Source organism: Calidithermus timidus DSM 17022 (assembly GCF_000373205.1).
Taxonomy (GTDB): domain Bacteria; phylum Deinococcota; class Deinococci; order Deinococcales; family Thermaceae; genus Calidithermus; species Calidithermus timidus.
In genome coordinates, this window is record NZ_KB890697.1 from 1 (window position 1) to 54443 (window position 54443).

The 54443-nt window shown below is 65.0% G+C and carries 60 protein-coding genes, 2 tRNA genes, 3 pseudogenes and 1 riboswitch (1 of these 66 running past the window's edge); of the genes and pseudogenes, 24 read left to right on the top strand and 41 right to left on the bottom strand.

Annotated features, from left to right (window positions below):
- Nucleotides 1-229, bottom strand: a 229-nt coding sequence (locus B047_RS18210; protein ID WP_040779647.1) for a hypothetical protein, incomplete at its 3' end; no start/stop codon positions are given.
- Nucleotides 230-467: 238 nt separating this feature from the next.
- Here B047_RS18210 and B047_RS0109055 point away from each other — a divergent pair.
- Nucleotides 468-758: a hypothetical protein gene (locus tag B047_RS0109055; protein WP_018466641.1), complete on the top strand. Its 291-nt coding sequence runs from the start codon at nucleotides 468-470 to the stop codon at nucleotides 756-758.
- Nucleotides 758-1216, top strand: coding sequence for a hypothetical protein (locus B047_RS0109060; protein ID WP_018466642.1), 459 nt, complete (start codon nucleotides 758-760; stop codon nucleotides 1214-1216). The genes B047_RS0109055 and B047_RS0109060 overlap by 1 nt, the downstream gene beginning before the upstream one ends.
- Nucleotides 1217-1326: 110 nt before the next feature.
- Here B047_RS0109060 and B047_RS0109065 read toward each other — a convergent pair whose 3' ends face one another.
- From B047_RS0109065 to B047_RS16600, 10 genes and pseudogenes are all read right to left on the bottom strand, one after another.
- The gene (locus tag B047_RS0109065; protein WP_018466643.1) at nucleotides 1327-1629 is read right to left on the bottom strand and encodes a hypothetical protein; all 303 of its coding nucleotides are present in this window, start codon (nucleotides 1627-1629) and stop codon (nucleotides 1327-1329) included.
- 746 nt (nucleotides 1630-2375) lie between these two features.
- Entirely contained in the window at nucleotides 2376-3059 is a 684-nt protein-coding gene (locus B047_RS0109070) for a hypothetical protein (protein ID WP_018466644.1), read from the bottom strand.
- Between the two features lie 9 nt (nucleotides 3060-3068).
- Nucleotides 3069-3602, bottom strand: a complete 534-nt coding sequence (locus tag B047_RS18215) for a hypothetical protein (protein WP_211209145.1) — start codon at nucleotides 3600-3602, stop codon at nucleotides 3069-3071.
- Between the two features lie 16 nt (nucleotides 3603-3618).
- Nucleotides 3619-6222 (bottom strand): S8/S53 family peptidase, encoded by a 2604-nt coding sequence (locus B047_RS0109080; RefSeq protein WP_018466646.1) that lies wholly within the window; start codon nucleotides 6220-6222, stop codon nucleotides 3619-3621.
- Between the two features lie 15 nt (nucleotides 6223-6237).
- Nucleotides 6238-6414 carry a hypothetical protein gene (locus B047_RS18150; RefSeq protein ID WP_018466647.1) on the bottom strand — a complete coding sequence of 59 codons (177 nt, stop codon included), beginning with the start codon at nucleotides 6412-6414 and terminating at the stop codon, nucleotides 6238-6240.
- Between the two features lie 138 nt (nucleotides 6415-6552).
- A complete protein-coding gene (locus B047_RS16585) occupies nucleotides 6553-6897 on the bottom strand; it encodes a DUF5615 family PIN-like protein (protein WP_052606090.1) in 345 nt (114 codons plus the stop codon).
- Entirely contained in the window at nucleotides 6876-10403 is a 3528-nt protein-coding gene (locus tag B047_RS0109095; protein ID WP_018466649.1) for an ATP-binding protein, read from the bottom strand. Before B047_RS0109095 ends, B047_RS16585 begins: the two co-directional genes overlap by 22 nt.
- A 159-nt stretch (nucleotides 10404-10562) precedes the next feature.
- A complete protein-coding gene (gene ruvX / locus B047_RS18410) occupies nucleotides 10563-10961 on the bottom strand; it encodes a Holliday junction resolvase RuvX (RefSeq protein WP_052606092.1) in 399 nt (132 codons plus the stop codon).
- Between the two features lie 207 nt (nucleotides 10962-11168).
- Nucleotides 11169-11555, bottom strand: a complete 387-nt coding sequence (locus B047_RS17610) for a DHHA1 domain-containing protein (protein ID WP_084784977.1) — start codon at nucleotides 11553-11555, stop codon at nucleotides 11169-11171.
- A gap of 15 nt (nucleotides 11556-11570) precedes the next feature.
- A pseudogene (locus B047_RS16600) lies at nucleotides 11571-12055 on the bottom strand (transposase); the annotation flags it as partial.
- A gap of 480 nt (nucleotides 12056-12535) precedes the next feature.
- Here B047_RS16600 and B047_RS0109120 point away from each other — a divergent pair.
- From B047_RS0109120 to B047_RS0109160, 10 genes and pseudogenes are all read left to right on the top strand, one after another.
- Nucleotides 12536-13669, top strand: a complete 1134-nt coding sequence (locus tag B047_RS0109120) for an ROK family transcriptional regulator (protein WP_018466652.1) — start codon at nucleotides 12536-12538, stop codon at nucleotides 13667-13669.
- A gap of 36 nt (nucleotides 13670-13705) precedes the next feature.
- Nucleotides 13706-14941: an ABC transporter substrate-binding protein gene (locus tag B047_RS0109125; protein WP_018466653.1), complete on the top strand. Its 1236-nt coding sequence runs from the start codon at nucleotides 13706-13708 to the stop codon at nucleotides 14939-14941.
- Between the two features lie 69 nt (nucleotides 14942-15010).
- Nucleotides 15011-16135 (top strand): carbohydrate ABC transporter permease, encoded by a 1125-nt coding sequence (locus B047_RS0109130; protein ID WP_018466654.1) that lies wholly within the window; start codon nucleotides 15011-15013, stop codon nucleotides 16133-16135.
- A complete protein-coding gene (locus tag B047_RS0109135) occupies nucleotides 16132-16944 on the top strand; it encodes a carbohydrate ABC transporter permease (RefSeq protein WP_018466655.1) in 813 nt (270 codons plus the stop codon). The genes B047_RS0109130 and B047_RS0109135 overlap by 4 nt, the downstream gene beginning before the upstream one ends.
- Nucleotides 16945-17105: 161 nt before the next feature.
- Nucleotides 17106-17867, top strand: coding sequence for a sugar phosphate isomerase/epimerase family protein (locus B047_RS0109140; protein WP_018466656.1), 762 nt, complete (start codon nucleotides 17106-17108; stop codon nucleotides 17865-17867).
- A 161-nt stretch (nucleotides 17868-18028) separates the two neighbouring features.
- A pseudogene (locus B047_RS16605) lies at nucleotides 18029-18730 on the top strand (c-type cytochrome); the annotation flags it as partial.
- Nucleotides 18731-18802: 72 nt separating this feature from the next.
- Nucleotides 18803-19069, top strand: a pseudogene (locus B047_RS18415) (c-type cytochrome); the annotation flags it as partial.
- 15 nt (nucleotides 19070-19084) lie between these two features.
- On the top strand, nucleotides 19085-19567 hold the full coding sequence (locus B047_RS0109150) for a hypothetical protein (protein WP_018466658.1): 483 nt from the start codon (nucleotides 19085-19087) through the stop codon (nucleotides 19565-19567).
- Nucleotides 19568-19603: 36 nt separating this feature from the next.
- Entirely contained in the window at nucleotides 19604-20248 is a 645-nt protein-coding gene (locus B047_RS0109155; RefSeq protein WP_026234760.1) for a QcrA and Rieske domain-containing protein, read from the top strand.
- A 9-nt stretch (nucleotides 20249-20257) separates the two neighbouring features.
- Nucleotides 20258-21520 carry a cytochrome b gene (locus B047_RS0109160; RefSeq protein WP_018466660.1) on the top strand — a complete coding sequence of 421 codons (1263 nt, stop codon included), beginning with the start codon at nucleotides 20258-20260 and terminating at the stop codon, nucleotides 21518-21520.
- 136 nt (nucleotides 21521-21656) lie between these two features.
- Here B047_RS0109160 and B047_RS0109165 read toward each other — a convergent pair whose 3' ends face one another.
- From B047_RS0109165 to B047_RS0109250, 18 genes are all read right to left on the bottom strand, one after another.
- On the bottom strand, nucleotides 21657-21920 hold the full coding sequence (locus B047_RS0109165; RefSeq protein ID WP_018466661.1) for a glutaredoxin family protein: 264 nt from the start codon (nucleotides 21918-21920) through the stop codon (nucleotides 21657-21659).
- A 64-nt stretch (nucleotides 21921-21984) separates the two neighbouring features.
- Nucleotides 21985-23100 (bottom strand): redox-regulated ATPase YchF, encoded by a 1116-nt coding sequence (gene ychF / locus B047_RS0109170; RefSeq protein ID WP_018466662.1) that lies wholly within the window; start codon nucleotides 23098-23100, stop codon nucleotides 21985-21987.
- Nucleotides 23101-23151: 51 nt separating this feature from the next.
- Nucleotides 23152-23856, bottom strand: coding sequence for an adenosylcobinamide-GDP ribazoletransferase (locus B047_RS0109175; protein ID WP_018466663.1), 705 nt, complete (start codon nucleotides 23854-23856; stop codon nucleotides 23152-23154).
- A 58-nt stretch (nucleotides 23857-23914) separates the two neighbouring features.
- Nucleotides 23915-24112: a C1orf53 family protein gene (locus B047_RS0109180; protein WP_018466664.1), complete on the bottom strand. Its 198-nt coding sequence runs from the start codon at nucleotides 24110-24112 to the stop codon at nucleotides 23915-23917.
- 7 nt (nucleotides 24113-24119) lie between these two features.
- Nucleotides 24120-25190 carry a nicotinate-nucleotide--dimethylbenzimidazole phosphoribosyltransferase gene (gene cobT / locus B047_RS0109185; RefSeq protein WP_018466665.1) on the bottom strand — a complete coding sequence of 357 codons (1071 nt, stop codon included), beginning with the start codon at nucleotides 25188-25190 and terminating at the stop codon, nucleotides 24120-24122.
- Between the two features lie 12 nt (nucleotides 25191-25202).
- Nucleotides 25203-25370, bottom strand: coding sequence for a hypothetical protein (locus tag B047_RS17905; RefSeq protein ID WP_018466666.1), 168 nt, complete (start codon nucleotides 25368-25370; stop codon nucleotides 25203-25205).
- Complete coding sequence (locus B047_RS0109195) at nucleotides 25363-25587, bottom strand: AbrB/MazE/SpoVT family DNA-binding domain-containing protein (RefSeq protein ID WP_018466667.1); 225 nt, start codon at nucleotides 25585-25587, stop codon at nucleotides 25363-25365. Before B047_RS0109195 ends, B047_RS17905 begins: the two co-directional genes overlap by 8 nt.
- A gap of 26 nt (nucleotides 25588-25613) precedes the next feature.
- Nucleotides 25614-26168: a bifunctional adenosylcobinamide kinase/adenosylcobinamide-phosphate guanylyltransferase gene (gene cobU, locus B047_RS0109200; protein WP_018466668.1), complete on the bottom strand. Its 555-nt coding sequence runs from the start codon at nucleotides 26166-26168 to the stop codon at nucleotides 25614-25616.
- Nucleotides 26161-26712: a histidine phosphatase family protein gene (locus B047_RS0109205; protein ID WP_018466669.1), complete on the bottom strand. Its 552-nt coding sequence runs from the start codon at nucleotides 26710-26712 to the stop codon at nucleotides 26161-26163. Before B047_RS0109205 ends, cobU begins: the two co-directional genes overlap by 8 nt.
- Nucleotides 26709-28172 (bottom strand): cobyric acid synthase, encoded by a 1464-nt coding sequence (locus B047_RS0109210; RefSeq protein ID WP_018466670.1) that lies wholly within the window; start codon nucleotides 28170-28172, stop codon nucleotides 26709-26711. The genes B047_RS0109205 and B047_RS0109210 overlap by 4 nt, the downstream gene beginning before the upstream one ends.
- The gene (locus B047_RS0109215) at nucleotides 28165-29160 is read right to left on the bottom strand and encodes a pyridoxal phosphate-dependent aminotransferase (RefSeq protein ID WP_018466671.1); all 996 of its coding nucleotides are present in this window, start codon (nucleotides 29158-29160) and stop codon (nucleotides 28165-28167) included. The genes B047_RS0109210 and B047_RS0109215 overlap by 8 nt, the downstream gene beginning before the upstream one ends.
- Nucleotides 29153-30049 (bottom strand): adenosylcobinamide-phosphate synthase CbiB, encoded by an 897-nt coding sequence (cbiB, locus tag B047_RS0109220; RefSeq protein ID WP_026234764.1) that lies wholly within the window; start codon nucleotides 30047-30049, stop codon nucleotides 29153-29155. The genes B047_RS0109215 and cbiB overlap by 8 nt, the downstream gene beginning before the upstream one ends.
- Entirely contained in the window at nucleotides 30046-30696 is a 651-nt protein-coding gene (locus B047_RS0109225; RefSeq protein ID WP_084784979.1) for an adenosylcobinamide amidohydrolase, read from the bottom strand. The genes cbiB and B047_RS0109225 overlap by 4 nt, the downstream gene beginning before the upstream one ends.
- A 12-nt stretch (nucleotides 30697-30708) precedes the next feature.
- On the bottom strand, nucleotides 30709-31290 hold the full coding sequence (gene cobO, locus B047_RS0109230; RefSeq protein WP_018466674.1) for a cob(I)yrinic acid a,c-diamide adenosyltransferase: 582 nt from the start codon (nucleotides 31288-31290) through the stop codon (nucleotides 30709-30711).
- Nucleotides 31287-31616 (bottom strand): hypothetical protein, encoded by a 330-nt coding sequence (locus B047_RS0109235; RefSeq protein WP_245533731.1) that lies wholly within the window; start codon nucleotides 31614-31616, stop codon nucleotides 31287-31289. Before B047_RS0109235 ends, cobO begins: the two co-directional genes overlap by 4 nt.
- A gap of 3 nt (nucleotides 31617-31619) precedes the next feature.
- On the bottom strand, nucleotides 31620-32363 hold the full coding sequence (locus B047_RS0109240; protein ID WP_018466676.1) for an ABC transporter ATP-binding protein: 744 nt from the start codon (nucleotides 32361-32363) through the stop codon (nucleotides 31620-31622).
- A gap of 61 nt (nucleotides 32364-32424) precedes the next feature.
- Nucleotides 32425-33483, bottom strand: a complete 1059-nt coding sequence (locus B047_RS0109245; RefSeq protein ID WP_018466677.1) for a FecCD family ABC transporter permease — start codon at nucleotides 33481-33483, stop codon at nucleotides 32425-32427.
- An 8-nt stretch (nucleotides 33484-33491) separates the two neighbouring features.
- Entirely contained in the window at nucleotides 33492-34358 is an 867-nt protein-coding gene (locus tag B047_RS0109250; protein WP_018466678.1) for an ABC transporter substrate-binding protein, read from the bottom strand.
- Nucleotides 34359-34499: 141 nt separating this feature from the next.
- A riboswitch (cobalamin riboswitch) is annotated at nucleotides 34500-34668 on the bottom strand.
- A gap of 91 nt (nucleotides 34669-34759) precedes the next feature.
- Between B047_RS0109250 and B047_RS0109255 the strand changes: the two genes are divergently transcribed.
- The 3 genes from B047_RS0109255 to tsaE all read left to right on the top strand — a co-directional run bounded on the left by B047_RS0109255 (nucleotide 34760) and on the right by tsaE (nucleotide 36693).
- Nucleotides 34760-34846 (top strand) — tRNA-Leu (locus B047_RS0109255).
- A gap of 152 nt (nucleotides 34847-34998) precedes the next feature.
- The gene (locus tag B047_RS0109260) at nucleotides 34999-36234 is read left to right on the top strand and encodes an RtcB family protein (RefSeq protein WP_018466679.1); all 1236 of its coding nucleotides are present in this window, start codon (nucleotides 34999-35001) and stop codon (nucleotides 36232-36234) included.
- A gap of 33 nt (nucleotides 36235-36267) precedes the next feature.
- Nucleotides 36268-36693 (top strand): tRNA (adenosine(37)-N6)-threonylcarbamoyltransferase complex ATPase subunit type 1 TsaE, encoded by a 426-nt coding sequence (tsaE, locus tag B047_RS0109265; protein WP_018466680.1) that lies wholly within the window; start codon nucleotides 36268-36270, stop codon nucleotides 36691-36693.
- Nucleotides 36694-37056: 363 nt separating this feature from the next.
- Here the strand turns inward: tsaE and B047_RS17910 are convergent, their stop codons facing one another.
- Nucleotides 37057-37395 (bottom strand): hypothetical protein, encoded by a 339-nt coding sequence (locus tag B047_RS17910; RefSeq protein ID WP_157205874.1) that lies wholly within the window; start codon nucleotides 37393-37395, stop codon nucleotides 37057-37059.
- 132 nt (nucleotides 37396-37527) lie between these two features.
- Here B047_RS17910 and B047_RS17615 point away from each other — a divergent pair, with 132 nt between their 5' ends.
- On the top strand, nucleotides 37528-38205 hold the full coding sequence (locus B047_RS17615; protein ID WP_018466682.1) for a M23 family metallopeptidase: 678 nt from the start codon (nucleotides 37528-37530) through the stop codon (nucleotides 38203-38205).
- On the opposite strand, the gene B047_RS0109285 is transcribed toward B047_RS17615, so the two are convergent.
- Genes B047_RS0109285 through B047_RS0109295 form a run of 3 tightly spaced genes read right to left on the bottom strand, consistent with a single transcriptional unit; the run spans nucleotide 38162 to nucleotide 40345 of the window.
- Nucleotides 38162-39313: an MFS transporter gene (locus tag B047_RS0109285; protein WP_018466683.1), complete on the bottom strand. Its 1152-nt coding sequence runs from the start codon at nucleotides 39311-39313 to the stop codon at nucleotides 38162-38164. The genes B047_RS17615 and B047_RS0109285 overlap by 44 nt on opposite strands.
- Nucleotides 39310-39789 carry a cupin domain-containing protein gene (locus tag B047_RS0109290; RefSeq protein ID WP_018466684.1) on the bottom strand — a complete coding sequence of 160 codons (480 nt, stop codon included), beginning with the start codon at nucleotides 39787-39789 and terminating at the stop codon, nucleotides 39310-39312. The genes B047_RS0109285 and B047_RS0109290 overlap by 4 nt, the downstream gene beginning before the upstream one ends.
- Nucleotides 39790-39841: 52 nt before the next feature.
- The gene (locus tag B047_RS0109295) at nucleotides 39842-40345 is read right to left on the bottom strand and encodes a metal-binding protein (protein WP_018466685.1); all 504 of its coding nucleotides are present in this window, start codon (nucleotides 40343-40345) and stop codon (nucleotides 39842-39844) included.
- A gap of 607 nt (nucleotides 40346-40952) precedes the next feature.
- Here B047_RS0109295 and B047_RS0109300 point away from each other — a divergent pair.
- The gene (locus B047_RS0109300; RefSeq protein WP_026234766.1) at nucleotides 40953-41447 is read left to right on the top strand and encodes a CarD family transcriptional regulator; all 495 of its coding nucleotides are present in this window, start codon (nucleotides 40953-40955) and stop codon (nucleotides 41445-41447) included.
- Between the two features lie 99 nt (nucleotides 41448-41546).
- Here B047_RS0109300 and B047_RS0109305 read toward each other — a convergent pair.
- Nucleotides 41547-41622 (bottom strand) — tRNA-Asn (locus B047_RS0109305).
- Nucleotides 41623-41780: 158 nt separating this feature from the next.
- Here B047_RS0109305 and dnaB point away from each other — a divergent pair.
- A complete protein-coding gene (dnaB, locus tag B047_RS0109310; protein ID WP_018466687.1) occupies nucleotides 41781-43118 on the top strand; it encodes a replicative DNA helicase in 1338 nt (445 codons plus the stop codon).
- Nucleotides 43119-43182: 64 nt separating this feature from the next.
- Nucleotides 43183-44904, top strand: coding sequence for a VanW family protein (locus B047_RS0109315; RefSeq protein ID WP_018466688.1), 1722 nt, complete (start codon nucleotides 43183-43185; stop codon nucleotides 44902-44904).
- Nucleotides 44905-44951: 47 nt separating this feature from the next.
- Here B047_RS0109315 and bshB1 read toward each other — a convergent pair whose 3' ends face one another.
- A complete protein-coding gene (bshB1, locus tag B047_RS0109320; protein WP_018466689.1) occupies nucleotides 44952-45638 on the bottom strand; it encodes a bacillithiol biosynthesis deacetylase BshB1 in 687 nt (228 codons plus the stop codon).
- A 103-nt stretch (nucleotides 45639-45741) separates the two neighbouring features.
- On the opposite strand from bshB1, the gene B047_RS0109325 reads away from it, so the two are divergent.
- Nucleotides 45742-46359 carry a hypothetical protein gene (locus B047_RS0109325; protein ID WP_018466690.1) on the top strand — a complete coding sequence of 206 codons (618 nt, stop codon included), beginning with the start codon at nucleotides 45742-45744 and terminating at the stop codon, nucleotides 46357-46359.
- Between the two features lie 85 nt (nucleotides 46360-46444).
- Here B047_RS0109325 and plsY read toward each other — a convergent pair whose 3' ends face one another.
- On the bottom strand, nucleotides 46445-47065 hold the full coding sequence (plsY, locus tag B047_RS0109330) for a glycerol-3-phosphate 1-O-acyltransferase PlsY (RefSeq protein WP_018466691.1): 621 nt from the start codon (nucleotides 47063-47065) through the stop codon (nucleotides 46445-46447).
- Nucleotides 47066-47109: 44 nt separating this feature from the next.
- Here plsY and B047_RS0109335 point away from each other — a divergent pair, with 44 nt between their 5' ends.
- Nucleotides 47110-47847, top strand: a complete 738-nt coding sequence (locus B047_RS0109335) for an SIR2 family NAD-dependent protein deacylase (RefSeq protein WP_018466692.1) — start codon at nucleotides 47110-47112, stop codon at nucleotides 47845-47847.
- 218 nt (nucleotides 47848-48065) lie between these two features.
- On the opposite strand, the gene der is transcribed toward B047_RS0109335, so the two are convergent.
- The 3 genes from der to B047_RS0109350 form a co-directional block, all read right to left on the bottom strand.
- On the bottom strand, nucleotides 48066-49379 hold the full coding sequence (gene der, locus B047_RS0109340; RefSeq protein ID WP_018466693.1) for a ribosome biogenesis GTPase Der: 1314 nt from the start codon (nucleotides 49377-49379) through the stop codon (nucleotides 48066-48068).
- Between the two features lie 11 nt (nucleotides 49380-49390).
- The gene (locus B047_RS17915; protein ID WP_018466694.1) at nucleotides 49391-49534 is read right to left on the bottom strand and encodes a hypothetical protein; all 144 of its coding nucleotides are present in this window, start codon (nucleotides 49532-49534) and stop codon (nucleotides 49391-49393) included.
- 190 nt (nucleotides 49535-49724) lie between these two features.
- Complete coding sequence (locus B047_RS0109350) at nucleotides 49725-50165, bottom strand: copper chaperone PCu(A)C (RefSeq protein ID WP_018466695.1); 441 nt, start codon at nucleotides 50163-50165, stop codon at nucleotides 49725-49727.
- Between the two features lie 71 nt (nucleotides 50166-50236).
- Between B047_RS0109350 and B047_RS0109355 the strand changes: the two genes are divergently transcribed.
- Nucleotides 50237-50851 carry a lysophospholipid acyltransferase family protein gene (locus tag B047_RS0109355; RefSeq protein WP_018466696.1) on the top strand — a complete coding sequence of 205 codons (615 nt, stop codon included), beginning with the start codon at nucleotides 50237-50239 and terminating at the stop codon, nucleotides 50849-50851.
- 43 nt (nucleotides 50852-50894) lie between these two features.
- Here the strand turns inward: B047_RS0109355 and B047_RS0109360 are convergent, their stop codons facing one another.
- Nucleotides 50895-51881, bottom strand: a complete 987-nt coding sequence (locus B047_RS0109360) for a DHH family phosphoesterase (protein WP_026234768.1) — start codon at nucleotides 51879-51881, stop codon at nucleotides 50895-50897.
- Nucleotides 51882-52108: 227 nt separating this feature from the next.
- Between B047_RS0109360 and aroA the strand changes: the two genes are divergently transcribed.
- Both aroA and cmk read left to right on the top strand, forming a co-directional pair.
- Nucleotides 52109-53389: a 3-phosphoshikimate 1-carboxyvinyltransferase gene (gene aroA, locus B047_RS0109365; RefSeq protein ID WP_018466698.1), complete on the top strand. Its 1281-nt coding sequence runs from the start codon at nucleotides 52109-52111 to the stop codon at nucleotides 53387-53389.
- 1 nt (nucleotide 53390) lies between these two features.
- A complete protein-coding gene (gene cmk / locus B047_RS0109370; protein ID WP_018466699.1) occupies nucleotides 53391-54035 on the top strand; it encodes a (d)CMP kinase in 645 nt (214 codons plus the stop codon).
- An 81-nt stretch (nucleotides 54036-54116) separates the two neighbouring features.
- Here the strand turns inward: cmk and B047_RS0109375 are convergent, their stop codons facing one another.
- Nucleotides 54117-54443: the 3' end of an ROK family protein gene (locus B047_RS0109375; RefSeq protein WP_018466700.1), read on the bottom strand. It continues 576 nt past the right edge of the window; 327 of the gene's 903 nt are visible here — the last part of the coding sequence; the start codon falls outside the window, past its right edge — the gene reads right to left on this strand; the stop codon is at nucleotides 54117-54119.

Here is a 54443-nt window from a genome sequence, read left to right on the forward strand (position 1 = left end):
AGGTGAAGCGAGCGAATAGCGTGGCCCTCCCAACCAGCCCCTCGACAACACGGCTCTCGTGCACGTGCGCAGGCACAAAGGCCCAAGGTCGGAACAACCCCCCCAGGCTCACCACCGCGCGCAGCTTGGCCCATTTCCAAGGATTACCCTGGGCGATGCAGAGGGGCCTGGTATCGATGAGCTCAATCCCCCGATCCTCCCTGGCGGCTAGCTCGGCCCCGTTTCGCACGATCTGATGGTAAGGCTGTACCCGGGCAGTCGCAAGAACAAATCCCGATGATTCTGGGGCACCAGCCAGTACCACACCGACTCACCTAGGCTATGCTGGTAGCGGAGATGGTTTCTCATAGCAATGAAGACCATCTCCCTTTTCTTCACTCCATTTCAAGGTAGCAAACCACGTTATCCACTATAATGAGCCCTAACAAGAGCCTTGCAAAGCGGTAGGCAGCGGGGTAGGAGGCTTTATGTTACAGGTTCTGCTGGTTCTGGGTTTACTTTTGATGCTCTACAACACATACACCGGCTATGTGATGCGGGGCAAAGCACCCGGTGGCATCATTGGTGAGCGACTAACCCAACTCAACTTGTTTATTTTGCTTTTTGCTTTGGGCTATTTGGTAGTGGGGATCCTGACCTGGAGCCAACCGGTTGACACCCTATTGATCATCATAGGCTTGATCTTTTTGTTCGGTGCAATTTTTGTTTTTTTGGTTTTAAGGCTGGTGCAAGCAGTGCTGGCAGCGCTCGAGGGCTAATGCAAATCTACCGGCGCACCGCAAAACCACTCGCCGTACTTCTCGGCCGGGAGGAGCGCCTGATTTATTCTTTATGCCAAGAGGAGATAAGCGATGTGGTTCTGGCCCAGCGCACCAACCTTGCGCTGGATGTTCTGGAAAAGATTCTTGCCTCACTGCTCGAGCTGGGCTTGATTGAAACCGTGGTATCCACAAAGAATTTACCAAGTGAAAATTTGCAATCTGAGCCCAAGACGGCATTGCAGGAACGGCTGGCTGCTACAAAAGCCAAGCTGACTGAGATTCTCGAGGCCGAACTGGGCACCCACGCAAAAAAGTACCTGCCTGAAATAGAAAGCAAGAAAAGCCTGGCAGAGCTTGAGGAATGGAGCTACAAACTGGTACTGAAACTCAAGCTAACCATCAGCCAAAAAGCAGCAGCCACATTGGAAGCCCGCCTTAAGTCTTTGTTCAGCTAGTGGTCTGGTAACTTAATTTCCGGGACTTCTTGCGGCATTGTGAACGCCCAGGGTTGCAATGTGCGGCTCGTTCCGAAGAGGGTAGCATTTAAAAACCGTGGCAGCACCACTCAAACCCGTGGAAGCCATTCCACCAACAGTTCACGCCCAAAAGCTTGCTGGAACAACCTGGCCTGTTGGCGCGCTTCGGACATCTCCACCCAGGGCTCTTCCGAGGCCAGCAGGGTCAGACGCACCTCCTTAGGACCGAGGTCTACCTCCAGACCCTCGACCCACCCAGCCCGGCTGCGCTCGAGGTACTCGCTAATCCGCAAGAGCGTTGCCAGGCGCAGCAAGCGCCTGTTGTTGCCCTCCTGCAATACCGAGCGATACACCCCGGGCCGGGGCTCGCCCTTGCGGTGGTAGCGTACCAAGAACGAGGATGTAGCTCTGGCAGTCCCTGCGCTTGCATAAATTCAATTGCCGATACCCCCGAGAAAGATTAAGGAGTGGGCAAATGAACNACCAATCGAGACGACGCTGGGCTCTAAGAATTTGCCGTGCAGTAGCCCCTTAGTCGAGAGTCTCCTCGGGTGCCGGAGCTCTCATCATTTGCTCAATTTCACCTTTAGGTCGTCGCGCCACATACGATCACTCCGGCCCACTTTATGCCACTTAGCACCCGCCTAAATCCGCGTACTGTCGGAATTCCGCTCGCCTCCGGTTTTTGCATCAGTGCAAATCGCAATTTCACCTATAGGCCGTAGCACTACACATACAACACTTGACAAGGGCAGTACCCCCAGACTGGCCGTGCTGGAAAGGGTCAGGTTGCTGCCGCTGCTCTCGCGCAGGGTATACCCCTAGCGGCACCAGGGCGGGAAAACCAAAACTGCGACAAGGGGTCTCCCGCAGGAGTTGCTGGGCTGCGTGGCTCTTGCCGATGCCCGGCTCGCCCCACAGGGCCAGGGCCAGTCCAGCTCGCTTGAGTACCACACCCTTGAGACGTGGCCGCAGTAGGTCTACCGGCTCTACCCTGGTTTCCGTACTTTCCCGTCTAATCATGATGTGAACCACAGCCTAGCGGAGCCCACGTTATATCCGCGTTACGCTCCGATGCAGAAGCAAAAAAGCCCTTTGCTCCTGCAAAGGGCTCGTTGAAGTGAAGGTTGGCCATCGGCTAGAAGCTCACCCGCACGTCCTTGCTGCCTGCATCGCCATACTCGCCCACCCGCAGCACCAAGGCCTTGACCTCGGTTCCCTTGGGCACCGAGAACACCACCGCAAAGTTCAGGGCTGCCCCCGGCAGCAGGGTGAAGCCGCCGCCGGTGTTGGTGCCACTGGGGCTGTCGTAGGCGATGGGGGGGAACGAGCGCCCATCGGCCCCGGCCAGGGCGGTGTTGCCGGGGTTGTTGGCGCTCAGCGAGGGAGCCACGGTGCCCGACTGCTTGGCATTTTTGAGCACCCCGGTCACCACCACCAGCTCTTCCTCGGGGCTGCGGGGCTGGATGGTCAGGTTGTTCTTGTCGAAGCGGGTGGTGTAGCTTTCCATCCGCTCCACCTTCTGCACCTGCACCCTAAAGAGCCCGGTCAGAATCTGATCTCCCACCTTGCCCTGAAACTGCCCCGCTAGTTGATTGGCTCCGCCTGCAGCGCGAATCTCGTAGCCGCCCGGCACCTTGACCACCGTCTGGCCCAAGGCCTTGGCCACGTCGGCCAGTGGCACATAGGCGGTGCCCTGTACCACGATCACCCGCGTGGAGGCCACCTGCCCGTTCAGGATGAGCCGCTGGGCACTCTGGGCCAGCGCCAACAGCGAGAAGCCCAGCGCCAGTGCCAGGATTGCTTTCCAAAGCTGGTTCATGTTTTCCTCCTACCTAAACTTCTGCACCCGCTCAATGACCGCCAGGGCCCACTTGCGGTAGCTCTCGGGGTCGTTCACACTGCTGTTGGTGAGCAAGAAGGCATACTCGCGGTAGCGGAAGGCCAGGCTAAAGGGCCCGCTCTGGTCGCCGCGAAACAACCCAGCCTCGTCGCCCACCGAGAGGCCCACCCAGCTTGGGGCCCCCTTTCGGATCTCACCCAGCCAGTGCTTGGCCCCTTCGGGGCTGCTGCGAAAGTATTGCAGTTGGGTAACCCCACCGGATGACAGGCTCTGAATGCAGTAGGACATGGGCTGTACCGAGCCGATGGACTGCGCCATGGCCTGGGCCAACGCTTGGCCGCCGCTGCCGCTCATGGGCTTGCCATCCTGCAGGAGACCTTCGTTGCTCATCACAAAGCCCAGCGAGCCCAGGGCGTTGGGGGTGTTGTCGGGGTTGAAGATGCCCATCAGGTAGCAGGGGTGGGGGGCTTTCTGGGCCAGGGCAAAGCCCAGCAGCACGGCTATAAACCAGCATCTACGCATGATTAACCTCCCTTACCTATGGCCCGCCCACGCCCAGTTGCAGGTTGTAGGGCACCAGCGGCAGGCGCACCGAGCCATCGGCAAACTCACCCGTGCGCAGCACCTCCAGCGCATACTCGCCTGCGGGCAGGCTGCTCAGGTCTATACGCTCGCCTGTAGGCCCACCCCCGGGGGTGCTGAAGGGCTGGCCCTCGGCTACCTTGTTGCCGTTCAAGTTGTAAAGGTTGAGGTGAAGGCCCTCGCCCCCGAGCTGAATGTTGCGGATGTCCACGTTGCGCTCGAAGAGGAAGCCCTCTTTTACCCCTTTGAGGAAGCGGTCGCCGGGGTCGCCGGGGTTGATCCACCACAGCTTGAGCGAGCCAAAGATGGTGATCAGGGGGGGTATGGGAGGGCTGAATGCGCCCAACCCAAAGGCGTATTTGCCCACCTCGCCCGCGCTGGCCGAGACCTTGACGGTATAGGTCGCGGTGCCGGCCGGGAAGGTATAGACCGGCAGGCTGCTGCAATCCGGGCCGGTGGAGCCCTCAAACACCTCGTTGTTGCCCCCGTCGAAGATGCGCACCGTGAGCGGGATGTCGGTGGAGAGGATGTTGAAGATAAAAGGCTTGGAGCTGCTGGCGGTGGCGGTGAAGCTGTAGTAGTCCACGTCGCTGCTGGTGTGCAGGGTGGCGCTGTAGCTGCCCTGGCCTACATTGCGGGCGGTATTGCCGGTCTCGTTGGGCTCCAGGGCATCGGGGTCGAGTGAAAAAGGCACTTGCGAGAAGGAGAAGTGATAGGGCAGCCGGGCCAGCGCCGAGAGGGTCAGCAGCGAGTTTCCTGGTGGGACATCCACAATCACATTGCGCCCGTTGGCCTCGATTTTGTCGCTGATGAGCTCTGTGTCGCCACAGCCCGACTCCTTCACCAGCCCATTGCCCAGCCCCAGCTTGCCTAGCCCGTCGGGGTAGTTGAAGATGAAGTTGACCCGGCTGTAGCCAGGAGCGTTCACCCGGTATACGTCCTGGTCGGCCCCATTGTGCAGGCTAAGGTCGTAGGTGGTGCCGGGGGTGGGGGTGCTGGCCTGGGCGGGGGTGTTGTTGGGCTCGAGCCGATCCGGATTCAAGAAATTTCCTGCCGCCTGGAGCACCGCCGCAAAGGCGTTTACGTAGTAGTTCACCTTGGGGTCAGGCGAGTTGTTGTAACCGGTCTGTTGCAGGATGTTCTTGACCTGGTCGGAGGTGAGGGCAGGGTTGTAGGCCCGCATCATGGCCGCGATTCCGGCGATAAAGGGGGCAGAGGCGCTGGTGCCGCCGAAGGTGGTGAGAAAAAGAGGGCCATTGGTGTCATCCCGGTAGACCGCATGGATGTTGGTGGGAGCCCAGATGTCCACGAAGGGGCCAAAGTTGGAATAGCCGATGGCGCTGTTGCTGTTATTTGCCAGTGCCCCCACGCAGATCACCCCGTCCAGTTTGCAGGGAACTGCATTGGCATTCTTTCCATTGTTCCCAGCCGAAGCCACCAGCACCCGTCCCGCAGCCAGGGCATCTTCAAAGGCGTTGTAGAACCCGGTCACCTCGTATGCCACATTGGCAAAGTCACACCACGGGTCTACGTTGCATATTCCAAAGCTCATCGAAATTACATCGGCCCCCCAGCCGATGGCTGCGCGCACCGCATGTTTGACCTGATAGAGATCGGCAGTGGTTTTGAACAAAATGGGGTCGGCCACCTGCCCCCCCGTGCCCGCAGCACCGGTGCCGTTGTTCAACGCCGAGAGGGCCACACTCGCCGCTCCTGTGCCGTGCCAGGGGCATGCACTTCCACCACAAGTCCAGAGGCTGGTTCCACCCGCGTTGTAGTCGCCGTCCACAAAGTCGTACTGAAGGGGATGGGTGGGGAAGTCGGCGCTCAGGCTGTTGCCTGCGCTGTCCAGCCAGAAGCCGCCGTCCAGGATGGCGATGCGGGATCTGCGCGGCACGCCTCTGGCGGCCACAAACTGCCAGGCACGCACCACGTTGGCCTTGCTGCCGGTGTCGCCGAACTCGGCCCAGGCAAAGGCGTTGTTGCTGCCCCCCTCGTTGGTTTGCAGGAGCACGGTATCGCCCGGCGCGTCGCCCTGCCCTACGAAGTTGGCGCTCGCGCCCTGTCCACTGGCCAGGGTGCGGGCTACCAGGGCCATCAGCTTGGCCCCGCCCTCGCTGGAAATTTTGAAGGTGCCGCCCAAACCAGCTTTTTCGGCATCGGCCTTGAAGGTGGACACGTCCAGTTTGGTGGGGTCAATCTTGACCAGGTACTCGGTAGGGGTGGTGTACTTGGGCTCGAGGGTGATGCCCGAACCGGGCGGAGGTGTCGGCACCGCGTTGTTGGAGAGCACAGTTCCGCCGTAGCGGGTTAGAAAATCCTGAAGCTCGCCCTGGTTCTTGGGGGAGAAGATCACCTCGTCCAGGACGAAGGTGGCTTTATTGCCCTGGGCGTCCGCCACCGCAGCCAGTGGGCGTGGCCCCTGGGGGCCGTCGGGGATGCTGGCAGGTTCGGGCTGTAGCGTGGGGTCGAGGGTGTAGTTGAAGGTCACGCTCGGGGGGTTGGTGCGCCCGCAAGCGGCCAGCCATACCAGTAGCAGAATCCAGACCAGATGTTTCATGCATGCTCCTTTCAGCTAGCGCAGGCCCTCCAGGGGCCGTTTGAGCTGGGCCTCGAGCCAAGCCACCAGCTCCAGGGGGCTTTCGAACTCGAGCACCTCTCCCGCGCGCTCGAGACGGGCCTGCCAGGGGTGTGTTTCGTCCGGCGGCTGCACGATGAGCCGGTATTCGCGTTTGCTCTCGTCATCATCCACGCCTCACCTCCTTGCGCAGGCCACCTTAGCAGGGGGGGCGTGGCAAGGGCGTGGCAAAACCCAACTTTGTTACAAGGGCTCAGGGACGCTTATTAGTTTTTTGTTCTGAACGACAAAAGCTATCCTTACGAACCGTTTCTAGGAGACTTCGCCAATCTCAACCAGAGGTTCGCCTGCCGCAAATAGCTTCAGGGCACGCTCGAATACCTTCGATAGCACATCTTTGAGGTTCGTGTTGGAAGTGTTACCCAACGTAATCCACAGCACCTGTGGAGGGGGCCCGTGCAGTTCCAAAAAACCAACAAAATCGCTGTCTTTGTTTATTACGATGGCTTGAGCGGCGCGTGCTGCCTCAAAGATCACCCTATCCGTAGCGTCGCGGTAGCCGAGCCGCTGCACAGAATAGGCTTCTAACCCAAACGTTGCCGTCCAGGCTGGGCATGGCCTCGGCGGCTTTGCCGCTACCCTTGGCCATGAGGCCAGCGCAGATGAACCCTATATCCCCGCTCAAACCCTTCCTTTAGCTCTGGATACCCCTCGAGGCTCTCGGCCATCTGCTTGACTCGTGTTTGCAATAACTGCCTGGCTTGCCTGGCTTTTTCCTCTTGACGGAGCTGCTGGTAGGCGCGTACCACTGCAAGGTGCAGCTCGAGCGATTCCAGCATGGCCACACCGGGCGTGCGCAGCAGTTGGACGGCGGTTTGTATGTCCTGTTTTACGGGTTCACCGAGGGCCAGTCGGGCCTGAAGCTGCACCGCCAGCAGCCGTACCTGGAAAGCTGGCAGAGCGGCTTGATGGGCAATGGCCTCGAGGGCTTTTCGGGGTTGGCCCAGCATCAGCCAGGAACGGCCCATTAGCCAGAGTATGCGGTCGTGGTCGTTGTGATCGGCCGCTGTAACCTCCAGCAGGGGAGTTAGACGGGCCAGGGCCTTTTCGGGGTGGTTTTGCATTAGCTCATAACGGGCGAATTGCGCCTCGAGCCAAAGCTCGAGCTCGCCCAGACCCGCAGAATCAATCTCGCTTCGGGCTTGCTCGATCAGGGGTAAGGCGGCGGGGCTGCCCAGATCCAGGTAGTTTTCTGCCAGAGCTATCTGTCGCCGGATTCGAAGCTGGGTCATTCCGAAGCGCTCGGCGATCTCGAGGGCCCCCTCAAAACATTCCAGGGCCTTTCCTAGCTCGCCCTTGGCCCGGTATACCACGCCCAGGTTGTTGAGAAAGATACCCTCCAGGCGTGGGTCTTGCGGTTCGCGGGCCAGGGCCAGCCCACGCTCAAGATGGGGCAGGGCGGCGGCTAGCTGCCCGGACTCGAACAGAAACTTGAACAGGTTAAGCAAGATGCTTCGCTCCAGAACCCGTTCGTTCATAGCCTGAGCCTCGGTACGGGCATGCTCGAGGGTTTGAATGGCCCCCATGGTATCGCCCTGCAAACCCACCAGCAGCCCCTGCCGCGAGCGAGCCTCGAGCTGCCCTGACCGGTAGCCCGATTGCAGATAAAAGTCGAGCGCGGCCCGGGTGTGTTGATGGGCCAAATCCAGATCGCCGCGCTGTAAGGCGCAGGTACAAAGCGCCATGTGAAGTCGCCCCTGCTGCACCAGAGCCGGTGCGTCGGATGATGATGGGAGGGGCGCTTGCAAAGCCAACCTTAGGCGGGGTTCTGCCTCGGCCAGCCGGCCCAGAGACATGAGGGCCAGTCCGGCCAGGTGGTGGGCTTTTATAGCTACCGGGGTATCTACATTAGACTGCAACACCCCCTCAGCCTCGGCCAGCGCCTCCCTATAGCGCCCGCAGAGCAGGTGGTGCTCCGCCCAGCCCAGCCGGGTTTCGGCCTGCAAGGCGGCCTCCCCCAGGGCCTGGGCCAGCCGCTCCATCGCGCCCAGCGCCTCGGCCCAGGGGGTGCGTTCGTCCAGGGTCTGCCAGAGCCGGGCCCGCTCGCGCTGGATTTCGTAGGCCACCCTGCCTTCCGCACCGTCCGCAAGGGCCATCTGGTACTGCTCTAAAGCCTCCCGGTGGGCGTAGACCCGCACTGCCGCCTCGGCAGCCCGCAGGCGCCAGGGGATGGCTTCCTGGGGCCGGCCGCCCTCTTCCCAGTGTTCGGCCACCCGGGCCGGGTTGCCGCCCTGGCGGGCCAGGCTCTGGGCCAGCTTGCGGTGCAGGAGCTGGCGTCGCTCCGGGCTTAGCCCTTCGCGCACCGAGCGCCGCACCAGCTCGTGGCTGAAGGCATAGCCGGTGTCTTGGCGGTGCAACAGGTCGGCGGCCAGGGCCTGCTCCAAAGCCTCCAGGCTTTCCCACTCCGAAAGCGCGGTGGCCCCCCTGAGTACCTCCAGGCTAAAGCCATCCCCCGCCAGGCTGGCGGCCTCCAGAAGCCGCCGGGGTGCAGCCCCCAGCCCCTCTATGCGCCGCCACACCGCTTCCCGCACCGAGGCGGGCAGGGGCAGCTCGCGGTAGTCGGTGGTCTCCTGATCGTAGGGGGTGTGCCAGCCCTCGGGGCCTACCTGCAAGGCCCCCGACTCGTAGAGCGCTTTGAGGGTTTCCAGCACAAACAAGGGATTGCCCCCGGTGGCCTGGTAGAGCCGCTGGGTGAAGCGGATGGCCCCCGAGGCGCCCGAGAGTGCGCGCACTAGCCGCAGCAGGTCGGTCTCGGAAAAGGGTTTTAGCTCAACCAGCACGGCCTGGCCCGCCTCGACCTGCTCTCGGATGGTTCTCAGGGTGGCCGGGTCGAGCTCCTCCTGGCGGAAGGCCACCAACGGGCGCAGCACCCCCTCGGGCAAGAGCCGGGTCATGGCGTAGGCGGCCACCTCGAGACTGGCGGCATCGCGCACAAAATGCAAATCGTCGGTCACGATGCTTCTCACCCCCTGCCGCCCCAGGGCCCGGATGGCCTCGGTGAGGGCCTCCAGGAGCCGCAGCTTGCCTTCCGGGGTGGTGATGGGGGGCGGGGATTCGTCGGAAAGCTCGGGCACCAGCCGGGAAAGCTCCCGCCGCACCCAGGGGGCCAGTTCCAGGCCCGGAAACTGAGCCAGCGACTGCCGGATGGCCCGGCTGTAAAAGGCATAGGGGATGCCGCTATCGGAGGGCTGGGCTTGCAGGAAAACAAAAGAGCCTTGGTGCCGAGCGAACTCGAGCAGCAGCCGGCTTTTCCCCACCCCCGGCGGCCCCGCCAGGTAGAGGCCCTGCCGGGCCTCCCAGGCCGCCTCCAGGCGGGCCCACTCGGCCTCGCGCCCGATCAGAGGGGGGTTCAGGGCCAAGCCGGTGGGGGTTGGGGTGGGCGAGGGGGGTAGGGGGGGCCGCAGGGCGCCCTGGGCAATCTGTTGGGCCAGTTCCAGGGTCTCGGGCAGGGGGTCTAGATGCAGTTCTCGCCGCAGCAAAGCCCGTAGCCGCTCGAAGCGCTCCAGCGCGGCCTCCCGCTCGCCCAGCAAGGCGTGCAGGCGCATGGCCTCGCGGTGATGCCGTTCTTGTAACTCGTCCTCGCGTAGCAGGGTGAGCCGGGCGGCCAGGGCCCCCCGCAGGTCGTGGGTGGCCTCGAGCCTCTCGGCTTGCTGTTGCAGGGCGCTGCGATAGGTCTGGCTCAATTCCTCGCGCTTTTGTTCGAGCCACGCTTCAAACCCCACTGCGCCCGCAAGTTCCAGCCCTTCCAGCAAAGGCCCCCGGTAGAGCTCGAGGGCAGCAGGGAAATCTTCATGCTCTACGGCGGCTCTAAACGCGGCCACGTCGGTCTCGAGAGGTTCTAGGCCGAGGGTGTCGCGTTCGGTGTGCAGGGCTTGAGCCAGCGGGGTGTGCCGCAGCCGGTTGAGCTCGCGCCGCAGGTGGCCCCGGGCTGCGGTTTCGTCCTGCTCGCTCCAAAAAAGCCCTGCCAGCTTGCTGCGGGGGGTGGGGCCCTCCAGGGCCAGGTACGCCAGCAGCCCCAACAGCTTGCGGGTGGGCAGCGCCAGCGGTTTTCCTGCCTGCTCTACCGCAGGCGCTCCCAGCAAGCGCAAACGAACCCCGGACATGGCTTGTATTCAGGGTAGCCTATACCACGGGGATGCACTACATCAAGAAACGCAGCCACCAGTCCTTCCCAGACCGTGCCGTCCGAATGGGGGACAACGGTCTTGTGCAGGACAGAAAATTCGTAAGCCTCGAATGGATCGGTCTTTGCGAGGAGCGCTCTATTTGCTTCGCAACACCAGCACCGGCTTGTCCGAGCGGTGCAACACCGCCTCGGTCACCGAGCCCAGCATGAAGCGATCCAGCCCACTGCGCCCGTGGGTGCCCATCACGATCAGATCGGGGTTTTTGGCTTCGGCCAGGATGGCGTCCACCGGCCTAGCCTCGACCAGGGCCAGTCCCCCCTCGGCCTGGGCACTCAGACTACCGTCGGTACGCAGGGGAAGCCCCACCACAAAGCGCTCGGCCCGCTCCTGTTCAGCCAGGGCCGCCAGGGCCTTGAGGTCGGCCTCGAGACCCTGGCGTACCAGATAACCCCGGCCAAAGGCCCAGGGCGAACCGGTTTCGCCGACTGCCAGGCCAATCCGGGCTTCCCCCATATCCAGCGCCAATACCCGCATCGGCTCCATTAAGTCACCCTGTGGTAAACCTGTCAAACTACTCTGCGCCAGCAAAGCAATCAACTACCACCCATTCGTTCTACTCGTGTTTCCCACAAACAAGGCCCTCACGGCGGCCGGTGTTTTGCCCCCAACGCCCCGCTGTTGGGGGTATTCGTGGGAACCGCTCCACGAGGCATTATGTCTGGGGGCTTCCCAGTCGCAGATCTAACCCAGAGCTTGCTCGAGCGCCGCCAAGGCCTTGTCCAGGTCGAATCCTCCACCCTGGGCCAGGGTCTCCTTGCCCCCGCCGCGCCCTCCCGCGGCCTCCGACAGTTTTTTCATCACCGCGCCGGCATCCAGCCCCCTGGCCTGGGCGGCCTTGCTCAGCTTGATCACCAGGTTCTGCCCTGAGCCCACCGCCACCAGGTCGGCTTTGTGCTTATCCAGTAGCTCGTCTGCCGCGCTGCGCAGTGCTCCTGCCTCGAGGCCCTCGAGCCGAACGGCCAGATAGGTGTAGCCGCCAGCTTCTCGGAGCGAAACCCCTGCTGAGCCACCCCCGAGTTGGGCTCGAGCCAGCTCTAGCTTCAGCTTCTCGATATCGTCATTATCTATAACCCAAGTTGCTACCTAAGCGATTTTCTCCGCGATAAGACGGATGTCGTGCGCCAAGACAAAAGTGAGCACCTTCAGGACAAACCCCTCCTGCCTCACCGCGTGGATGCGCCGAGGGAAAAGGGTGTGGGGTAGATTCCCTTCGGGACAGCCTGATGGCTGTACGCTCAGCAGCCTGCTCCCCACCGTCTCCACCACCCGCCGCCCCAGGAGGGCTAGGTACTGCAGCCAAGGCACATACCGCCTGCTCCTCCACTTGCGAATGGGCATCACCTCCTCCCACACGTAGCTCTCATACCCCCGGTCCATGTACAGCGCCTTCCCCTCCTCCACTTCCAGGGGCAGAAGGAAGGAAGAGCTCATGTCGTGCACGCTCCCGGGAGTAAGGGCCACCTCGTGCACGAAGAGGCCATCGTCCACCAACAGGTGCAGCTTGAAGCCGTGGAAGTAAACCCCCGAAAGACCCGCTCCGGGGCTAGCCTGCACCTTTGCGCTCGGAGGATGTAGCTCTGGCAGTCCCTGCGCTTGCATAAATTCGATTGCCGATACCCCCGAGAAAGATTAAGGAGTGGGCAAATGAACCACCAATCGAGACGACGCTGGGCTCTAAGAATTTGCCGTGCAGTAGCCCCTTAGTCGAGAGTCTCCTCGGGTGCCGGAGCTCTCATCATTTGCTCAATTTCACCTTTAGGTCGTCGCGCCACATACGATCACTCCGGCCCACTTTATGCCACTTAGCACCCGCCTAAATCCGCGTACTGTCGGAATTCCGCTCGCCTCCGGTTTTTGCATCAGTGCAAATCGCAATTTCACCTATAGGCCGTAGCACTACACATACAACACTTGACAAGGGCAATCCTGTGGTTTTAGGATCTACTTGGTTCGTTCGCCAAACTTACTAAATCCCCAGATCGTCGAGGTTTGTCGTGCCGCATCATTCTCTTCTGGACCAACAAGCCATCAAACGGCAAAATCGCCGTTTGTTGCTGGAAACGGTACGGCGGCGCGGTCCGTCGAGCCGGGCCGAGCTGGCCCGCGAGCTGGGGCTTACCAAGAGCACCGTCTCGAGCCTGACCCAGGAGCTCATCGGGGAGGGATTGCTCAGCGAGGGCACTTTGCAGACCTCGGGGACTGGGCGCCCAGGCATCCTGCTCGAGCTGCGCCCGCAGGGGGCGCTGGCGCTGGGGGTCGAGCTGGGGGTAAAGAACACCGTAGTGATCGTGCTCGACCTAGGCAGCCAGACCCGGCAGCTCCTCGAGTGGTCTGAGCCTGCTGACACTCCCCTATCCCAGCGCCTGGAGCGCATCGCCCAAAAGATTCAGCAGCACATCCCCCAACGGGAGGATTTTCTAGGTCTAGGCCTGACGGTGCCCGGCGTGGTGCGCGACGACCAAACCCTCAGCTATGCTCCCGGCCCCGGCTGGCGTAACGCTAGGCCGGGACAGCAGCTGCAGCAGCTGCTGGGCCTGCCGGTGATCGTGCAAAACGACGCCAACGCCTCGGCACTGAGTGAAACCTTCTGGGGCGAGAGCCACAGCCCCTTGGCCTACATCATGCTGGGCACCGGCCTGGGCACCGGGCTGGTGGTGGAGGGGCAGGTCTACCGGGGTCGCCATGGAGCAGCTGGAGAGCTGGGGCACTGGAAAAACCACGCCGACCGGCCATGCAGCTGTGGCCGCTCGGGCTGCCTCGAGACCGAACTCTCCCTGCGATCCCTGGAGCTGCACTTCCGCTCGCTCAGCCAGCGTTCTGAGGACTTCTGGGGCATTCTCGAGCTGGCCAGAACAGGACACGAGCACGCCCTGGCTTCCCTGGAGGCCCTGGGCAGCCAGCTCGGTCGCTTCATCGCCAACCTGGCCGTAGCCTTCGATCCGGCGGTGGTGGTACTGGGTGGAGCCGGGGCCGAAGCCTGGCAGTGGCTCGAGGCCCCCACCCGCAAACGCCTGAGCGAATTGGCTTTCATTCCCGAACACGCCTGCTTGCCCATTCGGCCCAGCGCGTTCGGGCATCTAGCTCCGGCTATGGGCGCTGCAGCCCTGGTATTGCAGCGCTTTTTAGCTAATGGAGGCGTCAGGGATGGGAACCCGCCAATCTCCCCCCGCGCCCTTGGCTGAACCGATTGGCAACGGCACGTTTTCGAGGAGGATCATATGCGCAAGTGGCTACTGGCTTTAGCAGCAACCGCCCTGGGCTCGGTATCGCTGGCTCAGGGGAAGCTCGAGATCTTCTCCTGGTGGGCCGGGGACGAGGGACCTGCCCTACAAGCCCTGCTCGACTTGTACAAGAAGAAGTACCCCAATGTGGAAGTGGTCAACGCTACCGTGACCGGCGGCTCGGGCGTCAACGCCCGCGCAGTGCTCAAGACCCGCATGCTCGGTGGCGATCCCCCCGATTCCTTCCAGGTCCACGCCGGACAGGAACTCATCGGCACCTGGGTAGTCGCGGGCCGCATGGAAGACCTCACTAGTCTCTACAAGAGCGAAGGCTGGATGACCCGCTTCCCCAAGGGCCTCATCGACCTGCTCTCCTACAACGGCGGCATCTGGAGCGTGCCGGTCAACATCCACCGCTCCAACGTCATGTGGTACAACCCCGCCAAGCTGCGTGAGTGGGGCGTGACCCCGCCCAAGACCTGGACTGAGTTCCTCAGCACCTGTGCCACCCTCAAGAGCAAGGGCGTCGAGGCTCCGCTGGCCCTGGGCGAAGCCTGGACCCAGCAGCACTTGTGGGAATCGGTAGCCCTGGGCGTGCTCGGCCCCGACAACTGGGCGGCTTTGTGGAGCGGTAAGCTCAAGTTCAACGACCCCAAGGCCATCGCGGTGTGGGACACCTTTGGCAAGGTACTCGACTGCGCCAACAAAGACGCTTCGGGCCTCTCCTGGCAGCAGGCCACCGACCGCGTGGTGCAGGGCCAGTCAGCCTTCAACATCATGGGCGACTGGGCTGCGGGTTACATGGCGACCACCCTCAAGCTCAAGCCCGGTGAAGGCTTCGGCTGGGCCCCCTCTCCCAGCACCAGCGGCACCTTCATGATGCTCTCCGACTCCTTCGGGCTGCCCAAGGGGGTCAAGAACCGCACCAACGTGATCAACTGGCTCAAGCTGCTGGGCTCGAAGGAAGGCCAGGACACCTTCAACCCGCTCAAGGGTTCCATCGCCGCCCGCACCGACTCCGACCTCTCGAAGTACAATGCCTACCTGCAGTCGGCCGCCAAGGACTGGAAGAGCAACAAGATTGTGGGCTCGCTGGTGCACGGGGCCGTTGCTCCCGAATCCTTCAGCAGCCAGTTCGGCACCGTGATGGAGATCTACCTCAGCTCTAAGAACGCCAAAGCCGCCGCCAACGCCGCGCAGGCTATCGCCGACCAGGTGCGCCTGGGCCGGTAAACTATTCATCCCCCTCACCCCTCTCCCCGCTTCGGGGAGAGGGGTGAGGGTGTAAGAAAGGCGACAGCAATGAAGTGGTTGCGCAATCTGGACAGCTTGGTGGCCGTGCTCACCCTTTTACCTTCGGTGATCCTACTGGCCATTTTCGTGTACGGCTTCATCGGCCAAACCATCCAGACTTCCCTGACCAACTGGGGCAAGGACCCGGCCCAGGCCCTGGCCATCAACCCGGTGCTCCAGTTCGTGGGTTTAGAGAACTACAAAGAGCTCTTCAGTGGTTTCATCCACGGGCGTTTCCGCCAGGACCTGGTCAATAACCTCTTCTTCACGGTGTTCTTCGTAGGCGGATGCCTGCTGGTAGGCCTTTCACTGGCGATCATCCTCGACCGCGGACCTAAGGGTGAGGGTTTCTTTCGCACGGTCTTTCTTTTCCCCATGTCGCTTTCGTTTATCGTGACCGGGACCATCTGGCGCTGGATGCTACAACCGGCAGGGGGCGTCAACCAGTTGCCCGCCGCCGTCGGCCTGCCCGAGGGCCACTTCGCCTGGCTCACCAGCCGACAGCAAGTGCTGCAGTTCGACTGGAACCACCTGCCCCTCTTCACCGCCTGGCTCATCGGCCTGATCCTGCTGTGGATCGGCATCTCAGCCCTGCGCAACGCCCAGGCGCGGCGGGGCTGGATCGCCGTGGGGAGCGCGGCGCTGCTCATCGGCTGGGCCATCTTCATCGGGCCCCGGGTGCAGCTGCTGCCCTTCCCCGAGATTCACGGCTTCAACCTGGCTTTCATCGGCATCATCATCGCCGCCATCTGGCAGATGTCGGGCTACACCATGGCGCTGTACCTGGCCGGGCTGCGGGGGGTGCCCGAGGAATTGCGTGAAGCCGCGCGGGTAGACGGGGCCAGCGAGGTGCAGCTCTACCGCCACATCATCTTCCCCATGCTCGCGCCCATCACCCTCTCAGCCATGATCATCCTGGGCCACATCTCGCTGAAGATCTTCGACCTGATCTGGGCCATGACCGGGGTGGACAACGCCCCCACCGAGGTTCCAGCCCTGCTGATGTACGTCACTACCTTCCGCTCGAACAAGATCGCCGACGGGGCGGCCATCGCCACCATCCTGCTGCTGCTGGTGGCGCTGGTGATCGTGCCTTACCTCTACAGCCAGTTGAAAAGTGAGGTTCGGCGATGATCTGGCGCGCTGTTCAGTACGCGATACTTGCCCTGGCGACGCTGTTCTTCCTGTTGCCGGTGTATCTGGTGATCGTGACCGCACTCAAGGAGCCAGCGGCGATCACGCTCGAGAGCACCTGGCAGCTGCCCAAGGTGTGGTACTGGGAAAGCTTCGCCCAGGCCTGGAACGCCTTCTTGCCCAAGCTGCAAAACAGCTTCTTCCTCACCATCATGGGGACGCTGCTTTCGGCCATGCTGGGCTCGGTGAATGGCTACGTGCTCTCAAAGTGGAAGTTCCCCGGTGCCAACATCATCTTCCCCCTGATGCTCTTTGGTATGTTCATCCCCTACCAGGCCGTGCTGATCCCGCTGTTCCAGTTCATCCGCGAGATCGGGCTAGGCGGCAGCCTGTGGGGCTTGATCCTGGTGCACGTGGTCTATGGCTTGCCCATCACCACGCTGATTTTCCGCAACTACTACGCCGAAATCCCCGACGAGCTCGTCGAGGCCAGCCGCATTGATGGGGCGGGCTTCTGGGGCATCTACCGCAACGTGATCTTCCCGCTTTCGATCCCCGGCTTCGTGGTGGTGATCATCTGGCAGTTCACGCAGATCTGGAACGAGTTTCTCTTCGCCGTGACCCTGGTTTCCAGTCCAGCCAACCAGCCCATCACCGTAGCGTTGGCCCAGCTTGCAGGCGGGGAAGCGGTTAAGTGGAACCTGCCTATGGCCGGAGCCCTGCTGGCCGCCCTCCCGACGCTCTTGGTCTACGTCTTCCTGGGTCGCTACTTCATCCGGGGCCTGCTGGCGGGTTCGGTGAAGGGTTGACCGCGGCTTTGCAAAGGCCGACACTCCTCCCCGCGCCCGAAGCTTCTTCGAGAGCCAAGCCGCCCCTGGCACCTCCGGCCTGGAAGGCACCAGGCTGTCGCTCTCCCCGCACTTGTGTGCACAAAGCATCCGGTGCGGTAGGCTAAGGCTGTCAGAGTTTTATGAAGCTCGGTTTTAGCACTGCCACTACGGGACTGGATTACCCACAAGCCTTCGAGCTGGCCGCACGGCTGGGCCTGTTCCTGGAGATCCCCTACGACCTACACGAGATGGACCCCCGCTTACCTTCGGCCCGGCAGCTTCTGGAGATGGGCCGCGCCGCCGGGGTGGGGTTTACCGTCCATCTACCTTTCGTAGACCTCAATCTGGCCAGCCTGATCCCCGACGTGGGCAAGCTCTCCCTCGAGCGCGTGCAGCGCAGCCTGGAGTTCGCCCAAACCCTGGGGGCCCATTGCGGCGTGCTGCACACTGGCAAGGTGGCGGTACGCCAGCCCCTGGCCCTGGAAACGGCCCGCCGCTACCTCGATACCGCTCTGCGGGCCCTGACCCCCCTGCCCATCCCGGTGGCCCTGGAAAACCTAGCCCTGAGCCCTTCCGACCTGCTCCAGGGCCCTGACGAATTGGCCGAGGTGCTCGAGGCTCACCCCGAATACGGCTTCTGCCTCGACGTGGGCCATGCCCTGGTGGAGGGCAAGGAGGGGCAGGCCGAGGTCTACCACCAGCGCTTCGATGGGCGCCTGATCCACTGGCACCTGCACGATAACCTGGGCGATCGGGACAGCCACCTGCCGGTAGGCCTGGGGCGGGTCAACTGGAGCTGGGTGAAGGAAAAACTGCGGGATTTCAAAGGCACCATCGCCCTCGAGGTCACCGGAGGCCAGGGGGGGATCGAGCAGAGCGTGCATTTGCTGCGCTCGAGGTGAGCCGATAGGCGTTACAAAGCCTCGACAAGGGACATTTGACCCCGGAGACTCCCCTAACTTTGAGCTGGACTGGAGTAGTGCCTGAGCGCAGCTCTTGGTAAGCTAGTGCTCAGTGCCCAGTTGCCTCTCCTTCAGGAGAGAACGGCCAGGAGGACTGATTCATGCCTATCGAACGCATCGAGGTCTATCTCAACGATTCGGCCGAGCCCATCCAGGTGCTGCGGCAGCCTCCCTTCAAGCTCAAGCTGGATACCCGCCAGCTCCCCGACGGAGAGCACGTGTTCCGAGTGGTGACGCATTTCAAGGGGGGCGGTTTGCAAGAGCAGCGCATCCCCTTCAAGGTCAACAACCTGCCCGACGTCATGGTGCAGGGCCTCGACGAGGGCGCAGAGGTGCACGGCGATCTCGAGGTAGCCCTGCGGGTAGGCGACCCCGATATCCCCGTGCAGCCCCAGCGCTTCCCCACCACACTCCTCACGGTGGCAGCAGTGCTCATCCTCGGTGGGATCTGGGGCTTCTTCGCCCTTGGACCCTCCTCGCAGAAAATCCTCGAAGAAGTAGCCCCGCCCCCCGGCCAGACGGAAGCCCACGGCGGTGGGGGCACCGTAGCGGTGGACGAAGCCCTCCTGGCCAAGGGGAAAACGGTCTACGCAGCCTGCGCAGGCTGCCACGGGGCCAATGGCGAGGGAGGCTTCGGCCCGGCCCTGGCCGGAAATCAGAACCTCAAGGACGCCCAGCTAATCCTCACGGTCATCACCAAGGGCCGGGGCAACATGCCCGCTCAGTCCCAGCTCTCCCCAGAGGATGTCAACGCGGTAGCCACCTACATCCGCAACTCCTGGGGTAACAGCTTCGGTGGGGTGAGCACCGGCGGCGAGAGCAAGCCCGCCGGGGAGGCTCCTCAGGCCACCGATGCCGCGGCTTTAGCCAAGGAAGGCGAAGGGGTCTACGCCCAAAACTGCGCCGGCTGCCACCAAGCCGACGGCAAGGGGCTGCCCGGCACCTTCCCCGCCTTGGCCGGCAACCAGAATATCAAGGACAAGAACTTCCACATCAGCACTGTGCTCAAGGGTAAAAACGCCATGCCTTCCTTCGCCCGCCTCTCCGACCGCGAGCTCGCGGCCGTCCTCACCTACGAGCGCGTGAGCTGGGGTAACGACTACGGCGCGATCAGCGAGGCCGAAGTCAAGGCAGCGCGCTGAGGCCAGGAGGAGCGTATGTACCGCAACGACACGGTCATTCCCTGGTTTGCCATCCTCTTCGCGGTGGCGCTGTTTTGGATGAGCTACCTGAACGGCCAGCACATCGCCGAGCTGGCCGGGCATACCCCCGAGGAACTCTCGGTGGGCCAGATCGGGCTGATGGCTTTTGGTGCCGTGCTGTTCATATACGGCTTCATGGGGCTGTTGTCCAACTGGCTCGAGGGGGAAGAGCTGCGCCCCATCCGCCACTTCCCCGAACCCAGCACCGCGCCCATGGTGGCCGGCATCATCCTGGTGCTGTTCCTCACCGCCATGGGCGGCTTCTACGTGCGTTTGCTAATTTATAGCGCCCAGACCGGCTACAACCCCACCCACCTACAGGGCGGGCTCTTCGCGGCCATGGCCCTGGTGATCGCGCTGCTCTTGGCGACCTACAAGAAGTTCTACGAGCGCGAGGAAGCCGTCACCGAGGACGAGCACTCGGAGGTGCCCTGGTAAGGCAGCGGGTGCCCCGATCAGGATAGAGGATAAAGCATGGACGAAAGAGAAGCAAAACTGCGTTCTTCCCGCCGCCGGATGGTATTGCAGGCGGCCATTGGTACCGGGATCGGCCTTTCGCTGGTCTCAGCCTTCTACGTCGGAGCCAGCCTCCGCCCCAAGCAGGAGGTCACCCCGGAAAAAGAACCCCCCAAGCCAGGCGACCTGCTGGTCTTCGCCCAGGGCGGCGGCGAGGGGAAGGTGATCACCCTCGACGACCTCAAGCCTGACGCCGCCCCGATCCTGGCTTATCCCATGGACCCCAACAGCAAGGTCGTCAAGAGCGGTGAAGCCAAGAACACCGTGCTGGTGGGTCGCTTCAACCCCAATGAGCTCGATGAGGAAACCCGCAAGTACGCTGCTGAGGGTGTGGTGGCCTACTCGGCCGTCTGCAAGCACCTGGGCTGCATCGTCAGCCAGTGGCAGCGGGTGAGCGGTAGCGCTAAGGAGGTCATGTTCTGCCCCTGCCACGGCGGAGCCTACGACCCCAGGCAAGCGGGCAAGGTGGTAGCTGGCCCCCCACCCAAGCCCCTACCCCTGCTACCGGTCAAGCTCGAGGGGGGCCAAGTGGTTGTCGCCGGCGACTTCACCGACAAGGTGGGCGTGGAAGCCTCCGCACAGGGCTGCTGCCGGATGGCTTAGGAGGGAAGCATGTTCCAGTGGTTCGATGAGCGTCTGGAGATCTCCAGGCTCTACAACAAGTTTCTGCGCAAGGCCTTCCCGGTACACCACTCCTTCTTCCTGGGCGAGATCGCCCTCTTCGCCTTCGTGGTGCTGGTGCTTACCGGCATCTTCCTGACCCTCAACTACGAGCCCTCCATACGCGAGGTAAAGCTCCCCGACGGGAGCACCGTTCCGGCAGCTTACGCCAGCGTGCTCTACATCGACTCACTGCCCTTTGGCGCGGTGATCCGTAGCGTGCACCACTGGTCGGCCCACATCATGGTCGCTGCGGTCTTCCTGCACCTGCTCAGGGTGCTGATCTCCGGAGCTTACAAGAAGCCGCGGGAACTCAACTGGCTCGTCGGTCTGGGGCTGCTGGGCCTGACCATCGTCACCGCCTTTACCGGCTACGCGCTGCCTTACGACAACTACGCGGTGACTGCTACTCGCATTGGTTACGGTATCGGGGCCTCCATCCCCTTCGTGGGCGGGGCGATCGCGGAGATCATGTTCGGCGGTGAGTTCCCCGGCTCCACCCACTCCGTCCCGCGACTCTACTCCATCCACGTGCTGTGGCTGCCGCTGACACTTATCGCCCTCATCGGGCTCCACCTGCTGATCATGGTCAAGCAGAAGCACACCCAGCCTAAGTACGCCGAAAAGGTGGCTCCGGGGAAGATCCTGGGAGTGCCGCTGTACCCTCAGCAGTCGGTGATGATGGGCATCCTCTTCCTGGTTTACCTGGCGGTAACGGTCTTCATCGCCGGGGCCTTCATCGCCCACCCCATCGAGGCCTTCGGGCCGCCCACCCCCCAGACCCCTGCAGTCAAGCCTGACTGGTACTTCCTGTGGATCTACGGCATCCTGCAGGTGATCCCCTCGGAGTGGCAGTTCCGCCTCTTCGGAGCCACCATCGGCCCGGAGTTCATCGGTGGAGTGATCGTTCCGGGTATCTTGGGCGGCGTGGCGGCGCTGCTGCCCTTCGTGGACTCGAGCAAGGACAAGGTGCGCTACCTCGAGTTGCCCAGCCAGCACCCGGTGCGCACCAGCGTGACCCTGGGCGTGCTGATGTTCTTCATCATGACCACGCTCGCCGGCTACAAAATCGACCTCAAGCTCTCCAACGCCGTGCTGTGGACGCTGATTCTGGTGGTGCCCACACTCACGGCGGTGGTGAGCTATGTCCTACTCAAGGCCCTTTACAGCCGAAACTGGGAGCGAAGCCCTGCGGGTCCCCAGGCAGCGGATTAAGAGTAAGCCTCTCACAAATGCCCCTCACAGCCGACTGCGCTGCGAGGGGCTAAATCACTTAGAGCCCCCGCAGGAAGCGTGGATCCGCGCCCTGATGAGAAGTTTTGTTGAGCGTGTGGGGTACTTGGTGTTCGGCTCAGTTCCGAGCGGCCTCGAGCAGTCCCACTTGCTCGAGCCACTCCTGTAGCTTCGCCACCGAGAAGCGGCTCATCGAGGTGACCTGCCCAGCGTAGACCAGCGTGGGGACACTGCGCCGCCCACCGTTGGCTTCCAGCACCAGTCGTTCGCCTTCGGGGTGCTGGTCGATGTTGATTTCAATGTAGCTCAGGCCGAAGCGCTCGAGGGCCATCTTGGTCGCCTTGCAGTCGGGGCACCAGGCGGTGCTGTACATCGTGATCATCGGTTGTAGAGCTTATCGGGGTGCGATGGGATTTATTGTGATTTTTGTGCCAAGCCATTGGCCGTCACACGTTGAAGAGGATGTACATCACGTCCCCATCCTTGACCTCATACTCCTTGCCCTCGGTGCGCACCCAGCCCTTTTCCTTGGCTTGGGCCCAGCCCCCAGCGGCGACCAGCTTATCCCACTCGATAACCTCGGCCCGGATGAAGCCCCGCTCGAGATCGGAGTGGATCTCCCCGGCAGCCTGCGGGGCCTTGGTGCCCCGGCGGATGGTCCAAGCCCGTACTTCTTTTTCCCCGGCGGTGAGAAAGGTGATCAGGCCCAGCATGCGGTAGGCCACCCGCACCAATCGGTTGAGCCCGGATTCCTTCAGCCCCAGCGAGAGCAGGTACTCCTGGGCCTCGGCGTCCTCGAGTTCGGCCAGCTCGGCCTCGATCTTGGCCGATACCACCACCACCTCAGCCCCCTCGGCGGCGGCCCGCTCCCGCAGCTTGGCCACGTTGGGGTTGCTGGCGGCATCGGGCAGGTCTTCCTCGGCCACGTTGGCGACGTAGATTACCGGCTTGGCAGTCATCAGGCCCATCTCGCGGGCGGCCTTAGCAAAGAGTTCGGGCTCGGCAGGTGCGTAGGTGCGGGCGGGATTCCCCTGCGAGAGGTGGGGGAGAAGGGGCTCGAGCACCTCCAGCAGCGCCTTGTCGTCCTTGTCCACGCGCGCGGTCTTGCGCAGCTTGTCCAAGCGTCTCTCCAGCGCTTGCAAGTCGGCTAAGGCCAGCTCGGTGTTGATGGTCTCGAGGTCGTCGAGGGGGTCTACCTTACCCGAGACGTGGACTACGTTGGGATCTTCAAAGCAGCGCACCACGTGGGCGATGGCCGCCACCTCGCGGATGTTGGCCAGGAACTGGTTGCCCAGCCCTTCGCCTTTGTGCGCGCCCTTGACCAGTCCGGCGATGTCCACGAACTCCACGTAGGTGGGGACGATGGGTGGTTTGCGCTCGCCCTTGATGAAGAGCTTGGCCAGCGCCTCGAGGCGCTCGTCGGGCAAGGTTACCACCCCCACGTTCTTGTCGATGGTGGCGAAGGGGTAGTTGGCGGCCAGCGCGCCCGCCTTGGTGATCGCGTTGAACAGGGTGGACTTGCCCACGTTGGGCAGTCCAACGATGCCGACTCCTAAAGCCATACAAGGCAACAGTCTACCCGATAGGGCTTACGTCTTTGCGGCCCTCCCTTTTCAACCCGCCCCGAGCAATACCCCCATCAGCAACCCCGCGCTCTCCCCTACTTCGATCAAAGCCCCGTACACGTCGCCGGAAAGCCCCCCACCCAGCCGACCTGCCGCCCAGCGGGCCAGCAGCAGCATGGCCAGGAGCACCGCCAAAGCCTGCCAGGGAAACAAGGCCAAGGCCGGGAGGGCAAAGAGCAAGGCCAAGCCGATACGGCCTTCCCTCGAGCGCGCCCCCAGCCCCTCCGGCCTTGCCGCCGGATAGAAATTCATGGGTACGAGCAGCACGAAGCGCACGATGGCCGGCAAGACCAGCAGCAGCCACGGAGAAGGCCCCCAGGCCAAAAGCTGCCACTTGAGGAGCAGGTGAGCAAAGCCCACCCCGAAAGCGAAGCTACCCAGGTGCACATCGGAGAGGATCTTCAGGCGATCCCCAGGCGGCTTCATCGCCAGCAGGGCATCGGCACAGTCCAAAAGGCCATCGAGGTGGAGCATCCCGGTGAGACCCAGCCACAAGGCCAGCAACAACGCCCCTTGCAACCCGTCGGGCAGGGCCTGGGTTAGCCAGGCGGCCAGAGCCAGCACCCCACCCAGGCAGTACCCGGCCACGGGGTAAAAAGCCGAAGCCGAGCGCATCTCGCCGGGCCGAACCTCGCCCAGCCTCGGCACGGGGAAGGTGGTGAGAAAGGCCAGGGCTAGCCAGAAGGGGCGCATTCAGCTCCTCTGGGGTTGGGGGTATTCAGTCTTGCCTGCCCAGTCATGCCCGTGCGCCTTACTGCTCTTCGTGGCTTTTTCGCTCGAGCGTTGCTGCCAGACGGCGGCGGATGGCCTCAGCCTGCACCTCTTTGGGGTAAGGGCAGTGGCGGCAGCCCGAGCCGCAGCAGTAACCGCGCCTCAGGTGATAGGCCGCGGTGAAGACGTAGAGCCCATCTTCTACGTAGTAGTCGATGCCCTCCTGCAGCTTCGCCACTTGGCCCTCAACCTCGTTCCACAGCCGTAGCCTGAGCGACTCCAGCCTCCTCAAAGGTGGCCATGCCCGCCAGAACCCGAGCCGCCGAGCGCAGGATGGGAAAAGCGAGCACCGCTCCGGTACCCTCTCCCAGGCGCAGGCCCAGCTCGAGCACGGGTTTGAGCCCCAGGGCCTCGAGCTGCCGGGTGTGTCCGGGCTCGGCAGAGCGGTGACCGGCAAAGAGGTAGCCCTGCAGCGATGGGGCCAGCCTCGAGGCCACCAGCGCCCCCGCAGTAACCGGGAAGCCATCGGTGACAAGGGGAAGGCCGGCCTCGGCTCCGGCCAGGAAGACCCCGGCGATGGCCGCGATCTCCAAGCCGCCCAGCTCGGCCAAGAGCGCCAGGGGGTCGGCCTGGGTGAGCTCGCCCAGCCTGCGCTCGGCCCGCCGAAGGGCTCGTTCGACCACCTGCACCTTATGGCGGTAGCGGCTTTCGTCCACGCCGGTGCCCCGCCCCGTGACCGCCTCGGCGGGGAGTCCCAAGATGGCCGCGGTGAGCGCCGAGGCCGCGGTGGTGTTGCCAATGCCCATGTCCCCTGCCGCCAGCAGGGTGGCCCCCTCCTGGATGGCCCGCCGCGCCGCTCCCATGCCGGCCTGGAGGGCCGCTTCGGCCTGAGCGGGGGTCATGGCGGCCTCGAGGGCGATGTTGCCCGTGCCGGGGCGTACTTTTGCGCCAATGAGCCTTGGATGCTCCTCGAACTCGGCGCGCACCCCCACGTCCAACACCCAGACCTCGGCCTGGGCGACCTGGGCGATCTGATTGATGGCCGCACCCCCCCGCAGGAAATTGCGCACCATCTGGGCGGTAACTTCGCTCGGATACGCCGAAACCCCTTCGGCGCTCACCCCGTGGTCGGCGGCGCAGACGATGACCGCTCCTTTGCCAAGCTCAGGGTGCAGGCTTTGCCCAATCGCCGCGAGCCGCACCGCGAGCTCCTCCAGGTAGGCCAGGGATCTTGGGGGCTTGGTCAGGCGGTTCTGCCGCGCCCAGGCGGCCTCGAGCCAGTGGGTCTGTATGGGTTTGATCTCGGGTAGTCGCATAGGCTAAACCCCTCAAGCGTACACGGTATCGTCGAAGCTCATCACCCCGGTGTACACCAGCGGCGAGAGGGTGAGCGCCTCCGCAGCCCCATGCTCCCTCAGAAGCTGCCTCGCGCGGGTGTGGTGGGGGTCGGCAGGGTTAAGTGCCGAGAGCATCACGTTGGTATCCAGGCTAATCATCCCGCCCCCGCAGCGCGTCATCCTGGGTCTCAGCCCACCAAGCCGTGAAATCGTGCTCCGCGAGCACCTGGGATAAATCGGGGCGGATCACCCGGATCTCGAGCCGCCCCCCCTTGACCACATCCTCTACCCGGTCACCGGGCTCGATGCCCAAGGCCTTGCGGACTTCTACCGGAGGGGTAAGTTGGTACTTTCCGCCAACCACACCTTGCGCCATACGCTTACTATAAAATCCCAAGCCAATCACTTGAGCCTCAAGGGAAGACCCGCGACCATCAGGTACACCGCAGCGGCCTCACGGGCTAGGCGGGCGTTGGCAAAACCCAAGAGGTCGCGATAACGCCGGGCCAAAGGGTTCTCGGGGACGATGCCCATGCCCACCTCGTTGCTCACCACCAGCAAGTGCTTTCCGATCTCCCGGCGCGCATCCAGCAGTTCCTCGAGGTAGGGGATGAGCGCTTCTACCCTCTCCACCGGCTCCGGCTGGCGCAAGAGCAGGTTGGAGACCCACAAGGCGAGACAGTCCAAGAGCACCACCTCGTGGCGGGCCTGGCGCAAGGCGGCGCTCAGGTTCAGGGGCTCCTCGAGGGTCTGCCACTCCCGCGGGCGCTGGGCCCGGTGCAGCGCGATGCGCTCTTGCATCTCCTCGTCGAGGGCCTGGGCGGTCGCGATGAAGCTCACCCGCCCAGCGCCCAGCCTGTGGGCCTCTTCCTGGGCGAAAGCGCTCTTGCCCGAGCGCGCCCCACCCGTGACCAAGGTGAGCCCAGCTTCCGCCGCCGCGGGGACCCCGTCAGCCATCCAGCCCCTCCTCAGCCCGCACGAAGCGCACCCTGCGCCCAGTCCAGTCGAGCCCCACCACCGCACAGGGCGGCAGGAAGCGGTCCTGCTCGAAATCCCGCAGCAGCAAGCGCAACACGCCGCCGTGGGTGAAGGCCAGGTGCCGCCCTGGGGGAAGCCCCTCGAGGAAGCCATACACCCTCGAGCGCATCTGGCCGATGGACTCACCCCCCGGAGCCTCAAACCCCTCGAAAGCGAGCAGGGCAGCCTGGTGGGGCTCGGCCAGCTCGGCCCATTTCAGGCCCTCGAGCCTGCCGAAATCCAGTTCGCGCAAGGCCGAGAGCCGCCGCTGAGGCTCAGCATAGGCCAGCCGGGCGGTCTGAACGGCCCGAGAGAGGTCCGAGGCCACCACGCTGTCGAAGGGCTCGGCGGCGAGGAAGGGGAACAGGGCCCTGGCCTGCGCCTCACCCCGCTTGCTCAGGGCCACGTCGCTCCAGCCCGTAAGCCGGCCCTCCGCGTTCCAGAGGGTCTCGCCGTGGCGCACCAGCCAGATTTCCACGCTCATGAGCCTCCCTCCGAAATCAGCTTATCCAACACGCCAGGCTCCAGGTGGGCCTCGAGGAAGTCGGCCAGGCGCTCGAAGGTGTCCTCGAGCCCAGGGGCTCGGCCACCGAAAAGGCGCTCCTGCACACCCTCATTCTCGAACAGACCGTGAAAGTAAACGGCCAGCAGGTTGCCCTGGGCATAGACCAGGCTGCCCTCACCCGTCCGCCCGTGCCGGATCTCGTACCCCTCGAGCTCGAGGCCCGACAAGCGCGACCAGTAGCCCTCGAGCCTAGGCTCCGACGCCAACCGGTCGCCAGAGCGATTCCCCGAGGGAAACCTCAAGGTGATGCGGCGCTGGACCTTCTCCCGCACCCACACCGTCTCGTAGGGGAAAAGCCCCAACCCCCGCACCGAGCCCCCACCTACCCCACTTCGCGGCGATAGCGGCGCCTCCAGGCCCTCCGGGTCGTGCAGGACCGCGCCCAGCATCTGCAAGCCACCACAGATGCCCAAAAGGGGCCTACCCGAGCGGTGGTGGGCCAGGATGGCCTCCTCCAAACCCTGCGCGCGCAGCCACTCGAGGTCGGCCCGGGTGTGCTTGGAGCCCGGCAGCACTAGCAGATCGGCCCCGACCAGCTCTCGCGCGCTTTTGGCCCAGAGCAGCCGCACCCCCTCGAGGTGCTTCAGGGGCTCGAACTCGTCGAGGTTGGAGGCGTAAGGGTAGAGCAGCACCGCCACCGTGAAGCCTTCGCCCCTGACGCGGCCCTCGAACACCCCGTCCTCCTCGGGCAGGCCGTGACCACTCCAAAAGGGCAGCACCCCCAGCGTGCTCACGCCGGTGAGCTCGCGCATCCGCTGGGGTCCGGGAGAGAGCAGGCTCGCGTCGCCCCGGAACTTGTTCAGCACAAACCCAACCACCAGGGCCTGCTCCTCGGGCTCCAGCAGCGCATAGGTCCCGTAGAGGTGGGCAAAAGCGCCACCCCGGTCGATGTCGGCCACCAACAAGACCCGCGCCCCGGCCTCCCTGGCCACCCGCATGTTCACGATATCCGGCTTGAGGTTGATCTCCGCCGGGCTGCCCGCCCCCTCGAGGATGAGGAGGTCGAAGTCCTCTAGCAGCGAGTGCAGGGCTTCACGCACCACCGGCCACAGCCTTTCCTTGCGCTCGATCCAGGGTAGCCTCGAGAGCTCGAGGTCGGGCCGACCCAGCAGCAGCACCTGGCTCTTCGTGTCGGCCTCCGGCTTGACGAGCACGGGGTTCATGCGCACTTCCGGTTCCACGCGAGCGGCCAGGGCCTGGAAGTACTGGGCGCTGCCCATCTCGCCCCCCTTCACCACCCGCGCGTGGTTGCTCATGTTCTGAGCCTTAAAGGGCGCAACCCTCAAGCCCCTTCGGGCATAGGCGCGGCACAGGGCGGTCACCAAAAAGCTCTTGCCCGCCCCGCTGGTGCAGCCCTGGACCATGAGGGCCTTAGCCATAAAGCACCTCCCGCAAGCCTTCGAGTAGCGCCTGCCGGGCCTCGGGGGCCTGAGCGGAGAGCCTGAGCCACTCGGGCAGCCCAAATGAAGTGCCGTCGCGCACCCGCACGCCCTGAAGGCGCAGCGCCCGCGCCACGAGGGTGGCCTGCCCCACCCGCACCAAGAGGAAGTTGGCCACCCCCTCGCGCACCTCCAGACCCAGTTCCCGCAAGCCCTCGGCCAGTTCGCCGCGCCAGCGCCACAGGGTCTGGCGGGTGACCTCGAGCCAGTCCTGCGAGGCCGGCTGCAACACCGCCCGCAAGAAAGCTTCGCCGTGCACCCCCAGCACCCAGGAGGGCGCGAGGTTGCGGAAGTGGGTAAGGTCGTGGGGAGCCAGCAGGTAGGCCGCCCGCACCCCGGTCAGGCCATGGGCCTTGTTGGGGCTGTACAGCCGCCAGACCCCCTCGGGCAGCGAGGGCGGGTCCTGGGTGAGGGCGTGGTAGGCCAGGTCCAGCACCAAAGCCACCTTCCCCCGCTCAGCCCGGTGGGCGGCCTCCTCGAGGAAGGAGTAAACCTCACCCGTGGGGTTGTTGGGCACGCACAAGAAGGCCAGGGTGGCCCTGGGCAAGAGCTCGAGGAACTCCCGCGAGCTTTGGGCCTGCAACAGCGGCAACTCGGCAGGCTGGGCGGCGCGGGCGTACTCGGAGAAGGTGGGGGGCAGGATGAGCATGGGGCCCCTGAGCCAGCGCCAGCGGACCAGGCGGTGAATCAGCTCGCTGCTGCCCGATCCCACCGCCACCTGCTCGGGACTCACACCGTGATGCTGGGCGATGGAGCGGTGCAACTCGGTGTAGAGCGGGTCGGGGTAACGGCTGGGGTCGGCGGAGCGGATGGCCTCGAGGGCGAAGGGATCGGGGCCTAGAGCGTTGGCGTTGGTGGAGAAGTCGTAGCGGGGTTCAGGGCCGCTGTCGGTCCCGCCGTGGATGGGCCGGAGCACGTCGTCAAGCATGAGCCACCCTCCCCAGCTCAAAGAGGGCGAAGACCAGCCCCGCCCCCCAGCCGGCTCGAGCCGTCCAGCTCAACCCCAGGGCGAAGTCCCGCGCCGTGGGGCGGCGGCCTTGGGGGTTGAGCACGTACACGCCGGGCTTGCCCAGCCGCACCCCCAGCCCCAACGCTAAAGCCGCCATAGGCCAGCCCGAGTTGGGCGAGGGGGTCTGGCGGGCCTCGGCGGCCAGGCCACGCAGGCTGAAACCAGGGCGACACAGCCACAACACCAGGGCGGTGAGGCGGGCGGGTAGCCAGCTCAGCAGGTCGTCGGCGCGGGCGGCAAAGCGGCCCGCCCACTCCCACTCGCCCCGGTAACCCCACATGGCGTCGGCAGTGTTGGCAAAGCGGTAGAGGGCCGCGCCCGGCAGGCCCAACAGCAAGAACCAAAAGAGGGGAGCCACCAGGGAGTCCGAGAGGTTCTCGCTCAGCGACTCGAGCGCCCCTTCGCGCACTTCGGCCTCGTCAAGGCTGCGGGTGTCCCGGCTGACGATACGGCTCAAGCGCCATCGGCCCTGCTCCAAGCCCTCCTCGAGGGCCTCCTCGACGTACCTGGCCTCCTCCAGCAGCATCCGGAAGGCGAAGAGCGGCTTGAGCAAGCACGCGCCCAGGATGGCACCGGCCCAGAGCGGCAAGGGGGCGATCGAGCGCTCGAGGGCGCCATAAACCAAAACCACCAAGGCAGCCCCCAGCAGCCACCCCGCGGTCCCCAGGGCCAAGGCAGCACGGGGAGGCTGCTCCGTGAGCCCCCGCCCCGCCCACCGTAGGTAGTGGCCCATCCAGACCACCGGATGCAGCTTCGCGGGTGGCTCGCCGAAGCGCCAATCCCATAGCAGAGCCAACAGCACGCTCACAGGCCCTCCGCTGTCGCGGGGATTGCGTCAAGCAGTGCCGCCGAAAGGGCCCCATCTACCGCCCGGCCCAAAGCCCGCCCCGCCGGGGTCACCGCCCCGCAGTAGTCCTGCTTTGGGCCCTCCAGCAGGGCCACGCTTACCGTGTCGGTGCTGGTGCCGGTGGCGGGGTAGCCCTCCCGCGTGGTGCGCCCCCGCAAGCAGCGGGCCTTGACCTCACTGACGATCTGCACCGCCTCCACCATGGCCGCCTCGGCCAAATCGGCGTGGAGCACCGCCAGCACGTTGATGGTCCCCGGGCGGGAGAGGGCGAGGGGGGAAAGCCCCGGCGCGGCGAGGTTGCCCAGCCCCGCGGTGAGCCAAACCTGAACCCGCACCCCACCCTCCTCCGCCGCGGCGTAGGCGTGAGCGGCCACGTCCACCGCGGTCAGGTGGGCCACGCAGACACCTGGGGGAAGACCCAGCCCCTCCAGATCGGCCCGGACCACGCCCCCCAAATCTGGAGGGCAGAAGTCCTTGGGTACGGTGCGGTTCACCAGGTAGCGGCTATAGCTGAGGCCACCCCGAAAGGGGGCGCTCGAGAGCACCCGCCGCGAAGCACCTAGATCCACGATGAGGGTCCTGTCGCGCAGGGTCATCTTCGGCCACATAGCCCCTCTTCCCTAATGCTCGATCCCCCGCTGAGCCGGAATCCCGGCGTCGAAGGCGTGCTTGAGCTTCCTGACCTCGCTCACCGTGTCGGCCAACTCGATCAGGGGCTCGGGGGCGCCCCGCCCGGTGAGGACCACCGTGACGTTCTTGGGCCGCTGACGCAACGCCTCCAGAACTTCCTCGAGCGGGATCCAGCCGTAGCGGATGGGATAGGTGATCTCGTCGAGCACTACCAGGAAGTACTCTCCCCCCAACACAGCCTCCCTGGCGCGCTGCCAACCCGCATAGGCCAGGGCCGCAGAGTGCTCCAGGTCCTTCGAGATCCAGCTAAAGCCGTCCCCCAGGCCCTCGATCTCCACCCCCAGCTTGGCGAGCGCCCGGTGCTCGCCGAAGGCCGCCCCCGCATGCTTCATGAACTGGAAGACACGCGCCGTGTAGCCGCGCCCCACCGCCCGCAGCACCAGCCCCAACGCGGCAGTGGTCTTGCCCTTGCCCTCGCCGGTGTTCACGATGACCAGCCCCCGCCGCCGCCCGCTGGGCTTGCGGTAGGGTTTTTCGGTCTTGACCTCTTCACGCCAGTCCTGCGCCATCATCCCTCCAACCAGGCGTACAGGGGCGTCTCCACGAACTCCGGCTCGCAGGCGTAAAAGCGCAGCCCCGGCAGGCTCAGCCCCTGGGCGTCGAAGCTGAACTCGAGCAGATCTACGGGCAGCGCGTACACCAGCGCCTGAGCCAGCGCGACCCCTTCCCGCGCGAGCAGGGGTCCGTAGGGGCCCCTCTCGCGTAGCACCACCAAGTAGCGCACCAGGCAAGGCCCGTCCTGCGAACGCACCCGGCGCACCTCGCCCAGGTCCAACAGCAGCAAGCGCTCGGTCACCTTGAGGCTGCAACGGGTCAGGGGACTACGGGTCTTCAGCACGCCTCACCCCAGCAGCACCACCGGGCGCCCCTCGACCTCACGCACCCGCACCATCGGGCCATAGACCTGGTTGAGAAGCGCCTGGGTAACGATCGTTCTTGGCTCGCCCTCAGCCACGATGCGGCCTGCGCTGAGGAAGGCCACGCGGTTGGCCTGCAGGGCCAGGTTGGGGTCGTGCAGCACCGTGAGGATGCCGATGCCCCCCGCACGCAGGCCCGCCAGCAAGGCCACGAACTCGGCCTGGTGGTGCAGGTCGAGGTGAGCGGTGGGCTCGTCGAGCAGCAGATAGCGTGGCCTGGATGCCAGGGCCCGCGCCAGCAACACCCTCTGACGCTCCCCGCCCGAGAGCGTGGGCAACAGGCGGTGGCGGAAGGGTTGGGTCTGGGTCTGCTCCAGTGCCCACTCCACGGCCTCCTGGTCTTCCCGGCCCTCGCGCCCCAAGAGCCCTAAGTGGGGGATACGCCCCAGCCGCACCACCTCCTCCGCCGTCATGTCCTCGGGGTAGCCGCCGTTCTGGCTCAAGAAGGCCATGGTCTGGCCGCGCCGGTAGCCCATAACCCCCTCCAGTAGCTGGCCATCGAGCTCGACCCGCCCCGCGCTCGGCTTCAGCAACCCCGCCAGCAGCCGCAACAGCGTCGATTTCCCCGCGCCGTTGGGGCCCAAAAGGGCCAGCCACTCTCCAGGGCGCAGCTCGAGGCTGACTTCCGCAAGAACAGGCTTTCCCCGATAACCAAAAGTCAACCCCACAGCCCGCAGCCCCTCTGCGCCTAGCCCCGGGTACTTCGCGTCTTGGGTCTTGCGTCCGGCCCTAAGCACGCCTTGCCCTCCACAGCAAATACAAGAAGAAGGGCCCCCCCAGCAGCGTGGTGACTACCCCCACCGGCAGTTCGGTGGGGCGAGCCACCACCCGCGCCAGCAGGTCGGCCAGCGCCAGCAGCACCCCCCCGCCCAACGCGGAAGCGGGCAGCAGAAAGCGGTAGTCGCCGCCCACCAGCTTGCGCAGGATATGCGGGGCTACGAAGCCCACGAAGCCGATGATGCCCGCGTAGACCACCGCGATGGCGGTGAGGAGGGTGGAGAGGGCGATCAAGAGCAGGCGCAGTTGGGGCAGCGGTAAACCCAGCGTGCGGGCGGTCTCCTCGCCCAGCGCGAGCGCGTTGAGGGCTCGGCTCAAGCCCAGCAGCAGCGGCGAGGCCCCCCCCAGCGCAAGGGCCATCACCTCCACCCCTCGCCAGCCCATGAAAGCCAAGCTGCCCAAGGTGTAGCTGAACACCTCGCGGATGCGGTCGGAATCGAGCAACAGCACCAGCGTAGAGAGTCCAGTGAGGATGCTGCCCACCACCACCCCGGCCAGGATCAGGTCGTGGCTGCGGGCCGCTCCGCCCGCCAGCAGCAGCGTGAAAGCCACCGCCAACAGCGCGCCCACGAAGGCTCCGAAGGCGGCGAAGCCGGGTACGCTGGCGAAGAACAGCGCCCCGCCAAAGGCTCCCACCATCCCGGCAAAGCTGATCGAGAGCGTGAAGCCGAAGGCTGCCCCCGCGGCCACGCCCATCAGGTAGGGGTCGGCCAGCGGGTTGCGGAACAGCCCCTGGTAGGCCGCCCCCGCCAACCCCAGGGCCGCGCCGACCAGCACGGCCCCCAGCACCCTGGGCAAGCGCAGCTCGGTGACGATGGGGTTTTGCTGCAAGCCGACGAGGGCGCGGAAGACCTCGAGCGGTGCGATGCTCACCGCCCCCTGCCCCACCCCCACGATGAAGGCCAGAGCCAGCAGGAACAGAAGGCCGGCGAAGACCAGCAGGCGCCGTCCGCCCCAAGGCCCCCCCAGGTACCGAGGGGGCAGCGCGGCCCGCAGGGAAGCCCTCCGCATCTAAAGCCTCACTTCAGGTTGGGGTGGAAGCACTCGATCAAGAGCTTCAGCCCCTGGGCCACCCGCGGTCCTGGCCTCGAGAGCAGGTCATCCTGCTGCCCACTGAAAGCGCAGATCCGGTTGTTCTTCACCGCCGACACACTGGCCCACCCCGGACGGTTCTTGATCGCGGCCACCTCCGGGTGGGTTACCACTATCACCTGCGGATTCTTCTGCACCACCAACTCGGGGTTGATCTTGGGGAAGGGGCCCAATTCGGCGGGGATGATGTTCTGGCCCCTGGCCTTGCTGATGAGCGTGCCGATGAAGGAGGAAGGGCCCGCCGTGTAGGGGGTGGGGTCGATCTCGTAGTAGACCAGCGGGCGCTCGGAAGCTTTGGCCGCGCGGGTCTCGAGGGCGAACACCTCGGCCTGCACACGCGCCACCAGCCGCTCCGCCTCGGCCCTGAGGCCCAGCAGTTCACCGTAAGCCCGCGCCGTACGGAAGATATCGTCGTAAGTCTGGGGGTTGGTCACGTACACGGTGAGCCCGGCCCGCTCGAGCGCCTCCAGCAGCCTCCCCCGGCTGATGATCACCAGGTCGGGCTTGAGCGAGACAATGAGTTCGGGGTTGGGGTTGATGAATCCGCCCGCCTTGGGCAGGCCCTTCACCATCTCGGGCCAGTTGGAGAACTGGTCGGTGGCCACGATGCGCCGGCAGGCCGCCTCGGAAAGCGAGCAAATGGTCTCGGTGGCCGAGGGCAACATGCTCACGATGCGCTGCGGCGCTTTTTTCAGGGTTACGGAACGGCCTGCGTCGTCGGTGACGGTGCGGGGAAATTGGGCCAGAGCCACCGACAAGAGTAAGCCGATGAGAAAGAACAAACCACGCTTCATCCATGCCTCCTGAGCTCCTCCACGGGCACCCGGCCTTCACGCCGAGGTTGGGGCACAGACAATGCCCCTGCGGGAGCAGGGGCATCAAAAGCGGTGATTCCCCGAATACTCCCTCTTCGTGCGAGAGGTGTCTCCCTAGTCGGGTCGGGAGACTCCCTGGCAGGTATTCGGACTCGAGGCGGTGGTCTAAAGACCCCCATGCGCTCTCACCGTTGCGCGACAGTACCGGAATACACAGCTAGCTGCTTCACCGGTTTCCCCACTTTAAGCTGTGACTACGCGCCACAGCACCAGGGACTTTGGGCCGGGTTGTCTAGCCCTAGCGGGCTCAGGGGCCACACTACACCCGCCATGCCTCCTTGACAAGCCCAAGGCTGACTCCTAAACTGTCCTTTGCCTTCGCCGGGATGGTGGAACTGGTAGACACACTATCTTGAGGGGGTAGCGAGCGCAAGCTCATGCGGGTTCAAGTCCCGCTCCCGGCACCAAACATAGGAGCGATGCGTGCATCGCTCCTATACTTTTGGAGCCAGGTGTATTTCTGGCCGAAAGCTCCTTCATCCTGGCCCGCTCGAGCAGCGGGCTTTGTTCATACCCCGGATGAGGCAGTGCACAAACTGGCCAAAGAAAGGCCGCGATCATGAAAGTGAAAACCATGCGCCTCGAGGACGGAATCCCCGTATTCGGCCAGCACGATGCCCAGACCCTCGGGCAGCTTCGCGACGTGGCCAGCCGCGCCCAAAGGACCGCGCTCATGGCCGACGGGCACTTCGGCTACGTGATGCCGGTGGGTGGCGTGGCGGCGTACCGCGACAAGGTCTCGGTGGCCGGGGTTGGCTTCGATATCGCTTGCGGCAACGCCGCCATCCGCACCGACCTGAGGCTCGAGCAGCTCCAGCCCTACCTCGAGGCCCTCGCCGACGAGATCGCCAGCACCATCTCCTTCGGCCTAGGCCGTACCAACCGCGCCGACGACGCCCCCGTAGACCACCCTCTCTTCGAGGACGCCGCCTGGGAAGCCATTCCCGGCAAAGCCGAGCGCGAAGCCCTGCGCGAGAAGGCGAGAGCCCAGCTCGGCACGGTGGGCTCGGGCAACCACTACGTGGACGTGCTCGCCGACGAGCAGGGCCGCGTTTGGGTGGGCGTGCACTTCGGCTCGAGGGGTCTGGGCCACACCATCGCCTCGGGCTTCATGGCCCTCTCGCAAAACCGCCCCTGGGGCTCGAGGAACGCCGAGGTAGAAGCGCTGCTCGACCTCAACTCCGAGCTCGGCAAAGCCTACTGGGCCCTCATGAACCTCGCCGGGCGCTACGCCTACGTGGGCCGGGAGTGGGTGGCCCGCAAGGTGGTGCAGATTTTAGGCGGGCGGGAGCTCGAGCTCGTCCACAACCACCACAATTTCGCCTGGAAGGAGACTCACGGCGGTGAGGAGTACGTGGTCGTCCGCAAGGGCGCAACCCCCGCCTTCCCCGGCCAGAAGGGCTTCGTGGGCGGCAGCATGGGCGACGACGCGGTGATCTTGCAGGGCACCGTGAATGCCGACCCCGAGACCCAGGCCATGCAGGAAGCCGCGCTCTTCTCCACCATCCACGGCGCGGGCCGGGTGATGAGTCGCCGCCAGGCCCTGGGCAAGATAGACCGCAAGACCGGGAAGGTCCTGCGGCCCGGTCAGGTCACCGAGGGTGCGATGAAGAAGTGGCTAAAGCAGAAGGGCGTGATCCTGCGCGGCGGCGGCCTCGACGAAAGCCCCCACGTCTACCGCCGCCTGCCGGAGGTGTTGAAGGCCCAGGGCAAGACCGTCGAGGTGCTGCACACCCTGCGCCCTTTGATCGTGGTGATGGCCGGAGCAAATGAATTCGATCCTTACAAGGATTGAGCTTGATCTCCCAAGCAGCGGTAAGCTACTTCAGTGCTGCTGAGAGACCTGGACGCGACTCGAGCCTTCGCCCGCAAGCTGGCCCAGGCCCTGCCTGAAGGGTCCCTGGTGCTGCTCACCGGCCCGATGGGCGCGGGCAAGACCACGCTGGTGAAGTTTCTGGCCGAGGCGCTGGGCTTTGGCGGTGAGGTGACCAGCCCCACCTACACCCTCATCCACGAGTACCCCACCCCTCAGGGCCCCATCGTCCACATCGACGCCTACCGCCTGGCCGACCAGGAGGAACTCTTCAGCCTGGGCCTCGAGGACTACCTCCCCGAAGCCCGCTGCGTGCTCATCGAGTGGGGAAAGCCCGAGGTCTTCCCGGACAGCCTCGAGGTGCGCCTGACCCCCCAGGGCGACACCCGCACCGCGGAGCTGATACCTCACGGCAACGCGCCTGCCATTCACGGCCTTTAGGCCGTCAGCAAAAAGCGGGAGGCTCGTGGTGAACCGCCGTCGAGGGTCGAGAGCCGAGGGTTAAGGCGTCTTGCATTTTGCGTTTTGCGTATGATACCGGATTCAAAAAGATACTCTTCAAAACCAAAACCCAGAGGCTATCTTTTTGAATCCCAGAGCACTCCCTTCGGTCGGGTTAGTTCGTCACCATTCGGTGACAAACTAACCCAATCTGGTATGACATACGACCCACGCCCGGCTATCGGCTACCAAGTATCGCAGCCTCAAAGATTCTCCCACAGGAACCCCAACAGCGCGTCCCACGCCTGTAACGACTCCCGGTAGGCCGCCGACCCCTCGCCCTGCTTGCGCAAGGTCTTGCGGTTAATTAAGAAGCCGTGGGCGCTGTTTAAACCAGGAGCCGGTAAGGCTGCTGGCGGGCCTCGGGGGCCTTGGCGAGCGCCCGGGCCTGCAAGATGAGCACCGGCACCGAAGGGGGAGCTTCGCGACCGCGCCCAGCCCGCGGAAGCTCTCAGGCCGGGACTGCGGGCCGTCGCCGTAGGTGCGACGGGTGAGTGCGTCGTTGCCAAGCTGGCCGGCGCGCCGCAGGTAGGCGTACCAGGCGACGTCGGCCACGCCGTAGGCGAAAACCAGGGCCTTGATGCGGTCCATGCGGGAGGCCGCCAGCACGTCGTCGACCTCGCCCTTGGCGACCCCGACCACCCCCTCCAACCCGTCCTCGCCCCGGTAGCTGTAAGCCGGGTGGGCCCCCGGAGGTGGGAGACCCAGGCATTGTGCCCCAACGCCCTCTGGGCTTCACTATTCTCGCCCGGAAAACGCTACCCTCGTAGGATAATGCGCCTGTTGTTGCTCAGCCTGTGCCTTCTGCTGTCCTCGGGCGTGCTGCTCGAAGAGTCCGCGGCCGAACCCCCGCAGGCCCCCGCGCCCACCATCCCCGAAGCCCAGGAGGAGCCCCAGCCCCCGCTGTGGGATCCCTTCACGGCCTATGCCCGCATGTACAGCCTGCCACCCGACGAGGAGATCCTAATGCCAGTGCATGGGGTGCGGGTGCGCCAGGTGGCCGACACCTTCGGAGCACCCCGCTCTGGCGGGCGCCAGCACGAGGGGCAGGACATCTTCGCCCCCAGGGGCACCCCGGTCTATTCGGCCACCGAGGGCGTGGTGGTGCGGATGGGCTACGGGCAACTCGGGGGCAACTACGTCTACGTGCTGGGGCCGGGCGGGCGGCGCTACTACTACGCCCACCTCGACGCCTACGCCAAGGGCCTCGAGGAGGGCGACGAGGTCACGACCAGCACGGTGCTGGGCTACGTGGGCAACACCGGCAACGCCCGCACCACCCCGCCCCACCTGCACTTCGGCGTCTACGGGAGCTGGTGGAGCGGCGACGAGCGGGTGATCAACCCGCTGGTGCTGCTGCGCGACCGCGACTGGAAGACACTGAGCAAGGCGGGGGGCGCAAAACCCGCTACGAAGCCCTCGAACGCCCCAGCAGCCCGGCCAGCGCGGTGATGCACAGCGCCAGCACCGCCACCACCGTGAAGGAAAAGCGCAGCGAGCTGATCTGGGCGATCCAGCCGATGAGGGGTGGCCCGGCCAGGAAGCCGAGGTAGCCCAAGGTCGCTACCGAAGCCAGGGCCACGCCGGGGTGTACCCCCTCCACCCGGCCTGCCGCACTGAACACCAGCGGGAACAGCGTGCAGTAGCCCAGCCCCACCAGCACGAAGCCCAGCAACACAGGAACCGGGCCCTGAGCCAACAGTGCCCCGCCCAGCCCCGCCGCCGCCAGCAAGCCGCCCAGCCGGGCCAGTCGAACCGGGCCGAAGCGGTGGGTGAGCCAGTCTCCGCCGAGGCGGCCTGCCACCATCGCCAGCGAGAAGGCCGCGTACCCCCAGGCCGCCAGGGCCTCGCCAGTGCCGATCACCTCGCGCAGGTAGACCGCGCTCCAGTCGGCCATGGCCCCCTCCCCCAGCCCGGTGCAGAAGATGATCACCCCCAGCCCCAGCAGCACGGCGTTGCGGGGGATGGCGAAGCCGGGGGCGCCCGCCTCGAGTGTCGCCGCCAGCAGGTGGCGCATGGCCCACAGCAGGAGCAGGCTCGAGCCAAGCGCGCTCAGCAGGAAGAAGGCCAGCGGCCCCATCCCCACGCCCGCTGCCCAGCCCCCGAGCACCGCCCCGACCAACCCGCCCAGGCTGAAGAAGGCGTGAAAACCCGACATGATCGGCCTGTTGTAGGCCTTTTCCACCTCCACCGCCTGGGCGTTCATGGAGATGTCCATGGCGGCGCTGGCGAAGCCGAAGGCCAGCAAGATCACCCACAGCCACCAGGCGTTGAGAGCGAGGCCCAGCAGGGGCAGGATCAGACTGAAGGCGAAGGAGGAGCAGATCACCACGCTGCGGCTGCCCACTCGGGCGATGCTCCAACCTGTCACGGGCATCGCCAACACCAGCCCGATGGGCATCCCGGTGAGCGCCAGGCCCAGTTCTCCAGCGCTCAGGCCTAAGCTGGCCTTGATGGCCGGGATTCGGGCCACCCAGGCCGCCGTCACCAGGCCACACACGAAGAAAACGGTCGTAACCGCGAGCCGTGTGACAGGAAAGACCGCGAGGATGGCTTTCATGAGCGGGTCAGGCGCTCGATGAGGGCGCGGTGCTGGGGGTAGAGCCGGCTCAGGACCTCACGCTCGGCCAACTCAAAGTCGGCAAAGTCGAAGCCTGGAGCTACCGTGCAGCCCACCAGGGCATAGCCGCCCGGCGTCTCGACCGTCGCGCCGAACCAGCAGCCCGCCGGGACCACCCCCTGGAAGGACTGGCCCGCCTCGAGGTCCGGTCCCAGCCAGAGGGTGCGGTAGACACCCATCGGCTCGATCAGGTGGACCGTCAGGGGCTCGCCCAGATAAAAGTGCCACAGCTCGTCGGAGCTCAAGCGGTGCAGAGCCGAGAAGTTGCCGTGCTCGAGCAGGAAGTAAATTCCCGTCGCCACAGGGCGACCGTTGGGGAAGGTCTGGGCAGCGCGATAGGTTTCGGCGTAATACCCCCCTTCGGGGTGGGGCTTCAAGCCGAGTCGCTTGATCCAGTACTCAGCAGGGAGAGACACCTTGCGATTGTATAAGCAGACTGCCCCCCAATCCAGCACCCTCCCCTAGCAGCTATCGGCGCAAACGGCGCGGGAAGTCGGGCCAAATTCCGTCGGCGATGAGGTGGAGCCACTGAGAAACGTAATACCCCAGGGTCATTGCCCCCAGGATTTCACCCGGGGGTGCGCTAATGCGTCCTTGCAGCTCGAGCGAGGCCCCCCAATAGCGCAGCAGCCCATCTCCAGCCCACAGCAGCGCCCCTCCCAGCAGGAACAGGTACGCCAGGCGGGTCAGCGGGCCGATGAACCAAGTGTGGGACAGCCCGCGGTGGGAAAACATAAGCCCATAGGGGACCCAAATCCACCCCAGCAAGCCCCAGCGCCCCTTGGCCCGCACGTTTCGCTCGGCCAGGTCGAGGTCCGGGGTGATGAGGAAGGTCCCCACGCAGTAGCTCGCCACGAAAGCCAGCGCCGCGGAGTCCTCGAGGTCGAAGGAACCCTTGAAAGCCAGGTAGCCTGCGCTGCCCAAGCCCAAAGCGCAGAGGTTGATGGTCTCATGTACCCGACCCGACGGCACGAGCCCTAATATAGCCGTTTATCGCCATCCCACAAGGCCCATCGCCGCTCCCCTCCCACGCCCTTGATCTACCCCCCTGTCAGTTGCATACTCGAAGTACACAAGCGCTGCCGAAATCCCTCTACCGAGGGGTTGTTTTTTATGATTTCCGATCAAAGTCGAGATTTTGCGATGATTGTTGTCCAAACACCGGTTTCTCAGATTTGATCCTCGTACACCCGCGGGGCGGGGTACACAAATAATCCGTCCCGGACAAATTCTCGGCCACGTTTCTCCCTTTGGAGAACCAAGTACTCTCATACAAGGGGGCTTTTGTCATGGTATATTTATGGGCGTGACCGTGGTGCCTCGACTTGCCCACAACCGTGAGACAACGCTCGAGGTCACCTCGCAGGCGCTTCTTCTGCACAAAACCATCCGTCCTTGGGGATCGGGGATGCACGGCATCCTAGCTACCCCAACAATCCCCCAAAACGCATGCTCTCGAGCGCGGGTCATACCTTCCCCCCGCGCTGGTTTTTTGGGGGGATCGCCTGCGGGTGAATACCACGGAAAAACAGAGCCTCGCACCCACCAGCCCTCTGGGTGCTCACGAAAGGAGTCGTCGGTGAGAGAATATCGTCCTGGGGATAAGGTTGTGCTGCCGCCTTATGGCGTAGGTGTGGTCTCGGGAATCGCGCAAAGGACCGTCTCGGGCAGTGAACGTGACTACTATCAGGTGGACTTTCCCGGCACCCGCTCCAAAGCCTACGTGCCCGTAGAAGCCCCGCAGATCACCCGAATGCGCCCCGCGCTGGGCCCTGACGAGATTCCTCAGATCCTGCACCTCCTGCGTGAAGGTCGTCTACCCCTGCCCCGTCAGTGGGCCGCCCGCCACCGCAAGACCACTGAAATCCTGGCCGAGGGTGATCCGTACCGCATCGCCACCCTGGCTGGCCAGCTCAGGGCCTGGGACCTTGAGAAGGGCCTACCCGACCTCGACCGCCAGGCCTTCCGCCGGGCCATGCACCTCCTGGCCGAGGAAATCGCCCAGGTGATGGAGGTGAGCCTGGACGAAGCCCGCGCCCTCTTCGAGGATGCCTGGAGCGAAGAGTTGAATTAAGCTTCACCAGATAAGGCGAGAAGCCCCTGCATGGGGGCTTCTTTTTGTGGGGAAGCTCGCGCCATGAGCAAGCCCGAGGCCAATGGCCTCGGGCTGATTTGGCTCCACGGGCAGGACTCGAACCTGCGACCAATCGGTTAACAGCCGACCGCTCTACCGACTGAGCTACCGTGGAACGTGGCGCGATGGGTCGCGCTCAGCAGAGCGAAAGCCAATATAGCAAAGCCCCCTTCTCTTGGCAAGTGCACTCCCAAATCACGCCCGACTATTCTGGTCTTCAAAGTGGGCCTGTCAAGTCAGTAGACTGGGCTCCGCTCTTGAGGGCATTGCACTATGGAAGGTCGCATTCCTCCCCACAACCTCGAGGCTGAAGCCAGCGTGCTGGGTTCGGTGCTGCTCGACAGCGAAGTCCTGGACCGGCTCGAGGGCACCTTGAGCGCGGAGGCGTTTTACAAGGAGGGCCACCGCAAGATCTGGTTGGCCATGGAGCAGCTGCGCGCCCGCAACGAGCCCATCGACTTGGTAACCCTCTCCGACGAACTACGCACCCGCGGCGAACTCGACGAGGTAGGGGGCCTGTCCTACCTGGTGGGGCTGTCGGAGACCACGCCCACGGCAGCCTATGCCGACTATTACGCGCGGATCGTGGCAGAGAAGTGGACCCTGCGCAAGCTCATCCACGCCGCCGGAGAGGCCATGCGCATGGCCTACGAAGAGGCCGGGAGCCTGGAAGACATCCTCGATAGCGCCGGGCGCAAGGTGCTGGAGGTCTCGCTCCAAGGAGGCAGGAGCGAGTTCCAGAGCATGCGCGAGCTGGTGCACGAGACCTTCGAGCACATCCAAATGCTCTACGAGAACCAGGGCCAGACCGAGGGCATCCGCTGTGGCTTCCGCGAACTGGATGCGATGCTGGGTGGCTTGGGTCCGGGTTCTTTGAACATCATCGCCGCCAGACCCTCGATGGGAAAGACCGCTTTCGCCCTCACCATCGCCCAGAACGTCGCGCTGCGCGAGGGGCTAGGGGTGGCCATCTTCTCGCTGGAGATGCCGGCGGTGCAGCTCGTGACGCGCATGCTGTGCTCCGAGGCTCGCATCGACATGAACCGCCTGCGCCAGGGCCAGCTCACCGACCGGGATTTCTCTAGGCTCGTGGACGTGGCCGGGCGCATCTCCGAGGCCCCCATCATGATCGACGATACCCCGGACATGACCCTCATGGAGCTGCGCTCACGCGCGCGTCGCCTGCGGGCCCAGCAGAAGCTGGGGCTGATCGTCATCGACTACCTGCAGCTCATGTCCGGCCCCAACAACGGCAGGAACGCCGGGGAAAACCGCCAGCAGGAAATCGCCCAGATTTCGCGCGGGCTCAAGAACCTAGCGCGGGAGCTCGAGGTGCCCGTCATCGCCCTCTCCCAGCTCTCGCGTGCGGTGGAGGCCCGCCCCAACAAGCGGCCCATGCTCTCAGACCTGAGGGAATCGGGATCCATCGAGCAAGACGCCGACTTGGTGATGTTCATCTACCGCGACGACTACTACAACCCCCACTCGGAGAAGGCCGGCATCGCCGAGATCATCGTAGGCAAGCAACGCAACGGCCCCACCGGGACCGTAGACCTGCAATTCCACGCCCAGCACGTGCGTTTCAACGATCTGGCCAAGGACGAGATCTGATTTTGGGGCAATTCCGTGTGGGGTGATGTTTGAGCGGTTTCGGGTTTTCTATGATGGAGGTGTTGTGAGGGGCTTGCGCTGGGGTGCACTGAGCGTGCTGGGCTTGCTGCTGGTGGGCTGGGGCGGCTTCGAGCTGCGCTACGCCGGGCGGGTTTACCCGGGAATTACGGCGGCGGGTGTGCCGCTCGGCGGGCTGAGCCTCGAGCGGGCCATTGCTCGAGTAGCCGAGGCCACGCAAAACCTGGAACCCCCCGTCCTCAGCATCACCGCCAGGGATCGAACCATCCAGATCGCGGCCTCGGAGCTGGGCTGGCGCCCCGATCCTGAAAGCACCGCAGAGGCCGCGCTGGCGGTGGGAAGGAGGGGGAGCCTGGCCCGTCGGCTGAGCGAGCGCTTCGAGGCCCTGCGCCACGGCGTGAGCTTGCCGCTGAGGGTAAAGGTGGAGCAAAACACCCTCCGAAGCCGCCTCGAGGCCCTGGCCAACAGCGTCAAGCAGCCTCCCCGCGACGCCAGGCTGGTGACCGAGGGCGGGGTCTGGGTGGTCAAGCCCGAGCGACCGGGCTTCGAGTTCGACCTTTCGGAAGCCTTGCTGGCCTTCGAGCAAGACCCCACCCGCACCCGGCTCGAGCTCATCCCCAGGGTCCTCCCCGCCAAACTCCTCAAGGAGGACCTGCAACCCCTGGCCGAGCAGGCCAACGCGCTGCTGCGCCCCCTCGTGCTGGTCTACAACACCGGCAGCCAGGTCTATAGCCGGGGAGTCTCGAGGCAGGAGCTGGCCTCCTGGATTGGCTTCGCCCAGGGCCAGATCGTGGCCAACCGAAGCGCCATCCAATCCAGTCTGCGCCGGGTAGCGCGCGCCTTCGACCGCGATCCAAGCGACGCCCGCTACGTGCTGCAGGGGGAGCAGCTGGTGGTCAGGCCCGAGGAAGCGGGCTGGAAGCTCGACCAGAAAGCCGCGCTGAACCTGCTCGAGGCCGCCCTCTTCGACCCCCGTCGCAGCGGGGTCAACCTGCCGGTTATCCCGGCCCATCCCAGGATCCGGGCCGCCGAGCTGCCGCCGGTTGAGGGCCTCGAGCTCCTGGCCGAAGCCAGCACCTCCTTCAGGGGCTCGAGCGCGGAGCGAGCCGCCAACGTGGCGGCGGCAGCCCGCAGCCTCGACGGCTACGTGGTACCCGCGGGCGAGGAGTTCAACTTCAACCGAGCCGTAGGCGACATCAGCCCGGAGAGGGGCTTCAAGGAAGCGCTGGTGATCTCGGGTGGACGCACGGTGAAGGGCGTGGGGGGTGGGGTCTGCCAGGTCTCGACCACGGCCTTCCGGGCGCTGTACCAAGCCGGCCTGCCCGTCGTCGAGCGCAACCCGCACGCTTACCGGGTGCACTGGTACGACCCCATCGTCGGCTACGACGCGGCGGTCTACCAGCCTTACCTGAACCTGCGCATGAAGAACGACACCCCCGGCCCTCTGCTGGTGCGGGCCAGCGTCCAGGGGGGCGTCGTGCAGGTGCAGCTTTTCGGGATACCCGATGGCCGTAAGGTCACGGTCTCACCGCCCGTCATCCTCTCCCGCACCCCTCACCCTCCCCCGCAATACGTGGTGGAGCCCAGCCTGCGCCCCGGCCAAATCAAGCAGGTCGACTGGGCCGTCGACGGCTACCGCACCCGCATCACCCGCACCGTCGTGCGGGCCTCGGGCGAAGTCAGGGTGGACTACCTCGACTCCAACTTCCGCCCCTGGCGGGCGGTGTACCAGGTGGGGCCGGGCACCGAAGTGGGTGATAAAAGCTGACCCCTTCCCCACCAAAAGGGTCCGTGCCGTGGCTCGTACTGTAGGGACTATTCATGGTACCAGGGTGTCGTCAGCAAGGGCAGGGGGCTCACCAGGGGCTCGGCGTAGCCCACCCCCAGGTAGTTGCCCCATTGCCGGCGCAGGGCCTTGCGGGCCTCCACCCCGGCCAGGCTCACCGTCTCCGAGACAACCTCGCCGTAGAACTGGCTGCGGTGGGCCAGCACCGAAGCCTCCCAGGTGTCGATGTGCTGCGAGATGTCCACCAGCAGGCTGGGAGTGGCGGGGTAATTGCCGGGGTAGAAGAACAGCCTCGAGACCCTATGTGGCCGCCCCTCGAGCGGAGCTCTGAGCAAAGCGGCGAAATGCACCGCGCCGCGGCACAGCCGGTGGGCACCCACGTGGTCGGGGTGGCGGTCGGCCTCGTGGGGCGCGATCAGCACCGCCGGGCGCAGTTCCCGCAAGGCCGTGGCCAGTGCGGCAACCTGATCAGGGGCATCGGTGAGGGATCCGTCGGGCAAGCGCAGGTTTCCCCGGTAATCCAGGCCCAGGATGCGGGCGGCCTCGGCCGCCTCCGCCAAACGCTGCTCGGGCGTGCCCTTGGTGCCCATCTCCCCCAGGCTCAGCTCGAGGATGCCCGTGCTCAGGCCCTCGGCCTTAGCGCGAGCCAGCGTGCCCCCACAGCCCAGTTCCGCGTCGTCGGGATGGGGTGCGATCACCAGCAGATCGAGTGACACGCTAAGGGTTATACCAGAATGGCGGGCAATTCAGCGTTTGGGCTCGAGGGATATGAACGATCGCTCAGGACCGCGCTTCTCATCTAGCGCTAGGATGTAGGGTATGCAGGCTACGGTTAGCGTGGGCATCGCCGAGGTTGAGCGGCTGATCTCCGAGGGGCAACGCTTGCAGCGACGACTGGGAGAGCTGGGAGAGGTGTTACGCCAGACCGCCCTTCAGCTCGAGCAGGGCACCCCGGCCCAGGCGGGGGTGACCACCCAGTTGGTGGAGGTCTCGAAGTTGCTGGAGGGCTGGTACAGCCAGGCCGAGCGACTGCTGGGCCGCAGCCCCGACGAACTGGTGCTGCCGAAGGTGATGGAGGCCTTGTACGGGCATAAACACCAGCTCGAGCTGGCCCAGATCCGTCAGCAGGCCCTCGAGGTGCTGGAGGAAATCAGCGCCCTGAGCTACCAAGGCTCCGAGGAGTTTCTGCCGCTTTCGGGCCTTCAGTTTGACGCCCTGAGCCTGCTGCGCGACATCCAGACCGCCGCCGTCCCCGGCGAAACCGCCCGCGCCCTGGCTGCTGGAAAACACCCCTACAACGCCCTGCTGCGGCTGGCCCTCGAGCCCTCCCTCTCCAACGAGGAGTGGCTATCCCTGCTGCAATACCTCAGCCAGGAGCTGGGCAGCGAGCTGGCCGTGGCCGCCGCCCGCCGTCAGCTGACGCGTTCAGGAGGGTAGTTGCTGAAGAAGTCGAAGCACCAACAACCAAGGCGCTTTGCGCCTCGCGTACGACGTAGGAACACGACCCCCAGGCGCCTTGTGCTTAGCTCGAGGGCTGAGCCGCCGGGGCTTCGGGCTGTACTTTTTCCCCAAAGCGTCGCTCGGTACCTGCTTGCAGGCGGCGGTAGTTGTCGCGGTGGGTCCAGAAGATCAGCAGGGCCAGCAGGGCCAGGGTCGCGATCTCCCACCAGGGGCGGCCCAGGGCCAGCGCGATAATCACCGCAGACACAGCCCCCACCATGCTGCCTGCCGAGACGTAGCGGGTCAGCCAGATCACGCAGAGGCCGATGGGCAGGATCATGAGGCCCACCAGGGGATCGAGCACGATGGTGGTACCCATGCTGGTCGCTACCCCCTTACCCCCCTTGAAGCGCAGGAAGAGCGAGTAGTTGTGGCCCAGCACTGCCGAGACCGCCACCAGCCCCAGTTGCAGCCCTTCCAGGCCAAATAGCCGCCCGATTAGCAGCGCGATACCGCCCTTGAAGATGTCGAAGAAGGCCACCACCAGGGCAGGCCCCCATCCCAAAGTGCGCAGGATGTTGGTGGCTCCGGTATTTCCCGAGCCTACCTTCTGGATATCCACGCCATAAGTGCGGGCTATCCAGGCCCCCGCGGGAATGCTGCCGAAGAGGTAGGCAAGCAGTGCGATGACCAGGGTTTCCACAATGCTCTATTTTAAAGGCGCCTTACCTGCCCTATGCTGAAAACGTGAGTGATCTGCACAGCGCCCGCCGTCGCCTCATGAACGCCCGGCGCATCGCCGTGCTGACCGGCGCGGGCATCTCCAAGCCCTCAGGCATCCCTACCTTTCGGGACGCGGCAGGGTTGTGGCGAGACTTCGACCTCGAGGAATACGCCACCCCCAGCGCCTACGCCCGCAACCCGCAGAAGGTGTGGGAGTGGTACGCCTGGCGCTACAGGAACGTGCTCCAGGCTCAGCCCAACCCTGCCCACGCGCTGCTGGTGGAACTCGAGCGCAGCCTGGGCGAAGGCTTTCTGCTGGTGACGCAGAACGTCGATGGCCTGCACCGCCGGGCGGGTTCGCGGCGGGTGGTGGAACTGCACGGCGACATCACGCGGGGGCGCTGCGAGCACTGCAACCGGCGCTTTCCCCTGCCCGCTCCCCAGAACTTCACCCCCCCACCCCTGTGCCCTGCCTGCGGGGCTCCCGGCCGTCCCGACGTGGTGTGGTTCGGCGAGTCATTGCCCGAGGGAGCCTTCGAGCAGGCCCTCGAGGCCTTCAGCGCCTGTGAGCTAGCCCTGGTGATCGGCACCAGCGGGGAAGTGGAGCCCGCAGCCAGCCTGGGGCGCCTCGCCCACCGCGGTGGAGCTTACCTCATCGAGATCAATCCCGAAGCCACCCCCCTCTCCCCCATCGCCGACTGCTCGCTGCGGATGGGCGCAGTCGAAGGCCTGCAGGCTCTGATGGCCCGACCGCCTGGCTAAAGGAATCTTGAGCCCCCAGCTTGAGGGTCATTTAACACCCCCTCGGCCAGAATGAAGCGCGAGGATGGGGTGTATGGACAGCTGGATTTGGGGACTATTTCTGATGGCGCTGTTCGCCCTGCTCAATTGGTCGGGCTCGAGGCACCGCTGAGTACGCCGGTGGTCGATAGCCAGTCAAGGTGTCGCCTACAGCACAAGGCGCAGGCATACGCCACACACTACCCCTCTTCCCTGCCCTTGCCCTCGCGCCGCCCACGGAAAACCAGCTTGAAGGGGATCTCCTTGATGCCCAGGTCCTCGCCGATCTTGTTGCGCAAATAACCCTCGAAGGCGCGGGTGACGAACTCGGGGTAATTGACGAAGAAGACGAAGGTAGGCGGGGCGACTTCGGGCTGGGTGAGGAAGAAGATCTTCAGCGGCTTGCCCTTGAAGTTGGGCAGGGCCACATTCGCCGTCCACAGCGAGAGGAAGCGGTTGAGCTCGGCGGTCTCGCGGCGCTCGCGGGCCAGGGCATATAGTCGCGCGGCTTCGGAGAAGAGCTTGTGCAAGTTCTGCTTGGTCACGGCGGAGACGAACACCCGGGGAAGGTGCTCGAGGTGGGCGAGCTTGAGCTTGAGGTCGGCCCGTACCCGGCGGGCCTCCTCCTTCGCCACCAGGTCCCACTTGGTGATGGTGAGGATTAGCGGCTTCCCGGCGTCCAAAGCCTCGTTGGCCAGCTTGAGCTCACGCTCGCCGACTTCGAAGGGATCGATCACCAGCAGCACCACGTCGGCCTCGAGGATAGCGTTGTGGGCACGGCTGATGGCGATCTCCTCCACCAGCGTCTCGGGGCGCTTGCGAATCCCAGCGGTGTCCACCAGCAAAAAGCGGTTGCCGCCATAGTCGAACTCCACGTCGATGACGTCGCGGGTGGTGCCGGGCTGGTCGCTCACGATGACCCGCTCCTCCCCCAGGATGGCGTTGAGCAGGCTGCTCTTGCCCGCATTGGGCCGCCCTACGATGGCGATGCGGATGGGCACCACCTCACCCTCGCTCTCCTCCTGGCGCACCGGCAGCCTCGCCCAGATGGCCTCAATGAGCTCCTCGAGGCCCCGCGCATGCGCACTGCTGGTGGGAATGGGCTCGCCAAAGCCCAAAGCGTAGAGGTCGCCCAGGTAGTGCTCGTGCTTGGGGTCGTCCACCTTGGTCGCGACGACGAGCACGTTCTTGTGAGCCCGGCGCAAGAACTCGGCGACCTCGAGGTCGGCGGTCGCCAGCTCCGAGCGCCCGTCCACCGTGAAGAGCACCAAGTCGGCAGTCTTCAGGGCCTGCTCGACCTTTTCCTTGATCTTGTGCTCCCACACGTCGCTCGACCACATGCCCCCGCTGTCGATGAGCAGGAAGCGGCCCTTTTCGGTCTCGACCACGTGCTCCTTGAGGTCGCGGGTCACGCCGGGGGTATCGGCCACCACCGCCGTCCGCTTACCCACCAGGCGGTTGAAGAGGCTGGATTTGCCAACGTTGGGCCTACCAACGATAAGTACGCGATACATAGCAATCCAGTTTATAGGCTGCGCGAGAGCACTGCCAGCAAGGGTACGCAGCCTATGCTCGACCCCAGGTAGGACTCGAGGCCACCGGGAGGATTGGCCGCACGGCTGCACTCGAGCACCCCACCGTCGGTGGCGTGAAAGTCGTCCAAGCTCACGACCCCGTCAACTGCCCTGACCAAACCCTAACGGGTTCTGGTCAGAGCTTGCAGTGAAGGGCCATCCGGCCCCCGGCGATGCCGGTACTCAGGGGCTATTCCTCCTCACCCAAACTCCCGTTTGGTCGGGGTCTCTCGCCCCAGACCCCAACCTGATGAAGCGGACCGATGCAGGCTGTGGGTTTGGAGCCTACGGCGCCTTGACCACGGCCTGTACCGTCAGGGATTTGTTGCCCTCGAGCGCGAATACCAGCGGCACCTGCTCCCCTGCCCTGAGGGTGCGCTTGACCCCCAGGAGCATGATGTGCTTTCCGCCGGGTTTGAACTCGAGCCTGCCCCCGGCGGGCACGATCACCTCCCGGAGGGGTGCCATGGTGGTCTCGCCGTGCCCGCCGTGATCGGTGCCGCTCATGGTCTTGGTCTCGTGAAACTCGGCCTTGAGCGCGATGGGAGTGCTCACGCCGAGCACCCGGATGGGCTTGTCGGTGGGGTTGGAGAGGGTGAGGTAGGCGGCGAGGGTAGGGGTGGGCAGCAGGCGTATCCAGGCATCCTGCGCGGTGAGGCTGTTCTGGGCCAGCACCAGCAATCCCAGTAAGAAAAGGGCATGGGGGAGCAATCTGAGTGCCTTCATCGCGACCTACGCTAGCACGGGAGGATGAGACAAATATCCTGACCCCACCTCATCCGGCTATACTGCACACAATGCCACAAGCGCACATCCCCAAGACCTTTGGGCAACGCCTGGCCACGTGGACCCTGGGCCTGCTGGGCTGGAAAGCCATCCTCGAGCCCCCACCCGGCCCCAAGTTCGTGGCCGTGGGCTACCCCCATACCTCCAACTGGGACTTCCTCTACGCCATCTTGTGGAAGTTCGCCACCGGCCTGCCCATGAATTGGGTAGGCAAGAAGGAACTCTTTCCGCCCGTGCTGGCCCCCATCATGAAGGCTCTGGGGGGCATCCCCGTCGACCGCGGCAAGAAAGGCGGCGAATTCGTCAGCCAGGTGGCCCAGCTCATCCGCAGGCGGGATTCCATCGTGCTGGTGGTGGCCGCCGAAGGCACCCGCAGCCGGGCGCCCTACTGGCGCAGCGGCTTTTACTACATGGCTCTGGAAGCCCAGGTGCCCATCGGCCTGGGCTACATCGACTATTCCCGCCGAGAACTGGGCATCGGAGCCTACTTCCTCCCCAGCGGCGACATCCAAGCCGACTTCGAGAGGATACGGGCCTTCTACGCAGACAAAGTGGGCAAGAAGCCGGAAAAGGCCGGCCCGATCAGGCTCAAAGAGGAAGCCCAGGAACTCGAGGCGAAGGGCTGAAGCGGCTCACGTCGAGCTAGCAGCTATCCGCGACTTCCGTAGCTCAAGCGGGCTCGAGGTAGCCCGAGCGCCGCAGCTCCTCTTCCGCCGCAGCCAGCACCTTGGGATAGGCCTGCTCGAGGGTCACCCCGCGCAGGGTGGCCCCGGCGGCGGGAACGTGGCCGCCACCCCCCAGCTTGACCGCAACGGCCTGGGCCGAAACCCCACCCCGGCTACGCAGGCTGACTTTCACATCCTCACCCCGCTGCCGCAGGAAGACCGCCAGCTGCGAGCCCTCGGCGTAGCGAATCTGGCCCACGTAGTCGTCGGAGTCGTCCTCGTAGTCGCCGGGGGGCATGTGTGCGCTGACCACCAGGCCGCCGAAGTGAAACCGGATCGTAGAGAGCACCTGGGCCAGGCTGATGAAGTACTCCGGAGGCCGCCACTGCAGCCGGTCGGTGAGTTCGGCGTAGGGGACGCCGTGGGCGATGAGGTCGGCGGCGGTGCGCAGCAGCTCGGGAGTGGTGTTGGAGAAGCGGAAGTTGCCGGTATCGGTGATCAGCCCGGTCAGCACCACCGTGGCCAGTTCGGGGGTCCAGGGCACGTCCAGCAGGTCGATGAGTTCCTTGACGATCTGGCAGGTGGCCGCCTTGGAGGGGTCCACCACCGCCAGGTTGCCGAAGCGGGGATTGGTGCCGTGATGGTCGAGGTTGATCACGAAGCCCTCGACCGGCGCCCCTTCCACCCGGCTAGGCTCGGCGGCATCCACCACCACCAGCGTGGTACCTTCGGCTACGCGCTCGATGGGAGGGCTGGCCTCGCCCTCCTTGACCAGAAAGCTCAGATAGCGAGGCACCTTGGCGATCCAGGTGACCTGCTTGCCCAGCGCCTTCAGCGCGCGGGCCAAACCCAGGCTCGAGCCGATGGCGTCACCATCGGGGTCTACGTGTGAGACCACCACGATGGGCCCCTGAATGCCTTTGAGTGTGTCGGCCACCAATCGCAGCTTGGCCCAATATTGTGGATCCGCATGATTGTGAATACCGTCCATGTCTGACCCTAACTATACGCCGGTTTGATGAGTAAAACCCGATATGAACTCACTCTATAGCGGAGGATCTTGCCAGAGGATTCCTCGCTGCCGATGGGACTTCAGCCCGACTTGGCCTCGGTATAAGGCTCCCGTAGCCCGTGCGGGGCTGGGGTCCATCCCCTCGCGCTTCCCGCCTCCCATTCCCCGATGGCCGGTGGACCCCCCTGAGGCTATAATCCCCAGGGATGGAACGGCTGATCACTCCAACACGTTCGCTGCGCGGTAGCCTGCGCGTTCCCGGAGACAAGTCCGTGACCCACCGCGGTCTGATGCTGGGCGCGATGGCCGAGGGCGAGGCTTGGCTCTACCACCCCCTCAAGGCCGGGGACACCCTTTCCACCGCGGCAGCGATGCGGGCGCTGGGGGCTGAAATTAGCGAGGAGGGTCCGCACTTCCGGGTCAAGGGGATAGGGCTGGCGCTGCGCGAACCCGCCGACGTGCTCGACTGCGGCAACGCCGGAACCCTCATCCGTCTGCTCAGCGGGCTTTTGTCGGGGCAGGAACTCTTCGCCGTACTCAGCGGCGATGCCTCGCTCAGGCGTCGCCCCATGGGTCGGGTGACCACTCCCCTGCGGCAGATGGGGGCCCGCATCGAGGGGCGCGAGGGGGGGAAGCTGGCTCCGCTGGCCATCCGGGGCGGAGGGCTGAGAGGCATTCGCTACGAGCTGCCCGTGGCCAGCGCCCAGGTCAAGAGCGCGGTGCTGCTGGCGGGGCTGTTCGCCGAAGGGGAGACGGTGGTGGTGGAACCCGCCCCCACCCGCGACCACTCCGAGCGCATCTTCCGCCACTTCGGGCTGCCCATCGCCGTCGAGGGCAACCAGATCCGCACCGAGCGGGCCCGGCCCTATAGGGCGCGCGACCTCACCGTTCCCGGCGACATCAGCAGTGCGGCCTTCTTCATCGTGGCGGCCCTCATCACGCCCGATAGCGAGGTGAGGCTCGAGGGCGTAGGGCTCAACCCCACCCGCACCGGCCTGCTCAGCGTGCTCAAGGAGATGGGGGCCGACCTCAGCTGGGAAGTCACCGAGGGTCACGACGGTGAGCCGGTGGGCTGGATCCGGGCGCGCTCGTCGAGCCTCAGGGGGGTCTCGGTGGACCCGGCGCTGATCCCGCTGATGGTGGACGAGGTGCCCGTCCTGGCGGCGGCGGCGGCCTGGGCCGAGGGAGAGACCTTTATCCCCAACCTCGAGGAGCTGCGGGTCAAGGAGTCCGACCGGCTGGCAGCCATCGCCAAGAACCTGCACAACCTGGGCGTGAAGGCCGAGGCCGGCCCTGACTGGATTCGCATCTGGGGAGGCGCGGTGCAGGCCGGGGGGGTGGTCGAACCCTTCCACGACCACCGCATCGCCATGGCTTTCGCGGTGTGCGGCTTGCCCAAAGGGGTGACGGTGCAGGACGCCGAATGGGCCAGCATCTCCTTCCCGAGCTTCTGGGAAGATTTGGAACGCCTCTCGAGCAGGGACTGACATGCCGGACGTCATCACCATCGATGGCCCCTCGGCTTCGGGCAAGTCCAGCGTGGCCCGGCGGGTCGCCGCCGAGTTGGGGCTGCCTTACGTCTCGAGCGGGCTGATCTACCGGGGCGTGACCTACCAGGTGAGGCGCTATGGGGTCAACCCCGACGACGAGGCCGCCATCGTGCGCATGCTCGGCCAGCACCCGATTCAACTGGTGCCGCTGCCCGAGGGCAACCGCATGCTGGCCGAAGGACAGGACGTAACCGCCCAGATGCACACCCTCGAGATCGACCAGGCCGTCTCGGCGGTCGCACGCCACCCCGAGGTGCGGGCCTACGTCTACCGTTCGCTGCGGGCTTTACAGCCGCCGTTCGTGGTGGAGGGGCGGGACATGGGCAGCACGGTGTTTCCCGACGCCGCCCTCAAGTTCTACCTCACCGCCACGCCCGAGGTGCGGGCGAGGCGCCGGGTAGGCGAGCGCGACGCCGACTACGCGACGGTGCTGGCCGACCTCATCCGCCGCGACGCCGCCGACGCCAAGCAGATCCCCCCCGCGCCCGACGCCATCATCATCGACACCAGTGCGATGGGCCTGGAGGAGGTGGTGCAGAGCATTCTCGAGCGGATCCGCAAGACTTCGGCGTTTAGCGTTTAGACGCATTTACGCTGCGCCGCGTGCAGCCTAAATGACCGCCTACAGCAGGAGGCAGTTGTGGGCGGTATTCGTGGGAACGCTCTAAACCTCCCCCACCTCCACGGCTGCCGTCAGGGCGGCGCCCAGCAGCCCGGCTTCGCTGCCCAGCTCGGCCAGCCTGAGGGGTGGGGCGATCCAGCCCTCGAGGTAATGCTCGTAGGTGGCGTATACCTCGTCGAGGTAGGCCTGTCCGGCGTTGAGGGCGATGCCTCCGCCCAAAACGATCACCTCCGGGTCATAGGCCTTGACCAACGAGGCCAAGCCGATGCCCACGTAGCGCGCGGCCTGGAGCACGATGCGCCTGGCTTTGGCTTCGCCCGCCTGGAAGTGGGCGAAGAGTTCGCGGGTGCCGACTTCTCTCTTGTACAC

Excerpts from the sequence above, each read along its gene's own strand:
- B047_RS0109055 (WP_018466641.1), top strand. The coding sequence starts at position 468 with ATGTTACAGGTTCTGCTGGTTCTGGGTTTACTTTTGATGCTCTACAAC.
- B047_RS0109060 (WP_018466642.1), top strand. The coding sequence starts at position 758 with ATGCAAATCTACCGGCGCACCGCAAAACCACTCGCCGTACTTCTCGGC.
- B047_RS0109070 (WP_018466644.1), bottom strand. The coding sequence starts at position 3,059 with ATGAACCAGCTTTGGAAAGCAATCCTGGCACTGGCGCTGGGCTTCTCG.
- B047_RS18215 (WP_211209145.1), bottom strand. The coding sequence starts at position 3,602 with ATGCGTAGATGCTGGTTTATAGCCGTGCTGCTGGGCTTTGCCCTGGCC.
- B047_RS0109080 (WP_018466646.1), bottom strand. The coding sequence starts at position 6,222 with ATGAAACATCTGGTCTGGATTCTGCTACTGGTATGGCTGGCCGCTTGC.
- B047_RS0109095 (WP_018466649.1), bottom strand. The coding sequence starts at position 10,403 with ATGTCCGGGGTTCGTTTGCGCTTGCTGGGAGCGCCTGCGGTAGAGCAG.
- ruvX (WP_052606092.1), bottom strand. The coding sequence starts at position 10,961 with ATGCGGGTATTGGCGCTGGATATGGGGGAAGCCCGGATTGGCCTGGCA.
- B047_RS0109125 (WP_018466653.1), top strand. The coding sequence starts at position 13,706 with ATGCGCAAGTGGCTACTGGCTTTAGCAGCAACCGCCCTGGGCTCGGTA.
- B047_RS0109130 (WP_018466654.1), top strand. The coding sequence starts at position 15,011 with ATGAAGTGGTTGCGCAATCTGGACAGCTTGGTGGCCGTGCTCACCCTT.
- B047_RS0109135 (WP_018466655.1), top strand. The coding sequence starts at position 16,132 with ATGATCTGGCGCGCTGTTCAGTACGCGATACTTGCCCTGGCGACGCTG.
- B047_RS0109140 (WP_018466656.1), top strand. The coding sequence starts at position 17,106 with ATGAAGCTCGGTTTTAGCACTGCCACTACGGGACTGGATTACCCACAA.
- B047_RS0109150 (WP_018466658.1), top strand. The coding sequence starts at position 19,085 with ATGTACCGCAACGACACGGTCATTCCCTGGTTTGCCATCCTCTTCGCG.
- B047_RS0109155 (WP_026234760.1), top strand. The coding sequence starts at position 19,604 with ATGGACGAAAGAGAAGCAAAACTGCGTTCTTCCCGCCGCCGGATGGTA.
- B047_RS0109160 (WP_018466660.1), top strand. The coding sequence starts at position 20,258 with ATGTTCCAGTGGTTCGATGAGCGTCTGGAGATCTCCAGGCTCTACAAC.
- B047_RS0109165 (WP_018466661.1), bottom strand. The coding sequence starts at position 21,920 with ATGATCACGATGTACAGCACCGCCTGGTGCCCCGACTGCAAGGCGACC.
- ychF (WP_018466662.1), bottom strand. The coding sequence starts at position 23,100 with ATGGCTTTAGGAGTCGGCATCGTTGGACTGCCCAACGTGGGCAAGTCC.
- B047_RS0109175 (WP_018466663.1), bottom strand. The coding sequence starts at position 23,856 with ATGCGCCCCTTCTGGCTAGCCCTGGCCTTTCTCACCACCTTCCCCGTG.
- cobT (WP_018466665.1), bottom strand. The coding sequence starts at position 25,190 with ATGCGACTACCCGAGATCAAACCCATACAGACCCACTGGCTCGAGGCC.
- B047_RS17905 (WP_018466666.1), bottom strand. The coding sequence starts at position 25,370 with ATGATTAGCCTGGATACCAACGTGATGCTCTCGGCACTTAACCCTGCC.
- B047_RS0109195 (WP_018466667.1), bottom strand. The coding sequence starts at position 25,587 with ATGGCGCAAGGTGTGGTTGGCGGAAAGTACCAACTTACCCCTCCGGTA.
- cobU (WP_018466668.1), bottom strand. The coding sequence starts at position 26,168 with ATGGCTGACGGGGTCCCCGCGGCGGCGGAAGCTGGGCTCACCTTGGTC.
- B047_RS0109205 (WP_018466669.1), bottom strand. The coding sequence starts at position 26,712 with ATGAGCGTGGAAATCTGGCTGGTGCGCCACGGCGAGACCCTCTGGAAC.
- B047_RS0109210 (WP_018466670.1), bottom strand. The coding sequence starts at position 28,172 with ATGGCTAAGGCCCTCATGGTCCAGGGCTGCACCAGCGGGGCGGGCAAG.
- B047_RS0109215 (WP_018466671.1), bottom strand. The coding sequence starts at position 29,160 with ATGCTTGACGACGTGCTCCGGCCCATCCACGGCGGGACCGACAGCGGC.
- B047_RS0109225 (WP_084784979.1), bottom strand. The coding sequence starts at position 30,696 with ATGTGGCCGAAGATGACCCTGCGCGACAGGACCCTCATCGTGGATCTA.
- cobO (WP_018466674.1), bottom strand. The coding sequence starts at position 31,290 with ATGATGGCGCAGGACTGGCGTGAAGAGGTCAAGACCGAAAAACCCTAC.
- B047_RS0109245 (WP_018466677.1), bottom strand. The coding sequence starts at position 33,483 with ATGCGGAGGGCTTCCCTGCGGGCCGCGCTGCCCCCTCGGTACCTGGGG.
- B047_RS0109250 (WP_018466678.1), bottom strand. The coding sequence starts at position 34,358 with ATGAAGCGTGGTTTGTTCTTTCTCATCGGCTTACTCTTGTCGGTGGCT.
- B047_RS0109260 (WP_018466679.1), top strand. The coding sequence starts at position 34,999 with ATGAAAGTGAAAACCATGCGCCTCGAGGACGGAATCCCCGTATTCGGC.
- B047_RS17615 (WP_018466682.1), top strand. The coding sequence starts at position 37,528 with ATGCGCCTGTTGTTGCTCAGCCTGTGCCTTCTGCTGTCCTCGGGCGTG.
- B047_RS0109285 (WP_018466683.1), bottom strand. The coding sequence starts at position 39,313 with ATGAAAGCCATCCTCGCGGTCTTTCCTGTCACACGGCTCGCGGTTACG.
- dnaB (WP_018466687.1), top strand. The coding sequence starts at position 41,781 with ATGGAAGGTCGCATTCCTCCCCACAACCTCGAGGCTGAAGCCAGCGTG.
- B047_RS0109325 (WP_018466690.1), top strand. The coding sequence starts at position 45,742 with ATGCAGGCTACGGTTAGCGTGGGCATCGCCGAGGTTGAGCGGCTGATC.
- der (WP_018466693.1), bottom strand. The coding sequence starts at position 49,379 with ATGTATCGCGTACTTATCGTTGGTAGGCCCAACGTTGGCAAATCCAGC.
- B047_RS0109350 (WP_018466695.1), bottom strand. The coding sequence starts at position 50,165 with ATGAAGGCACTCAGATTGCTCCCCCATGCCCTTTTCTTACTGGGATTG.
- B047_RS0109355 (WP_018466696.1), top strand. The coding sequence starts at position 50,237 with ATGCCACAAGCGCACATCCCCAAGACCTTTGGGCAACGCCTGGCCACG.
- B047_RS0109360 (WP_026234768.1), bottom strand. The coding sequence starts at position 51,881 with ATGGACGGTATTCACAATCATGCGGATCCACAATATTGGGCCAAGCTG.
- aroA (WP_018466698.1), top strand. The coding sequence starts at position 52,109 with ATGGAACGGCTGATCACTCCAACACGTTCGCTGCGCGGTAGCCTGCGC.
- cmk (WP_018466699.1), top strand. The coding sequence starts at position 53,391 with ATGCCGGACGTCATCACCATCGATGGCCCCTCGGCTTCGGGCAAGTCC.